We start from the raw sequence: 57,671 nt of genomic DNA, 5'->3' as shown, positions 1-57,671 counted from the left end.
ATCCTTTGTGATAATATGACACCTAGATGTGCACCGATCATGACCCCAATCCCACCAAAGATAACGACCATCCAGTCGATGTTTTGATAAAAGAGCTGTGAACCAACTCCGACGATTGAATAGATGCATAATGATAGAATAGAAGTGGCTGCTGCCTGGTGTGTCGTTACTTTAAATAAGTAAACTAGTATTGGTACTAAGAGCCAACCACCACCAATTCCGAGATAACTTGACAAAATTCCCATAACGAATCCTAATGGAAGAAACCATTTATGATTTAATTTCTTTTGGTCATTTCGATTCACTTTAGATGAAGTGCGCTTTTTAAAAAGTCGGCCTTCAAGTGGTGAGTTTTTACTAAATAAAAAAATACCGAGGACAACTAAAATAGTAGCGAATATAACATAAAAATATTGAGAAGAATATAGTTGTAATAACCATACACCAAGTAGTGCTCCAGGAATGGCACTGATTCCAATTGTTAAAGCAATTTTATAATTGATCTTTTTTTGTTTAGCATAGCCTACTACTCCGGTGAGAGAGTTGATTAGGACAATGACTAAACCAGAACCAGCTGCAATGATTGGATTCATTTGAAATACAATTAATAAGGCTGGAACGAAGATAAATCCACCACCTGCGCCAACAATTGTCCCATAACCACCTGCAATCACTCCGATAATTAAAAGGAGTATTCCTTCCATCATGTTCACACGGTTCATCTCCCCAATAAAAAGTTCCCATCTTTATTTTCGCATTAGAATTTCGATAAATAAAATACATTTATTTTATACCGTATAACAAAATTGAATCGGGGAAGTTTTTCCTTATGATAAAATAGATAGCGTATGAAATTTACAAAAGATGTATAACAGCTGGAGGAGATGCTTTGAATATCGAAAGTTTACGGATGTTCTGTCGAGTGGTGGAAGAAGGGAGTGTGACGAAAGCTGCCAAGCTCGGTTTTGTTTCACAACCGGCTGTAACGAGGCAAATTCGCAATCTAGAAAATAGTTATGGGGTCGCTCTCTTTGAGCGAGAGGATGGAAAGTTAAAGAAGACCGAGGCGGGACAGATACTTTATTCTTATGCGAAAGAAATTCTATGTTTGTATAAAGCATCCTTTGAGAGTATTCAGGAACATCAAGGGATGGTGCAACAAACGTTACATATTGGGGCAAGTCCTACAATTGGGGAGTATTTATTACCTAGTTTAATTGGGCAATTTAAAAGGTCTCATTCTCTTGGTAAATTTACAATATCAATTGGTAACACTCCTCGTATATTAGAAGAATTGGAAGAAAATAAAATAGATATTGCGTTAGTTGAAAGTGCATTTCAGCATCAAAACTTTCAAAAGAAAGAGTTTGCAAATGATCGTTTAATCATTGTCGCTGCCTTTAATCATCCTTGGAGTGAAGATGAGGAGATTGACCTCTTTCAACTTGCTGAAGAAAAAATGCTTTGGAGGGAATCAGAGTCTGGAACAAGATTGCTTGTGGAATCTGCCTTAGAGCAGTACGGAGTTCTTGAACAAATGGAAGATACGATGGAATTAGGGAGTGTACAAGCGATTAAGAGTGCGGTGGAAGCTAATTTAGGAATTAGTATTTTACCTGAATTAACGGTTCAAAAAGAATTAACATATAAAACGCTTAAGGAGCTCCATGTGAAAAATTTTGAGTTAACGAGGGATTTCTACGTCGTTCAAAAAAAACGTCGATTCAAAAAAGATATTCAAAAATATTTTGAAAAGTTTTTGTTGATGGAGTGATCTGGAAAAATTATTTATGACGAAATAGAACTAAATCTTGCAAATAAACTGTGGGATTTATTTTTTTGTTTTTTCTTAGATAAATCGCACTTATCGCCATACTATTTTCAACTGAATGAATAAAAAATAAATAAAGCACATTAAAAATTTTCTAAAAACTTGTTGACAAATAAAAAAAAATTGTATAAAGTGTTATTCAATGCAAGGTGATGTATGCAGATGTATGCATATGTACTTAGTTGTATACATGGAGTTGAAATGAATGATAAAAGGGGAAATGAGGTGTTTGCAATGCTGATAAAGCGGGAGAGTAGTATTCCAATCTATCAACAAATAGCAGATGATATTTCCGACATGATTGAAAATGGAAAAATGCAAAAAGGTGATAGATTGCCGACTGAATTTGAACTAGTGGATAAATATGACGTAAGCAGAGCGACGGTTAGAAAAGCAATTTCTCAATTAGTTGAAAAAGATATGATTAGTGTAAGCCCTGGAAAAGGAATGTTCATAAAGAATCCTGTAATTGAAATGGATTTTAATGAGCTAAGAGGGATCTATGAGATATTAGCTATGCAAGGATTGGAAACGCATACAGAAGTAATTGGATACGACAAAGTAATTCCACCTCCTTACATATCCAAAAATCTGGAATTACCAGTGAATGAAGAAGTTTTTTCAATTGAGCGAATTTACTATGTCGATAAGCAACCGTTAGCTTTTTCAACTGTCTATTTTCCATCAGAACTCGAGTTTACGGAATCTCAAGTGCAAGAGAAGAAAATTTATGATTTAATGCAAAATGAATTATCTATCGTATTAGACAAAGCAAAATACACGATAAAAGTATCACAGGCTAAGGAATACTTAAATGATTTGCTAGATAATGATTCAAATACTCCATTTTTAAAAATGGAACGAACGACTTTTTGTACGAAAAAGCAACCGAGAGAATCAACAGTAGCATATTTTCGTTCAGATAAGTACCAATTTAATTTTAGTATTACGAAAACTGGAGAAATTAACATCTAACAGCTTCTAGAAATTTATCATAAAAGATGAAGGAGTGCGTTGTATGATTAACAAAAGGTTTACCGAGATAGGGGAGGTCATGGGTGATATACAGGATGGTTCGTCTTTATTAATTGGTGGGCAGACGGATGCAGGAATACCCAAAAAATTACTCCATTATTTACTGAACATGAATGTAAACAATTTAACACTTATTACAAATCATTCAGGTATTGGAAATGATGGTATCGCCCAATTAATAGCAAATAAGCAAGTGAGTAAAATCATTTGTTCTTTCCCTCGGACTAATAACAGTGAAATTTTCAAGGAATTATACAAGGTGGGAAAAATAGAGTTAGAAGTTGTTCCTCAAGGTACTCTTACTGAAAGAATTAGAGCTGGGGGCGCAGGCATTGGTGGATTTTATACGAAGACAGGGGTTGGGACTCTAGTAGAGAAAGGAAAAGAAAAGAAAGTAATAAATGGAGAAGAATACTTGTTGGAACTAGGAATAACCGCAGACTTTGCATTAATAAAAAGCTATAAAGCTGACCGATGGGGGAATTTAATCTATCGCAAAGCAGCAAGAAATTATAATCCCACCATGGCGCCGGCTGGAAAAGTAACGATTGTTGAAGTGGATGAGTTCATTGATGGTCCGTTAGATCCGGAACATATTATTACACCTGGTATTTATGTTGATCGAATGATTCATTTTGAGAAAGGTGACATGAATAATGATAGCAAAGAAATTATCTAATGAGCAGATAGCGATGCGTTGTGCAAAAGATATTCCTGACGGCTCCTATGTAAATCTTGGCATAGGGATACCCACTCTAGTTAGTAATTTTATAGAAGGTAAGGAAATTCTCTTTCATAGTGAAAATGGAATTCTAGGTTCAGGAGAGCGTCCTCCAGAAGGGCTGGAAGATCTTGATCTTGTTAATGTGAGTGCTGAGCCAATCACACTCGTAGACGGAGGAGTTTTTGTCAATCATTCGGATTCCTTTTTGATGGTTCGCGGAGGGCATCTTGATATTTCGGTGATGGGGAGTTTCCAAGTTTCAGAGAAAGGTGATCTAGCGAACTGGATAACAGATCCTAAAGCAATTCCCGGAATTGGTGGAGCGATGGATCTTGCAAAAGGTGCAAAAGAAGTATTCATCACGATGAAGCACACAACCAAAAATGGAGAGCCTAAGATTTTGAAAGAATGCACGTTTCCCTTAACCGCTGCTGGAGTAGTGAAACGGATTTATACTGATTTGGCAGTGATTGAAGTGACAGAGGAAGGTTTGGAATTGAAAGAGTTGATTCCAGACATGTCAATCGAGGAGATTCAAGATGTAACCGAAGCAAAACTAATTGTAAAAGGCGAAGTACTACCTTTACTACCTTAATTCGATAAAAGATGATAAAAGATAATGAACAAGTTGAAGGAGTGTTTTATATGACATTAAACGAAAAAGAAATTTTATCCATGCTGAAATATGTAAACGAATCAGATTACGGCTATTTGAATCTAGAAGATGGAGACTTTGAATTAACAGTCGTTAAAAAAGGCATGGATTTAAGTGATATTAAAGATATTATCGGTAACAAAAACGATACAAACGGAGCGGCTAATAGGGTTGCAACAGTACAACCTCAAGAGGTAGTAGGAAATAATTCAGCAGCTGAATCACAAGTAACACAAGAAGTTGCTCCGTCTACTTTGGAACAACCAAAAGAAGAAATAAAAACCGATGAAAATACCTTTACCGTAAGAGCACCAATGGTAGGAACGTTCTTTAGCAAGCCTTCTCCAGAAGAAGAAGAGTATGTAAAAGTAGGAGATACGGTAAGCGCTGGAGATACAGTTTGCCTTATCGAAGTGATGAAACTATTTAACTCCGTTCCAGCTGGTACAAACGGTCGAATTGAAGAAGTGTTCGTATCGGACGGAGAATTAGTGGAATACGATCAACCTCTCTTTTTGATTAAAAAGATGAATGCTGAGGGGTCTGCAAAATGAAGGAAGTAAAGATTATTGATACAACTTTACGAGACGGACATCAAAGTTTATGGGCAACAAGAATGACAACACCAATGATGATGCCCGTTTTGGAGAAAATAAATGATGTTGGGTATGATTCCGTAGAATTAATGGCTATGGCCCATTTCGATGCATGTGTACGTTATTTAGGAGAGGATCCATGGGAGAGAATTCGAATTGTCAATGAAAAAATTACGAGTGTTCCGACTATTGCTTGGATGCGTAGTAAAAATTTAATCGGATTCGATATGTTCTCAGATGATCTTGTCGAGTTAATGGTAGAAAAAATGGTTGACAACGGGATTGGAAAAATCGCTGTATTCGATGGGCTTCTCGATATTAATAACATGGAAGGTTCTTTGAAACATGCGAAAAAATTAGGAGCTAAGACTGTTGGAGCACTAGTTTTTAGTGAAAGCCCAATCCATACAGATGAATTGTATAAACAAAAAACAAAGGAATTAATCGAAAGAGCAGACGTAGATGCTGTGATGTTGAAAGATGCTGGTGGAGTTCTAACGCCTGAACGAGTAAAGACACTAGTACCAGCAATGAAAGAAATACTTGGGGATATACCACTTGAGCTGCATAGTCACTGCTTAACTGGCTTGGCACCTCTTGTTTATCTCGAAGGGGTGAAAGCCGGAGTAGATATCATTCATACAGCCGTTTCCCCTTTATCAAATGCATCATCTCAACCAACAACACAGACGTTAGTGAAAAATTTAAAGGATTTAGGTTACCGAGTAAAAGTGAATGAACAACTAATCGATGACATAAGTAACCATTTTACAGAAGTTGCGGAGCGAGAAGGTTTTCCGTTAGGACAGGCAAATGAATATGACGCTTTTCATTATAAACATCAAATTCCAGGTGGGATGCTTTCGAACATGGTTTCCCAACTAGAAGCAGCTGGAATTAAAGATAAATATGACGCAGTGTTAGAGGAAATTTCAAGAATTCGGGAGGAACTCGCCTGGCCAATCATGGTAACGCCTTTTTCTCAACTCGTTGGCACGCAGGCTGTCTTTAACGTGATGAATGGGGAAAGGTATAAAGTGGTACCAGATGAAGTGAAAAAATACGTACTCGGTCATTACGGAAAGTTGATTGCACCGATTGATGGAAATATCATCGATAAAATTGTCGAAAGTGGCTCAAAGAACATTCCACTAGAAAAGAAAGAAGAGGAATTTGTTCCTGAACTTAGAAAGCGCTTTCCTAATATGACAGATGAAGAAAGAATTTTACGCTATTTAATCAAAGGTAATCACGTAGACGAAATGAAAAAGGCCGGACCGATTAACACAGATTATGATATGACGAAAAATTCTACATTAACACTCTTAAAGAAATTAACGGAAAGTAAAGATATCGGCTTTGTAAAAATTTCAAATGGTCGTACAAAAATAAAGTTAGGAGCAATGCAATGAAAATAAAAAAAATCTTAATTGGCAATAGAGGTGAAATTGCTGTTCGAGTTATTCGAGCTTGTCAAGAGATGGGGATAAAGACGATCGCGGTTTACTCAAAAGCTGATGCAGACTCTTTACACGTGAAGATGGCAGATCAAAAGGTATGTATCGGTCCCGCTCCCTCTAACTTAAGTTACTTAAAAATGGATAGTCTTCTAGAAATAGCTCATGCATATAAAGCAGACGCGATCCATCCAGGATATGGTTTCCTTGCAGAAGATGCGGCATTTGCTCGCAAGTGTGAGGAAGAAAACATTATCTTTATTGGCCCAAAAGCGGACCATATTGATCTAATGGGAGACAAAATTGCTGCTAGAGATACTGCCAAAAAAGCCGGGGTGTCAATCATAGAAGGAATAGAAGGAGACGTTGAAAAAGCTGATCCATCTGATTTTCCTTTACTCATTAAAGCAGCGGCCGGTGGGGGCGGAAAAGGAATGCGAATCGTCCATCGTCCCGATCAATTAAAAGAAGCTATACAGGAAGCAAAAAAAGAGGCAAATGCTGCTTTTGGTGATAGTTCTGTATATGTAGAAAGATATATTGAAAATGCACGTCACGTAGAAGTACAAATATTAGCCGATAGTCATGGGAATGTAGTCCACCTTGGTGAAAGAGAGTGTTCGATTCAACGAAGACACCAAAAATTAATAGAAGAAACGCCTTGTGCTTTTATTCCTGATACGTTAAGAGACAGATTGTATACAGATGCTGTTAGATTAACTACTGAAACGGACTATGTTAACGCTGGCACAATTGAATTTCTTGTGGATGTCGACCGAGAAGCACATTATTTCATTGAAATGAATACAAGAATTCAAGTAGAACATCCAGTTACAGAGATGGTTACAGGGATCGACATTGTCAAGGAACAAATCCGAATTAGTGAAGGGGAAGAACTTTCGATCAAGCAGGAAGATATTGTACTATCTGGTCACAGTATTGAAAGCAGAGTAAATGCAGAAGATCCTGAAAATAATTTTATGCCATCCCCTGGATTGATTAGTGAGTATATTGTTCCTAGTGGATTAGGCATTAGAGTAGAAACATTTTGTTATAGTGGCTACGAAATTCAACCATTTTATGACTCGATGGTTGGAAAAGTAATTGTAAAAGGTGAGACGAGAGAAGAAGCTATTAATAAATTGAAAACAACATTACAATCCTTTTATGTCGAAGGGATTAAAACAACGATACCACTTCATTTACTGATTTTGGAAAATAATGAATTTTTGGAAGGTTCATTTAACACTAAATGGTTGGAAAATTCACATTTATTGGCTAATCAGAAATAATGGAGCACGGAAAGAGGTTGAAAAATGAAAGACAATATTGCAATTGTTGGGGTTGAAGAAGTAGAACTGGAAAATGGGAAGGTTAAAGATGGATTAACCGTTTTACAGATTCAAGCGCTAGCAGCTAAAGGCGCATTGGAAGACGCTGGGATAAAAAAAGAAGAAGTGGACGGCATGTTTGTTACAGGTATGTGGCATCAGCCAGGTTACGGTACTGCCCCTTCAGCTTTATTATCTGAATACTTAGGAATTGAGCCTACATACACAGATTCAACCAATATTGGAGGCTCTTCTTTTGAAGCACATGTAGGACATGCAGCTGCAGCAATTAAGGAAGGGAAATGTGAAGTAGCTTTAATCGTCTATGGTAGTACACAAAGGTCAGATCGTTCAAGAAATACGGGTATGCCACCTATTTTAACGGCGCAATATGAATCTCCTTTTGGGTTACCATTCCCAATCGGGTCGTATGCGATGGCTGCGAATAGATATATGCATCAATATAACGTTGGTTCAGAAAGTTTAGCAGAAGTAGCAGTAGCAGCCAGAGAATGGGCAAAACTGAATCCAAAGGCAACAAAACGAGATGATTTAACCGTTGAGGATGTGCTAAATTCTCCGGTGATTAATGATCCGTTACATAAGTTAGATTGTTGTCTTGTAACAGATGGCGCGGGAGCAATCGTACTTGTTTCCCCTGAACGAGCGAAGAATTGTAGAAAAAAGCCAGTCTGGGTATTGGGACACGGAGAATCTCACTCTCATTGGTCCATACAGGCAATGCCTGATTTGACTGTCTCTTCGGCAGCGGTGTCTGGGAAAAAAGCATTTGAGATGTCTGGTTTAAGACATGAGGATATTGATGTTGTACAAGTATATGATTCTTTTACGATTACGGTTCTCATTACACTGGAGTCTTTAGGGTTTTGTAAGCCAGGGGAAGCAGCAGATTTTATAGCTAGTCGGGGAATCGGACCAGGAGGGACGTTTCCATTAAACACAAATGGAGGAGGATTATCCTATTGTCATCCAGGTATGTACGGTATCTTTCTATTAATAGAAGCAGTTAGACAATTAAGAGGAGAATCCGACAAAAGGCAAATAAAAGACGCAAAAACCGCATTAGTAAACGGTACTGGTGGCGTCTTATCCTCAACATCGGTTTGTATTCTAGGGAGGGATTAACATGGCAAGTTTTGCAAAACCAATTCCCAAAATTGATCATGATTCAAAAAAGTTTTGGGAAGGGTGCAATGAGGAAAAGCTTTTACTTCAATACTGTAATGATTGTAACCATTATATCTATTATCCAAGAATTGTTTGCCCTCATTGTATGAGTACAAACATCGAGTGGAAAGAGAGCTCAGGAAAAGGAAAAGTATATTCCTACACGATTGTTCGATATGGACCACCAGGCTTTTCTGATGATGTACCCTACATCCCGGCATTAGTAGATTTAGATGAAGGGGTTCGAATGATTACTAATATCGTTCAATGCGATTTAGAAGATATAACATGTGGTATGCCAGTTGAAGTAGTTTTTGAGCAAAGGGATTCAGTAAAACTTCCATTATTTAAACCTAGCAATTAAAAATGAGTAGTATACACAGGAGGAAATCAAAATGAGATTAGAAGGAAAAGTAGCCATCATTACTGGAGCAGGTGGAGGTCTTGGCCGAGCAGTTGCGGAGCGATTTGCAAATGAAGGAGCAAAGCTTGTCCTCGTTGACTTGAATGAAGAAGCAGCAACTCAAACAATTGAAGTAATAAAAAAAATAACATCTGATGTTCATTTTGTACAGGCGAATGTCACTAAAAAAGATGAAGTTAAAAACTTTGTGAACGAAGCAGTTGACCAATTTGGTAGAATCGATGTTTTCTTTAATAATGCAGGGATCGATGCAGAAGTTACTGCGACAAGCACGTATGATGAAGAAATGTTCAGTCGGGTGATGGAAGTAAATACAACAGGTGTTTTCCTGGGAATGAAGTATGTACTTCAAGTAATGCAAGAACAAGGAAGTGGAAGTATTGTAAATACAGCTTCTGTTCATGGGACAAGAGGGATGCTTAATCGAAGTGCCTATGTTGCAAGTAAACATGCTGTAGTCGGGTTAACGAAAACTGCAGCCGTGGAAAATGCAAAGCAAAATATTCGAGTAAACGCAATTGCTCCAGCTACCATTCTCACAGAAATTACGAAACGAGTTGCCAGAGAGCTTAACCCGGATAATCCGCAGGAACATTTTGATATTATGAAGTCTTTAATCCCAGCTGACCGGATAGGAAAGCCAGAAGAAGTAGCTAATCTAGTAAACTTTTTAGCATCTGATGAAGCAAGTTTTATAACTGGTGCAATTGTACCAGTAGACGGAGGTATGACTGCAGCGTTTTATCGAGCAGAAAGCTAATCAAAGTTCAATCAACTAGCTAACGAATTAGGACACTAGGAGGATTTTTATGAAATTAAACGCTGAAGAACAGTCCATGTTAGATGGAGAATATGGTGAGCCAGTAAAACAAGCTATCGAATATCAAATTCGGGTAGGGAAATATTTTAATGCAAAGCGATTTGTACCAGTTACACAAGCTCATATTACAGCAGATATTGAAGTAATGGGAGATCTTGGGTTAAATTTTTTGAAAGGCCTTACAAATAAAGCTGGTAAGTTTACTGTCCCAACGACAAGTAATGCAAGATGTATTGAATTTGATGAGGGAAGTACGCTTGGACAGAAAGAAGAAATGATCGCAAAGGAAAGAAAAGTGATCGATACCGTAAAAGATCTTGGGGCGATGACAATTGATACGTGTATCAATTACCAAGTTGCCTCTCAACCGCACATAAATGAACATATTGCTTGGGGAGATACCGGAACAGTAATATACGCAAATTCTATCTTTGGATCGCGGACAAATTTTGAAAGTGGCCCCGCGGTAATTTCAGCGGCACTTACAGGTCGAGTGCCAGAATATGGATTTCATCTGGAAGAAAATCGTAAAGGGTCAATCGTATTTGATGTTCAAGCAGAATTGAATGATTTGGCTGACTGGGGAATACTTGGTCGGATAATCGGAGCGAAAGTATTTGATTATAATCAAGTTCCAGTTATTACAAATGTTGCAACATTTAATCCTGACTCAGATGACTTAAAACATCTTGGAGCTAGTATGGCAACTTGGTCATTAGCAATGTTTCATGTAGTCGGTGTCACTCCTGAAGCACCAACACTTGAAGCAGCAACTGGTGGGAAAGAATTAGAAGTAATAACAATTACGGAAGAAGATATGACGAATGAATACAAGTCGTTTGAATATACAGATCCACATGCAGGAGTAATTGTATTATCAGGTCCTCAGTTGTCATTAAACGAGATAGCTAAAGTAGCAAAGCTCTTAGAAGGTAAAAAGATAGCGAAAGGGACAACCTTGATTATTACTACTCCAGCATCAACCTATACACAGGCAGAACAAAGTGGTTTTGTAAACACAATACGACAAGCTGGAGGAATCTTCTTAAGAGGGGTCTGCTTCTATATTCTTGATGGTTTAACAGATATACGAAAAAAGAATCAATGGAGTACATTAGTAACCAATTCAGTGAAGTTAGCTAATAATGTAAAAGCTCACCGTTTTATTCCAGTAGTAAGAACAACAGAAGATTGTATTGATATCGCAGTAAAGGGGAGTTTAGAATGAACAAAATAAAAAATGTAATCCCTATTCAAAAAGCGTTTGGAGACCCCATTACAAGCGATGTTGTAGTACTGACAGGTGGCTTTAGCCCTAGATACCATTTAAATAGGGTAACAGGTGAGTTTTCAGTTGAAGGGCATCCGATTGATGGACAAAAAGTGTCTGGGAAAATTTTAGTATGTGATTATGCACGTGGTGGTATTGCAGCAGGTTGGGCTTTAAATATGTTAAAAGATAAAGGTTTTGCACCAAGTGCATTAGTGTTTATGAAGGCTAACCCAGTCATGGTTCAAGGAGCTATCTTCGCAGACATTCCAATTGCTGAAGGCTTTGATGAAGCGTATTTTGAATTGTTAAAACAGTCAACTCGCATAACGCTTGATGCAGAGAAAAAGCAAATCATTATCGAAAGTTAATTTTTTTACCCTATGAGTCAATTTCACAAATGCTAATTTTAATTATGAATCCGAACAATTAACCAAAATATAATAATAGTTTGTCTATATAAAATACTTATTACTAAGTTTGGAACGTAAGGTGGCGACTCCTGCGGGACAAAAGGCATCGGCGAGACCCTGCCTCGGCAAGGGGTATGCCGACGTTGGCCTTCCTTTAATTTCAAGCGAGGAGGCTCATCAGCCGCCCGCGGAAAGCGACCACCTGAAGTGAAAAAACGACACATTTTAGTAAACCTGTAGATTGTTCGGATTTACATACAACTATATGAATGGTGAAATTCATTCTACCCTATAACTTAAAATTTGAGAGGAGAGATTTTTTATGAATATTAGAAGGATGATTATCCCAGTTGTTTTGCTCATCATGATTGCTATCGTTGGCGGTTGTGGTTCCTCTGCATCAGGTAATGAGGGAGAACCAGAGTACAAGTTTAAAATGAGTAATGTTTCGGAAGAGAGTAACGTTGTCTCAGCAGGATTGGAAAAGTTTGCTGAATTGGCTAACAGTAAGTCAGATGGAAGGATTCAAATTGATGTTATTCATGGCGCTCAGCTAGGAACAGGAGTAGAAACGTTTGAAGCCGTTAGAAATGGAAACTTAGACTTCGCTGCTGATTCTTTTGCTAATTTAAATTCAGTTACACCTGCTTTTGAAATTTTTCATCTCCCATTTTTGTTTGAATCAAAGGAGCAAGCTTGGAATGCGGTTTTAGATGAAAATGTTATGGGACTTGTGAACGAGGAATTAGGAGAACAAGGAGTTCGTTTTTTCTCGGTACTTGATATGGGTGGCCCAAGACAAATATCAACAACGGATTTCAAAATTGAAAAGATAAACGATCTTACTGGGAAATCCATCCGTGCTTCAAGATCACCTATGGAAGTCGCAATGCATGAAGCTTGGGGAGCAGCTGGACAGACGGTTGACTGGCCAGAAGTTCCAGAATCATTAAGACTTGGAATGGTTGATGGAGTGACTGTATCTTATCCGTACATTCGTTCAGCAAGTTTACATGAGGGGAATTTAGTTAAATATATTGCCGATGTTAATGCCCAGTGGTTCTCTTATGTAACAGTTGTAAATCAGGATATGTGGGATGGGCTTCCTGAGGATATACAAGAAATATTAACTGAAGCTGCCCGTGAAGCAGAAGAATGGCATCATGAGTATGTTGGTGAAAAAGTCGAAGAAGATATTCAAATTCTTACAGAAGCTGGGGTAGAAATTTATACACTTCCAGAAGAAACCTATGAAGAGCTAAAAGAAATGACGATCGATAAAGTTTGGGATCAATTTATCGGAGACCCAGGTATTAGTCAGGAAAAGCTAGATTTAATACAGGAAGCAAAAGGACCTGTTGGGGATAAGGGATGGGGATATACTATTCCTGAATAATTATTCAACTTTACTGCTAACCATTCTACTATCATTTATGTTGGAATGGTTGGCGAAATCTCTCTCTTATTTCTTTAAAAATGTATTTAGGTGGTGGTTCTATGAAAGCGCAAACAAACGTAGTCGAAAAAATAGAAGAAGGACTTGCTTTAGCCGTTAGAGTGTTATGTGTCGTAATGTTGGCATTGATTGTCATTGTTACTGCAATTTCTGTGATTTCACGATATTTCTTTTTTCATCCATTAAACTTTGCTAACCCTCTATCGATTTATCTAATGATGTGGATTTCATTTTTAGGTTCGGGTATAGCGATTAGAAAAGGAGAACATATCTTTGTAGAATTGTTTATAAATAAGTTCGTAGGTAGAAAAAGAGTAAGACTTTTACTATTGATCAATATTATTGTCGCAATATTTTTAATTATCATGATTTATTACGGGTTTATATTTGCCTTTACTGGACTACAAAGTACAGATGCATTTGTATTTGGTATTAGTATGTTCATCCCTTATTTATCCGTACCAATTGGCATGTTGTATATGTTAATCGTCGTTATTTTGCGTACAATAATTGAGTTTAAGAATAGCCAAAATGACACTGCTATAGCAGTGAACAAAGGGGGAAGTTAACTTGGTATTAGCCCTTTATGTAGTTATATTTTTAATCTTAATCATTATTAGTGTTCCAATTGCATTTGCACTAGGACTCTCGTCAGTAACAGTTTTCTGGCTTTCGGATCAGCCACTTGATTTATTTGCGCAACGATTATGGACAGGTCTCGATAAATTTACGTTAGTAGCTATTCCATTATTTATTTTGACGGGAGAATTAATGTCAAGTTCAGGAATATTAACGAGATTATTAGACTTTTCTAGATTAATTTTAGGCAGGATAAAAGGATCCTTGCTTTACATTAATATTATGGGGAGCATGTTTTTTGGTGGAGTGAACGGTTCTGCGGTTGCAGATACAAGTGCTATTGGTTCTATGTTAATTCCTGCTTCTAAGAAGGAATATAAGGATCCAGAACTTGTAGCAAGTATCACATCGATTAGTTCCATTATAGGTCCTTTAATTCCACCGAGTTTACCGATGCTCATCTATGCTTTTACAGCATCCAATGTTTCGGTGTCTGCATTGTTTTTAGCAGGGGTTATTCCAGGTATTTTATTAGGGATTGTATTATTGATAACTACTTATTTTGTCGTTAGAAAGAAAGACTATCCAATATTAAAAACGGAGGAATATACCTTAAAGGACGTTTTAAAAATTATCGGGTGGTTCCTAGTCGCCTTAATATTACCAGTAATCATGGTAGCTGGGATTGCTGGTGGGGTAATGACACCAACCGAAGCAGGTTGTGTCGGGGTTTTATATGCCGTATTTATTGGTTTTTTTATCACAAGAGAATTGACGTTCGATTTATTATACAAATCACTGTATAGAACGGTGGTTGTAAGTGCCATTGTTATGTTAATGGTATCTATCGGCCATGTATCGGTATGGTGGCTGTCGATTGAGGGCTATCCAGCTATGATTGGAGATACTTTAAGCAGCTTTACAGATAATGCCTATCTGTTTTTACTATTAATGCTATTAATCTATCTTTTTGTTGGATTATTTATCGATCAGACTCCAGCAATGATTATGCTTGTACCAATCTTTGCACCTTTAGCTATCACATATGGTATTGATCCGATTCATTTTGGAATGGTAACTGTTTTGGCACTGGCTGTCGGGCTTGTAACTCCACCAGTCGGTATCTGTCTCTTTGTTTCCAGTAGTATTGCAGAAGTACCAATACACAGAGTATTTAAAGCTTCCACTCCGTATTTTATTGCACTAGGAATTGTTTTACTAATCATTACTTTTATTCCTGACACTTATTTATGGTTACCACGTTTATTTGGTTACTAAAATAGTTGGAAAAATACTTGGTAGGAGATGAGATACATGGATAAAAAGCAACAAGTAGGGTTTATCGGTTTAGGTGCGATGGGAAGCCTAATGGCGACACACTTATTAAGTAACAGCATAGAAGTACATGTTTATGATATTCAGTCAACACTATGTAATGAGATTGCGGAAAAAGGTGGTATTGTTCATCCGCATCCAAAATCTGTAGCAGAACATTCCATGGTAATTATTTGTATGCTACCCAATCCATCAGTTGTTCGAAGCGTAATCCTTGGAGAGAACGGTGTGTTGGAAGGAGTAAAACGAGAATCTGTCGTTATTGATATGGGAACTGTTGGACCATCAGTTGAAATTGAATGTGCCGAACGATTGCAAGAAAAAGGCGCTCATTTAATTGATGCTCCTGTTGGTAAGGGTGTATGGGCAGCAGGGAGTGGGGAACTCACCATTTTAGCAGGTGGAGATAAGGAAATAATTGCAAGAGTGGAAGATATATTAAATATGTTAGGAGAAAAGATCATTTATTGTGGTCCACTTGGATCAGGACAAGTAGTAAAACTATCGAATAATTTGGCCTCCTGCGTTAACATGGCTGCATTAAGTGAGTTATACGTACTTGCTCAGAAAAATGGAATTGACATCGATGTGATTCAGGAAGCACTGAATGGTACGGCTGCTGATAGTTGGCATCTGCACAACTCTTTACCAAGAGTGAAGGAAGATGAATTTTCTCCTGGATTTAAGACAAAATTGGCGCATAAAGATTTAGAGTTGGTTGTAGGGTTAGGAGAAGAGCTTGGAATTGATTTACCGGTAAGTAGTAATGCATTATCTTGGTATAATAACGCGATTGATAAAGGATATGAAGATTTGGACTGGAGTGCTTTAGCAAAGGCAGCACTAGAGAAAGTCGAATCAAAATCTGTTAAATAATGAAGTAAAGCTAGTCGATAGTAAGATTAAATTTAATAAAAAGGAGATCGTTTATGCAGGACTCTTGGATTAATAATCAATCAATGAAAACTAGTTCAAATGAAGAAATATTGATTTTAAATCCAGCTACTGAAGAAGTGATAGATTCCATTCCAAAGGGATCGCTTGATGATGTCAATAATGCTGTCCAGTCAGCGAAAGAAGCTTTTGATAAATGGAAGAAAATTTCTCCAAAACAACGTGGAAAGATGATGAAGCAAGTTGCTAGAAAGATAGAGGAGAATATTGAATCTATCGCTATCATTCTAACGAAGGAACAAGGAAAACCATTAGGTCAATCAAGAAGAGAAGTTGCAGGTATTATTGATTTACTACAAGAGTATGCTGAGCTTGCAGTAGTATTTCGAACAGGGAACCAAGGTGCTGATGTAAATGAACTAGTGTTTCAAAAATGGCAACCTAGAGGAGTGGCAGCTTGTATTGTACCTTGGAACTTTCCACTTCAAGTTGCATTTGAGTCTATCGCTCCGAACTTAGCTGTAGGAAATACAGTTGTTGTAAAACCATCTGAAGAAACACCGTTAAGTCTTGCATATATAGCTGAAATTGCTTTCAATGAATTACCGCCTGGAGTTTGTAATGTTTTATTAGGGGCGGGAAATACGGTTGGAGAAGGATTGATCCGTCATGAGGATGTTGAAGTAATTGTTTTTGTAGGAAGTGAAAAAACAGGGCTTCACATTGGAGAAGTAGCTGCAACAAAATTGAAAAAAGTTATTTTAGAGCTTGGTGGAAAAGATGGAATGATCATTGATGATACTGTTGATTTAGACCGAGCAATAAAATTTGCAGCTGATTCATGTTTTGCAAACTCAGGACAAATTTGTACCTCTACCGAAAGAATTTATGTTCATGAGAATATTTATGATCGGTTTGTGGAAGGGTTAACGAAGGAAGCTGAAAAAGTTCGTTGGGGAAATGGTGTGGAAGAGGGAGTAACCATGGGCCCAATAATTAGTAGTAGACAACAACAATTGATCGATGAACATATACAACAGGCTGTTTTTCAAGGGGCTAAAATACTAACTGGTGGTAAAAAGGAATCGATTCATTCTCGAGGTTATTTTTACCCTCCAACTGTTGTTTCTAATGTCTCACATGATATGAAAATAATGAAAGAAGAAACGTTTGGCCCAATTGCGCCAGTCGTGCCATTTAAGGATTTCAATGAGGCAATTAATCTGGTAAACGAAAGTCCTTTTGGATTGTCAGCAATTGTTTGTACAGAAAATAGTGTACATGCAATAAAGGCAATTGAAGAACTAGAAGCAGGAATGATTAAGATTAATAAACATAGAGGAAAAAGTCCTGGCGCTACTTCGGAAGCATTTAAGCTCAGTGGGATAGGATATGGGTATGGCATCGAGTTTATGCAGGAACTTACGAAACAAAAATCTATCCATTGGAAAGCTAGTCTTTGATTGGGTGATCGTTATGTGGTTGTTAGCTTTATTGATCGGTCTGTTGTCGGGGATTGTTATCGGACTAGTAACTGTCGGTGGGAGCATTATTGTGACAAGCATGCTGATGCTGATGTCCGCTGTTTTTCATTTACAATTAAATATGAAGCAAATCGTAACGACTACAGCTTTCTACACATTGTTTACGACGATTTCAGGAGCAATTTACTTTTGGATACAAAGACTTGTCGTTCATAAAATTGTTCTTTACTTTGGGATTCCAGCCTTACTTTCAAGTATGATTTCTTCTTTGTTAGCTAATTCTTTGAACAATCAAGTGTTGCAAGGAATCTTTGCCTTCTTTTCGCTACTTGCTGCAGTGGCAATTATTTTACCAAGTAGTAATAAAGATTTGCGAACGGATATGGAATTCCCGTATGTTATTTCGATTATTTTAAGTATTATTATCGGGACGGTCGGCGGCATGATTGGCGTTGCGGCCGGATTTCTCTACATGCCGATTTTTCTCCGACTGTTCCGATTATCTGTCAAGCAGGCAATAGGGACTGGAATGTTTGTTGGCGGAATGCTCTGTGTCGGAACGATTTTAGGAAAGTTAAGCTGGGACTATATAAGAATAGAAGTAATTGTTCCACTGAGCATTAGTGGAATAATCGGCGTGCTAATTGGTGGGAAGTTGACAACAATTATTAGTGAAAAGTGGTTGAACCTTTTGATGTGCTTAATTATTGCGGCAATCGCTGTTCAAACGCACATCGTATTTTTGGCGGATTCTTTGATGGTGCCGTTGCCAGTAATCATTACTGTTTCTCTCATCATGTCAGCGACTTTTACATGGCTTATTTTTAAATATAATCCTATTCGTGAACGGACGGGAGCCTAACTTACTTTTGCATCTAGAAGAGCCTGAAATCGTTATTTTATGACAAATTTATTAGAAAAGCTTGTGCAGCTATGACTAAACTTGCATGCTGTTAAATGCTTTCTACTTATCAATAACTGAATATTACCGAAATGAGTAATGATGAAACTTTATAAAGAAAGGTGATGGAAAATGGGGATGGATACATGTAAAAAAACATCTATCCTATATCCAACTTTAACGGACTCTTTACTCCAAGAAACATATGAAAAGGCTTTGAAGTTAAATTTAAATGTGGAATTTATTCTTCTGTTAAAAACGGAAATAAAACACCGGAGAAATAGGAAGGTGGAAATACAGAAAAGTAAATCGGCTAAAATAAACAACACTATTAGATAGTTAGTAGCCGTCAAAAGAACAGGCATAGAAATGAAGGAAAATATGGGTTTAAACCACTGACAAAAAAGGTTCGTTAATAGTCAGTGGTTTTGTTTTTTCGCTTCTTTAATAGTCTATTCAAAATGATGTATGATCTCTCCTTACTATTATTTTGAGATAAAGTGATGAATGGGGGAGTCATTGTAATAGGGTAGACACAAAACCACTTACGGAAATAACGGAAAATTAGTCAATGATGATCGATTGAGTATGTTGGAGATTTTTGTACGGAGGATTACAGTGTATTTGGTCGGAGGCTCTTACAAATGATTTAAGTTACCGGATCAAGATTGAATCGCCATGTTCACAATTAGCGTGTATGACAAAAAAAATCTTGATCAGAATGGTTTATTTCATCCGACTCAAGAATTTTGTGCTTATATTCAGACTATTATGAGACCAACAATTTTTTTTTTCTTATTTACTATATGTTTTTTATCCATTAATTTCGTATTTTTTTAATCGTTGATAAAGAGTTGCTCGGGATATACCAAGTTTTTTTGCGGTGATACTCTTATTTCCAAATGTTTGTTCAAGTGTTTCGAGAATTCGCTCCTTCTTCATATTACTTTTTTCATCAACCAGTGATCGTGCCTGATGATCGTTATGATTTGGTAATAACTCTAGAATTTCAGAAGCGGTAATATCATCGCTCTCATTAATAATAAGCAGTCTCTCAATAAAGTTTTTCAATTCTCGAATGTTTCCAGGCCATTGGTATGTATCTAAGACCTCCATCACTTCTTGGTTAAAAGTAGAAACTTTATAGTCATATTTACCACCTAGCTCGTGTAGAAAAGTGTATACGAGTAAAGGAATGTCTTTTTTTCTTTCTCGAAGTGGCGTAACATGGATTGGAAAGATGTTCAAACAATAGTACAAATCAGAACGAAAATCCCCTTTTCTTACCATCTCTTCTAGATCACAATTGGTTGCGACAATAACTCTAATATCAACTTTTATTGGTTTTTTTCCTCCAATACGGTAAATTTCACCCTCTTGTAAAGCTCTTAATAACTTAACTTGCATTTCAAGAGATAATTCTCCAATTTCATCTAAAAATAATGTCCCTCCATTTGCTAGTTCTAATTTTCCAGGAAAATGACAGTACTTTAAAATAGTTATTATTTTATTCACAAAATTATTCATTTGCAATAAAGTTTGCTACTATATAATTATATAGTCCTACATTTTTTGGATTTATAAACAAAAAAAGAGAAGGGAGGAAATATTGATTGAGAAGACCACTCTTACATTCAAAAACGAATACTCAACTTTCCTCTAGAACAGAAAGTCGTACAAAGGTTGAATATACAGGTTTAGCTCTTGAAAAACGTTTACGTCAAAAGCGGTCATTAAATTATGTAAATGGTTTTACACAGTTGGACGCAGGGACAGTTACTTGTAATCATACAGAGATTGATGAACTGATTCAAAAGATAAAGAATGAATTCTCAGATCTTCAACCTTATCATTACCCTATCGGAATTATTGCAAAGTGTTATCTCGGGGATGATTTTATTGTGCATACTTTAGATACTAGATTAGAAATTGTAAAACATTATAAAAAAGGGGAAGCGCTTCCTTCTGAGATGGATAGAGGGAAGAGTCTTGCACTTCATCCAAGCTATGAATTTATCGAAGTATATTCAGATACATTGCGGGCGGTTTCCAGTAATGGGAATGTAGCTATCATTAAGAGGTGAGAAAAATGGGAGAACGAGTGATACGTACTGCAGATTTGAGAAATATGGAATCATATCTTAATAATTTAGGTAATAGTGTAAATATTGTTGCAGGACAAATTGAAAATGTAGGAGCAGATCTAAACAATACTAAAAATACATTGGATCAACTAATCAATGAGTTCCATCAGTTTGTCAGGTCAGACCAATTACAAAAAAACGTTCAATTGGCAGAGACTCGATTAGTGAAAGTACGCCAAGAATTGGAAACAGAATACGGTCATTATGGTGATGTAAGAAGACGTGTAAATGGAATTCTCCAAGCAGTGGATACAAGTTTAATTAAAAAAGAAACAATCGAAAATGCCTCGGAAGATCAAATGTTAGCTGCCCCTCGTTATTGGTTAGCTCCATGTTTAATAGCTTTGTCAGCTTGGATAAATGATAATAAGGAATTAGCTGAAAAAGCAATGAATGAAGCAATACGCAGAGATAACGAAAAGACTGCTCTGTTTTTTGCTTTAGTAACTCGTCGAGGTGCAAGATATAAAGCAAGTAGAAAATGGCTCGAAAACTATTTTGGATTACAAGATCCACATCAACTGGAAAGAGAAATAGTTGTATTAATTGATGGGTTTACCAATGGTATTTTTGGACCAGACGCAAGAATAAAGTGTGGAAAGAAAGTAGAATCGTGGATAGAGGAGTTATCACAAAAAGTAGGATTTGTGGAAGAACAACGAGAACAATGGAAAGTTGCTTTAGAATCAAAAAGTAAAAAGGTTGATGAAGAATTATATCCTTATTTGAGAGAGTTCGGGAAAAATTGGGGAGAGATAGAGCAGAGTTTAGAGGGTGTTAAATTACATAAAATAATAGCAGATTATTTTCAGGATGTTTTTGCAAAAGAAGTAACACCTGTTAAAAGTATTGCTGTTGCAGTTGATGCCTTATTAGATACTTTAGTTTCTAGGTTCGATGATGAGGAACTTCCTCTGCGCCGTGATGAAAGATTGCTTTCACTTGTCATTCAAGAAAATGGAGATCAAGAAAGAGCCGAAAAACTATTCGAGGAAGAAAAGGTGATTGAGAATCAAATAAGTTTTACTCAATTGTTAACTAATTTTTCTATTCATCCAGAAGTCTCGAATGCTTCAATTGCTACGCAAAAGTTTTCCATTTCCCTTTCAAAGGATTGGATAAAGAGTGCACATGAAGATTTAACAGCCGAAAATCGAGCGAATGTTCCAATAGATATTAATTTATCCATTGATCAATGGGAGGGCGTTACCCAGGATGGTACAAACGAAGAAGAGCTCATAGTTTCAATAAACAATCATGTGGAAAAAAGAAGAAATGCAGCTCTTTCTAAGGTGAAATTGGGAGTGCAGCATTGGGCTGGGTTAATTGGAGGAATACTTTTTACTCTAACAGGTTTTGGAGTACCATTTTTATTTATTCTAGCAGGATTTTGTTACCTTTATTTCTACTTAGGCAGAAGGAATTTAAGATCACGTAAAGCTCATATAAGTTCTGAATTTGATCAACTATCTAAATATTGTACTGAAAATTTACGTGCTTCTATAGCTGAAGTTGTCGATTACAGAAGGGATTACAAAGAAAATGACGCTAATGCCCAACTTGTAACAGAATTTTTAGACGGTATCTCACCAGAACAATATACATTTTCAAGCTTTGACTCGGCACGCTCTGTGCAATAATGGAAAGGAGTACTAATATGAATCAAGGAAAAGCTAGTTCACCGGTTGTCTTAAATAGAAATAAATCGAGCGAAACACAATTTATCGAAAAACTAAAAAAAGTGGAAGAGGAAACCACAAATAGTGCCCTTGCCATCCAATTTCCTGATTGGGATCTGACTCCACCTACTACTCTATTAAAAAGAAAGAGATCAAAATTATTATGAGATCTCCTAAAACATATTCTCAGTGGATGGAGTGTTTTGACCGTTTAAAAGAGGGTGCTCAAGACGAACAAATTATTCAATTGATGAAGCAAGGAACCATTGAATGGACACGTGGAGTTGCAGAAAGAATGACTGAAGTTCTTTATCAAACGATCAAATTTCGTATAGAATATGCTTCAGATTTATTTCAAAAGGAATTAAATCATTCACGAGGGAATGAAGTACTTATTGCAAAAGGGCTACTAACCTTAAGAAACAGATTAGCTTTAATGTATGAGGTGGCACAATTTAATGCATTCCCTAAAGAAGTAATAGATTCGATGAAAAAGGTAGTAACGGACTATGCGGAACAAACGCAAGAGTCATTAGAAGACAGCGCTAAAGCAGATCGGACGGGAAGACTAAAAATGCTCATCAAAAATAACCCACTAACCAACTTTAATCATAAACATAATGATTCGATTTCCCCTGAAGAAAATGGGTCAGCAGATATGAACATTAATCGGGAAATTTCTAGGGATAACAAGTTCGGTCAAGTAAGGAGACGAGTGATTATAAGATGAATGATTTACAGACATGTTTAACTACTTTAGAAAGTTATTTAAAAGCACGGATACCTTTTATTTCTATTCGGACATCGGAAAGATCTAGAGCACTTGAGGTTGCAGCTCAACTTTCACATGAACTAAATATATCTATTTACTTTCATACCATTTCCCAAGGAACTAGAGATATTGTTTCTAATAGATTGGTGAACGATGATCGCTCCATCATGGGCGGACTAGATTTTGCCAACCAAAAAATAGCTCAACAACAGAACTTAACTTTTATATTTACTGAAGTTCAAGATTTAGAAGAGGATACCCCTACATCAAGACAATTTCAAGATTTGGCCATGTTTGCAACACAAACAGGTGGAAGTATTATTGTGATTACAAATGATCCGGTTTGGGGACCGCTACAGCGACTTGGAATGTCCATTACATTAGACCCACCAAATGAAGATGAAATGTTAGAGTTAATTCAAGATCAAATATCTCCTTATCGTGGTGAATTTGAAATTGAATGGGGATTAGAAGAAGAAAAACAAGCTGCAGCAATATTAGATGGGATAAGTCAAATTGAGGCAGAAAATGTAATTGCAACGTTACTTGCTAATGGGGCAATTCGAAATGAAGACTTAACTCAACTAATGCATGCGAAAGATCGTATTTTTGCAGATATCTCAGGTATAGAAAGAGTCCCGATCAGAGAAGACTACCAAATTGGTGGTCTTGAAGGACTGAAAAGATGGCTTGAGGCAAACGAAAAGCTACTTACAGCTGATCTACGTGAGCGAGGAATTCGGCCACCACGTGGAGTCTTACTTGTAGGTGTCCCAGGATGCGGTAAATCACTTTCTGCAAAGGCGATTGCATCCCTTTGGAATCTCCCTCTTTACCGATTAGACCTTTCAACAATTCACGGTCAATATCTAGGGCAAAGTGAAGGCAGATTAAAAGAAGCATTAGCGACCGCAGACCATGTTGCACCATGTGTATTATGGATCGACGAAATTGAAAAAGGACTAGCCGGGGCTACGGGTTCAGGCGATGGCGGAACTTCAACAAGATTAGTTGGACAATTTTTATTTTGGTTGCAAGAAAGTTTAGCAAGAGTGTTTGTTGTTGCAACGGCTAATGATGTTTCTCAATTACCGCCTGAATTATTAAGGCGTGGACGTTTTGATGAATTATTTTTTGTTGATTTACCGAATTCGAAAGAAAGAGAAGAAATAATTCGTATTTATGTAGAAAAAGGATTACGGCGTGAAATCGATCAAGACTTATTAGATAAACTTGTACAAATATCAGAAGGTTTTGCTGGTGCCGATCTTGAGGCGGCTGTTCGTGATGTGGTAAAGCAAGCTTTTATTAAGGGTGATGATTCAGTTACTGATCAAACATTTATCAATTATTTTGAAAATGTTGTTCCTTTATCACAAACTAGCCCAGAACAAATTGATTTTATCCGAAACTGGGGGCGAGAAAGAGCTGTACCTGCTGGAAAACCGTTTGAAGAAAATCAGACAGAGCAATCAAGTTTTTCAAGAAGAAAAGGTCCGAGAAATGTTATAGTATAAACAATCATAAATCCGCTCACTTTCGTGAGGCGGATTTTTATTTATATTTTTTTGATGAAGTTATATCGTCACTTTTTTTCGCTTCTGTTTTCTTTAACGTTCCATTTACATCTGTAGTCATCTTCTCCGGTATTCATATTATTAATGGTTAAATCAAAGCTTTTATCAAAAACAAGTAGATAAAATCGAGTTTCATTCGGCATTATCTACTACAAGTATTTGTAGGATAGAAACGGATTATGTACCGTTAAATAATTGCGTAAGTTATGTATGGTTGGAATTTTATTTGTTATAAGGCTGGGACATAACTAAAACGACCATATCGAAAGACGAATAATGTATTACCTTAGCGAAGTATATTTCCAGAGCGGGTTATATGCAGCTACCATTGTTCGGGTTTTTCTTTGGTGAAAACACTTTTGTCCCGGCCTCTTTTCTGAACAATATGAAAGAGTCTGTTCCAATCCTGGATCAGGACGGTGCTGATTTTTGGACTTGACTGCGCGTACCCAGAGTTGATAATGCTAGACAACCCAAACAATGAATGTTTGGTATTTTTACATAAGAGCAGCCCCACAATCTCATTTTTTATTATCTGCAGATAAAAACTATTACTATCTGAGTGGTTCTCCCTGTTTATTTAGATTATCCCCCCATTTTCTTTCTTGTAAACTTTTATGCTAGTAATAAATATCTATCTTTTCCCTTTAAGTCAATCCATGAAATCACCTTATTTTACGATGAAAAGTCGAAAAAGGCCGAATATATAAGTTTTTTGTAAAAAAGTAAAAATGATCAAAAGGGATTGGTGAAAAGGTTCTATCACAATAAAGGTTTCTTTCATAACAAAGGATAAAATGAATCAGAACAGTAAATATTTAGGAGGATATCAAAAGGAAAAAAGCATTAGTATATAGTATCTATACGTTTTTGTGAAAGGGCAAAATTCTCACATGAGGTAGCATCATCGTATAGGTAGATTAGCAAAGGGAAGAAGACCAATCAACTATTTTGCTAAGATTTATTAGTTGAAAAGTAAGCTATTGTGACTAAAAATATGGATGTTTATTGCATTTTTTAGTATTTTAGGAAATTTGCTTATTTTCTGAGAATGATATAACTTAGTGGAACAATGTGATAAAGAAGGTGGTAAGAACTAGAAAAATAGAATAAATACAGCATAGAAGGAGGATTTTCGTGAAAAGGTTGTTATTTGTATTACTAATTGGTTTGCTCGTATTTACGCAAGGGATTCAACCCCTATTACATGGCGCTGCAGCTAGCGTAAAGGAAAATAATATTACTATTTATGTTGATGATCATGCAAGTAATGAAAAAGCAATCGTGAAGGTAGAAGTAGCAAATGATGATCAAAAGAGTATTCAATTAATTCTTCCTACAGATACTTCTTATGATGAGAAATTAATGAACGATGTTAAACAAGAAAATGTAATAATTCATTATGACCGATCAAAGCACATGCTACAGTTAACTTGGGAAAATGAACCTAATAAATTAGAAGCTACGATTATTTTATCTAATATTAAAAATGAAGTAAATGAAGTGATCAGTAAAAGTATATACGAAGATGGCGAAAGTGAGGAAAAGAAACATTTATTTAATGTCACGATTGAAAATGATGAAGTTGCTCAGCCTGAATCTGTTCATGAAGAAGTGACGGAAGAAGCGTCTTCCACCGCGCATAACGAGGTTGAAACAGATCAAGCGGATGATGAGGAAGCAAACGCTACAGAACAAAAAACGGATGAAATACAGAATGAAAAAATAGGTGAAGCAGAAGAAGCAAAGAGGAAAGAAAAGGCAGAAGAAGTAGAGTCAAATGAAAAAAGCACAATGCAAGTAACACCTTTTTCTGGGAACTTAAACGTTGATATCGATATTTCACCGCAAAGAAATACTGTATTAGCAGGTAACTCAGCCGCCTATCATCTCGTATTAAAAATTACTGGGTCGCGTACAGAATATACAAATGCGCAAATAACCGTTGATTTACCGATTACTGACTATACGAATTTTACACAAGATGTAAGTGAGCTTATCATCGATGGGGTGACGCCGACTTACAATGAATCAACCCATCAATTAATCTATGCATTTGATTCTATTAAAGCTGGGAGATCCTATGAAACGACGGTAAAAGTGAACACGGAAAATGGGGTCTCACCAGAAGGTACAGAGTTAATTGGGAAAGCAATGTTTGAAGCGGATGAACAACCAGCAATATCAGATGAAGCGATTGTTCATATTAATGCATCAAATACAATCACAAGTTCAAAACAATTTTTGGAAGTTAGTAATAATGATCGGAATCTTCCTTACCCAAATTCAAATACAGTATGGGAAATGAAAGTAAGCGTTCCCAAAAAAGATACGGGGCAAATGTATATAAAAGAAGGCTCTCAAATTGTTATCACAGATACATTGCCAGCAGGATTAACGTATGTGTCGACGGAAAAAGGACCAGAGCCAACGCAATCAGGCAACCAATTAACATGGACATTTGATGCTCCAACGATTGATGACCAAAAAAATGCTGAGGATGAGCTGTTTTCAACAACGCTACAAGTATGGTTGAAAGTAGAACCAGGCACAGTTGATACAACACAAGAAAATAATATTGAAGTAGAGGGAACTTTTATTAATGATGAGATAAGCACATCTACTGCTAAAGATCAAATTTTCATCGTAGATTCTGAAACGGCTAATGGAGATATTGTAGGATCCTGGTATATCCCAAACCATCTTGGTCCAGACGATTCAGGTGGAGTTGGAAATAATGACAATCGGAACCCGAATCCAATCGTGTACGATGATGAAATACTCCAATTTCGACATGGAATAGCACCCCTGCTTGAAAGTAAACATGGTGATTTTCAACTGTATACGACATCGTATGAAATTGATCCGAATTTGATTTTTAAAGAATTAAGAACACCAGGTGGCTTTATTTATCGACCTAATTCAAATTATCCCAATGGTATTCCTTTACAAACTGATCCACTCTTTAATATAAAAGCGATAGTAAATGGATCTGAAAGAATGTTAGTTGAAGATGCAAATACGAATGAATTGTATACGAGAAGTGACTTTGGATTAGAAGAAACAGATGTTGTCAGTGTTATTTACTACGATTTCACCTATGCTCCAGCTGGGATGCTAAATGTGGGAACCCCACAGTATTATTTTGAAGTCATTCCCGGCTATGTTGGAGAAGTAAAAAATGTATTCGACGTTTATGGCGTCAATGGAGCAGGACAAGCATTTAGTAACGAATATAATTCAGATCCACTCGCGGGGCCTCGAACGGCTCAAATTGCTCCTAGACCAGAGACCCAACCTCCTATTGCAATGGTTCAAGTTGAATTACTTGATCATGAAAGCGGAGAAGTTATTCATGGGGAAAATAGATTAAAAGTGGCTTTAACGAATGCACAAAGCTCAACCATCCATATGCAAAAACAATTAGAAACGGTTGTGTTATTGCCAGCTGGGGTGACAGTGAATGACAATCCAAATGCCACATACATAGACGGTGATGGTCGATCAAGTCAAAATACTTCTTCAGCGTTAGGTGGTAATTATCAAGTTTTAAGTGATGATTACAATGGAAGTGGGCGACAACTGATTAAAATAAATTGGAATGACAGTCGTTTGCGAATTGGAAAAAATGTAGCTGCTGAACTTGATGTAACTATATCCCAATCAACACCTAACACATTACAGTTTGATGTGTATGGATTCTCTGGGGACGAAGAACTTCGAGTTCCAGAAACATCTGGTGGGTCCATTACAGACACAGTTCTGCAAACAGACGAAGGTGATATAAATGGAGACGGAATTACCGATCAACCCCGTTTAAAATCTGGGAATTTATATACAATTCGTGGGAAATACGATATTCAAACCGAAAAGCTTGTGAAAGGTGAATTAGATGATGAATATACGTATTTTGGACATACGATCCCAAGCGGCTCCATTGATTATCAAGTGAAGCTAACGAATACAACTGGTGTAGATATTACAGAAATGACGTTAATGGATGTGCTCCCATCGGTAGGAGATCTTGGTATTACGGATAACGTTGATAGAGGTAGTCTCTTTACGCCGAAAATGACGAATTCGATTGTTTTGCCAGCAGAATGGCAAGATAAAGTAAATGTATTTTACAGTACTGCAAAAAATCCACAGCGTGATGATTTGACGAGGAATACGGCTTATCCTGATACAACGACACAACTGACGAATCCAGCTGGAGCAGAAGAGCCTAACTGGGTCATGGAAACAGATGTGACGGACTGGTCAACGATTCACTCGTTTAAGATTGAATTAAAAGAAGGCATTGAATGGGTGAAAGGGCAAGATATGATGATTCAGTTTACCATGCAAGCCCCGTCAGAACTTGAGGTAGATAGAGAAGTATTAGATACCTCGGTTGAACCGACAGAGCGTGCCGCATGGAACTCTTTCGCTGTAGCGACAGATCACGGACAGCCTGTTGAGCCATTACGTGTTGGGGTATATATGGATTATGAGGTTGAAGACCCAGCCGTTGAAAAAACAGTGAATGATTCTAAGGAAACAACTGAACTTATTGATCGTGAAGAGCGATTTACATGGAAAGTAGAGTACGATTTTGGAAACTATACAGGCAACTGGGAATCTGTAGTGTTTCGTGACGAAATTCATGAGCTGCTTGATATTGAAGCTGTTCAAGTACTAGATCAAAATGGACAAGATGTGAGTGCGAATGGAGAACTTGATATTACGAACAATGTAGTGACCTTTACGTTAAATAAACAAGATGAAAGTTTTGCTTATTTAACAGGACAAACATATACGCTCGTGATCGAGTCAAAAATGAAGGGGTCAGCGACAGATGAAGAATTAGAACCCTTTATCCAAACAGGCGGAATTCCAAATGAAGCAGAGTTAATTATTAATGATAATCCAACCCCATCAAATGAAGTTAAGGTGAAACCACCGGTTTTAGGGGATATCCAGATCGTTAAGATGGATGCAGCGACAAATGAAGTATTAGCAGGGGCAGAGTTTGAATTAATGAAATGTCCAGAAGGAAATAGTCGCTTGACAGATTGTACACTCGTGACAACTGGCATTTCCGATGAAAATGGTACACTTACTTTTGAAAAGTTACAGCTTGGATCTTACCAATTAATCGAATCCAAAGCACCTGAAGGATATCGTATAGTAAGAAAGCCAATCGCTATTGAACTAAAAGATCAACATAATCGTCAAGTAGAAATAGAAGTAGAAAACAGTAAAAATAATTGGGAATTACCAAAAACAGGTGGGATTGGAACGCTCGTATTCTACTTATTTGGAGCAATTCTTATGACAGGCGCGTTCATTTTTTTAGTTAGAAAGAATAAACAAAGTAATTGATTACTTGTTTCACGATTTCAAACTAACACAACGATAAGGGGGCTTTATCATGCAAATAGTGAAAAAAAGATCATATAATTTGTTACTAGTATTTACACTTTTGTTATCGGTTTTTGTCCCAACAACTGCATTTGCTTATGACGTTATAGGGGATGAAAACAATCCAAAGTTAACGATTCATAAATATGAACAAGAATCAGACGACGGTCAAGTAGACGGAACAGGACATGCTGGGCAGACACCGGAAGGAACTCCACTTGCTAGTGTCGAATTTACTTTAACGCAAACACATGCGTATAATGCGGATACTGATGAATGGACGGAAGTAGCTGGGACTCCTTTTACAAGAGTAACCGATGCTAACGGACAGATTGTTATTGAAAATATTGATTTAGGTCGTTATAAGATACAAGAAACTGATGGTCCCGCACACGTTAATTTACATACAGAAGAATATTCTGTTGATATTCCAATGACAAATCAAACTGGAAGTGAATTAAATTATGATGTGCATATTTATCCGAAAAATGAAATCATTCGTGGCGCAGTAGAACTATTAAAACTCGATGGGGAAACAGGTTCAGCGCTTCCTGGAGTCGTCTTTGAATTATATAAAGCAAATGACGATCTCGTTCAAGGAGACTTGGTAACAGATCCAGACGGATATATTCGTATAAGTGGACTTGAGTATGGTGATTATTACTTTAAAGAAATTTCTGCTCCAAATGACTATGTGATTATTGGAGATAAAATTCCTTTTTCAATCACAGAAAGTGGCACAGTACAACCAGATGGTACGAAAGAAGGAACAGTAGAAACAATTACGATCGAAAACTTTAGAGCACCACATATTGAAAAAACGGTAAACAATTCGACGGAACCGCATGAAACGAATCGTGAAACCGAGTTTACGTATAATTTAAAAATAGCTTTACCAGAAGATATTGCCGAATATGAAGAATTTATTGTAACAGATAACTTAGATGAAAGGCTAGCTTATACTGGGACGTGGACTGTGGACGGTGTGGATGCTTCTATCTTTACATTTGCTGAAAACGGACAAACATTAACATGGACAGTAAATGATTTTGCAGCATTAGATGGGATTCCTTTTGTCACCATTAACTTCACGGCGGAAATAAAGGCTGGTGTAGAAGTAGCACCGATCCCGAACGATGCAAATATTGACTTTACAAATAATACAGGAACTAATGGGAAAAAGACGCCTGAACCAGCGATCGTTATTCCGACAGAAGGATCATTAAGCATTGTAAAACAAGATGGTAACACAGCTGAAAGACTAGCTGGTGCAACGTTTGAACTTCATGATTTAGATGGAAATGTGGTCGTATCGGGAACGACTGATACTAACGGAGAGCTTGTTTGGACAGGACTTGATTATGGGGACTACAAGTTAGTTGAAACGAAAGCTCCTGAAGGGTATCGTATTTTAAAAAATCCGATTGATATTACGATTGATAAAGAAAATAGTGATATAACATTAACGGTTGATAACTTTGAAAACGGTTGGGAACTTCCGACAACCGGCGGGATTGGTACGATACTATTTACATTCATCGGATTAACTGTAATGGGCTTATCAGCTTATTTATATATTCGTCGTAAAAAAGTAACCGCATAATAGCAAGAAGAGGCTGGGACAAAATTGTTTTTATCAAAGGGAAATCCGAACAATGATGGCTGTATAACCCGTTTCGGGAATATACTTCGCTAAGGTAGTGTATTGTTCGTCTTGAAAATTTGTTATGTCCCAGTCTCATTCTATTCACAAATAGAAAAGAGAATGCATGATGAAAAAGAGCATTTTAATTTTTATTTTTTTAATCGGTTTCACTATTTTTTCGTATCCTTTTATTAGTAATTTATTTGCAACGAAAGAGCATTATACGTTGATTAATGATTATCATGAAAAAGTGCATGAGATGGAAGCAGAGCAAATCACAAAGGAAAAGGCGAAAGCTCGTGAACATAATGAACAATTAGCGAAATCAGAGGTAGTTTATGTTGATCCTTTTTCTGATGAGGAAGAGAGTGAAAGTACAGTTGGAAATAAAAGCTATTATGATGCATTGCAAATAAATCCTGCAATCGGTACCATTCATATTCCAAAAATAGATGTTGAGTTACCGATATATCATGGCACGGGTGAAAAAACCTTATCAAGAGGAGTTGGACATTTAGAAAATTCATCATTGCCAAGTGGGGAGCTTGGAACCCATAGTGTGTTAACGGCTCATCGTGGTTTACCGAGTTCAAAACTATTTCGAAATATGGATGAAATGGCTATTGGTGATCATTTTTTTGTTCACGTGTTAGATGAAACATTAGCATATGAAGTACAGTCTGTTCAAATCGTTTTACCACATGAAACAGAGTGGCTACAATTTTCTGAAGAAGATAATATCGTCACCCTGTTAACTTGTGAACCATATATGATTAATACGCATCGAATGTTAGTTACTGGTTATTTAGTACCTTATGAAGAAGAAATAGAGTCTAGTCAAGAAGAAGCAATAAACCTTCCTTTTTTCATCATGATAGGGATCGTTATCGCAGGAATTTTCACCATATGGTTGATATGGCGGCATAAAAGAAAAGGTGGGCGAGCAAATGAAGAAAAATAGTTGGATGATTCTTTTGTTTTTGCTTGGATTCTCTATTTTAGTATACCCTCATATTGCCCAATGGATAAATGATTATTTGCAAAAAGAGCAAGTACATCAATTCCGAACTGAACTGGAAGAAAAATCACTCGAAGAAATTGAACAATTAATGGAAAAAGCACAACAATGCAATGAAAAAATATATTACGATCATAATGGGTTTCGCGATCCTTTTGGGGATAATGAAGAAAAACTCCATCAGTTTCAAGAGTGTTTAGGGATACATGATGAAACGATGTTTGGAGCAATCGAAATTCCAAAATTAAAGCTAGTAGTTCCAATTTATTTAGGGGCAACGGATGATATCTTAAGTAAAGGCATTGGACAAGTAGAAGGTTCATCCATTCCGATTGGTGGTGAAGGTACACATACTGTACTTGCTGGTCATCGTGGAATGGGGACAAAGGAGATGTTTCGTAATATTGATGAGTTAAATGAGGGGGATTTTTTTTATATTCATACGATGAATGAGTCGTTAACATATCAGGTTTATAAACAACAAATTATCTACCCTGATGAGACAGATTCATTAGAAATTGAAGAAAAACAAGATTTAGCCACATTACTAACTTGTCACCCGTATCGTCATAACTATCAAAGATTATTAATTCATGGAGAACGTGCAAATTAATAGATTATCAACCTTCCATTTGGGAAGGTTCATGACTCATGACTAAAAGATCTGGCAACTTTAATTTGTAGGGGTGATGAATTATGAAGGACAAAAAATTAAAAGTGATGATACTTTTTGAAAGGGAACTTTTACAAGAAGGGCTCAAAAGTATTTTACAAAGAGAAAAGTCAATCGTTGTTATCGATGCGAAAAATGAGTATATTTATCAAGCGATAATGACATGGTTTCCCCATATATTGCTCATTGACCAAGCGATATTGAAAAGTAACCAGCTAGAGATTACAAAGATAGTAACTCATTTTCCAGCTTTGAAATTATTCATTCATTCTGTTCGACAAAGAGAAGTGGAAACTTTAGTGAATGAACTAAATATTAAAAATGCATACTTTTTAGGTAATTTGTCGAGTAATGATTTAGTGTGTACAATTAAAAAGTTAGATTCAAATTCCCATGCTAATAAAATAAAAGTAAATGTACCTTATTCTCAAGCGGACATGGTAAACGAGAGTCGAGATACGTATATGATTTGCTGCTTTCAATATTTTCATATAAAGAAAAATGGTAAAATAATGGAGAATATTAATTGGAGAACTCAGAAAGTAAAAGAGTTATTCATCTATCTTTTGCAACATAGAAATCAGCTTGTTAGAAAAGATCGGTTAATCGAGTTGTTTTGGTCAAAATTAGTTGTGAAAAATGCTTATGCAAATCTGTACATTGCTGTTTATCATATGAGAAAAACATTGAAAAGTATTGGCTTAAATATAGTAATCATCAACTCTACTCACTATTATGAGTTAAGATTACATGATGTACAATATGATGTGGAAAAATGGTTAGTAAGTTTAGAAAATATAAAAGTAGTGACGGATGAAATGTTACCATATGTTGAAAATGCAATAGCCTTATATAAAGGTGATTATTTAGCAGATGAACCATATAAATGGTCAGAGCAGAAAAAAGAACGATTAAAAGCAATGTTTATTTCAACAGCCATTTTATTAATTGAGTTTCTTATTACTCAGCGCTCCTATGCTGTGGCAATTACTTATTGCGTAAAACTTCAAAGATTATATCCTGAAGTAAAAGATTCCAATTGTTTATTAATGAAAATATACGATAAGCTTGGGAAAAAGGAAAATGTCGAATATCAATATAATAAATTACAACAAATGATTCATTAAGTTAAATAGATTTGAGTGGAATATTTTATGGGGAGTTAGTACATTTTTGGGTAATCATATCAGAAAGCCCCTTGTTATTAAAATTCAAAATGAGTTGTATCGGTTATTACACAAATACCACTGACATATCATTACTAGTCAGTGGTATTTGTGTTCCTTTTTTCTCCAAAGAAATGACTTCCTTCATCCTTATCCCGGATAAAGTTTTCTACATTTCTACTATATTAAATAAGTATAGGGGTAAGGCCTAATGTTTTTCTTCAAAAAATGCTTGACTAGGTATAAACCTTAATTTATAATCTTTATAACATGGTGTTACAAATTAAGAGTAATTACATAGTTTTTCAATCTTATATACTCTTTATTTTATGTTTTTTACAATAATTAAATATAAATAATAACATGGTGTAAAGAAGGTGAGACTATCAAAGTTAAGGATCAGCATTTTTTAAAAAAGCAGAATCAGAGTTTAGTGCTTGAACTTATTGTAAATAAAGGACCAATTTCCCGAGCGGAGATTGCTAAGCAGATGGCGATGAGTCCGACGTCGGCTTCTCGAATTGTTGCCTCATTATTAGATGAAGAATTAATAAAAGAGGTTCACTTGTCACAGGGAGAAGAAGTAGGAAGAAAAGCTACATATTTTGTGCCGAATGAACATGCTGTTTTTTCGGTTGGGGTTGAAATTGATATAGGCATTATCCGAGTTGGTTTGATGAACTTAGTCGGGGATTTATTTGTTGATCATTCTTTTAAAACGGAGACGGACGAAATTGAAAAAGTAGTAGAATTTATTGAACGTACTGTTAGTAATTTAATTTTAGAAGCAAATATTTCGTCAGATCGAGTAATTGGGGTATGTGTTGGTTTGCCTGGTCTCATTGATAATGAATTAGGAATTGTTGAACTTTCAGCTCAATTTAATTGGAAACAAGTTTCTCTTCAACAAATGATAGCGGATAAATTACCTTACAACATTTATATCGATAATGAGTTGAAATTAAAAGCATTAGCTGAGTATGTGAGTACATCACTTTCGTATGAGAACGTTGTGATGATTGGTTTTGGTAATGGTGTAGGCTCCGCACTTATTACAAATGGTGAAATTTACCGTGGAAAAGATAATGTATCTGGAGAAATCGGCCATATGACGTTAGATCCTTATGGCGTGCATTGTACTTGTGGTAACTTTGGTTGTTTACAAACATATATAGCAGTTGACTTTTTGCTTGATGAAGCATCAAGAACTCGCCCGATAAAAAATATGGATGAACTAGTAGAGTCATATAAGCAAGGGGATAGACTAGCAGTAAATATTATTGAAAAGGCAGCTACGTATGCGGCAATTGCGATAAATAATGTCGTATGTGCGTACAATCCAGATGCAGTATTTTTATCTGGATGTCTTATAGAAGATTATCCTGAAATAAGGGCGTTAGTCATCGAGAAACATTTAAATAGTACATCGTTCCCGGAAGCACGTTCATTTGAACTTCAAGTTACTCAATTAAAAGGAAATGGTGTTGTACAAGGTGCTGCCCTTAGTGTACAGCGTAAATTTATCAAAAACTTATATTTTAAGGATGGTGCATAACTATGTCATATCCGATTATCGCAAGGGATTTCAGAAATCATACATTGGAGAACACGCATCAAGGTGTTATCTGCATTGTCAATGAAGATAAAGAAACCATATATGAAAAAGGGGATATGGAGAAGAGCTTTTTTTATCGATCTGCTATGAAACCGCTTCAAGCAATTCCAGTCTTTATGTCGAATGTAATTGAAAAGTATCATCTTACCGCTGAAGAGACAGCCTTATTTATGGCTTCACAGCGGGGGGAAAAATATCATGAAGAAACGCTTATTAGCTTAAGAGAAAAATTAGATGTGGATGAGAAAGATTTAGTTTGCGCAAGTAGTTATCCGTTAAACGAAAAACCAAAGTTAGAGTATGTAAGGGCGAATAAATCTAAACGGAGATTATTACATAATTGTGCGGGTAAGCACTTAGGTTTTTTAGGATATACGAAAGGAAAAGGATTGGGGATAGCAGGGTATGAACAACTGGATCATCCTTTACAGCAAGAAATAGTACACTATTTGTCTGAAATGTCCGAAGTGCCTGTGGAGGAGATCGTTTCAGGAACGGACGGATGTGGTGTCCCAGTTCATGCCGTACCGATGAAAAATATGGCATTATCCTATTTGAAATTTGCTGTTCCAGAGTTAATCAATGATGAAAAGCTTAGAAATGCTGTTGTACATATTGGAGAAGTCATGAATGCTCATCCCAATATTATTGCCTCCCATGATTTCGTATGCAGTGTTTTATTAAAGGATAGCAATATTATTGCGAAGGGGGGCGCTCAAGGAGTTTATTGTCTTGCATTAAGGAAAGAAAAAATAAGTATCGCACTCAAAGTTTTAAGTGGGACAGAATTAATTTGGCCATTGTTAATTGCTGAAATTCTTAAGAAAATTAATTATCGGAATGAGGAAACAATTAGCAATTTACTTCAATTGAGATCGGAAAATATAGTAAATGACGATGGGAAAATGGTAGGCGAAACAAAAATATACTTGTAAAAAGGGAGAAAAATATGAAAAAATTTCTTGGATTTTTATTTGTGTTAATGCTTGCACTTTTTAGTGTAGCATGTAGTGGAGATAATGATTCGAATGCGGGTAATGAAGGAAAGAGCGCAAAATCGAGTGAAGAAGCTGGAGATAAAGAAATTACAATTGCAATTGATCAAAATTTTATCACTCTTGACCCTCATAATGCTGGTGATACAGTTTCTATCTTTGGAATCCGTTCGATGTATGAAGGATTAGTTAGTTTTGATGAAAATATGGAAATTATCCCAGCCTTAGCTGAGTCATATGAAATTAGCGATGATGCATTAACTTATACGTTTAAATTACGTGAAGATGTTACTTTCCATGATGGCGAGCCTTTTAATGCGGAAGCAGTAAAAGTGAATTTTGATCGCATTATGGATGATGCAAATAATTTAAGTGCGAAACGTAGCCTTCAATTTGTTGATTCGTTAGAAGTCATTAATGATAATGAAGTGGCATTTAAATTAAATGAACCATTTAGTGCGATGATTAATAAATTTGCAATGGTTCCGATGATTAGCCCGAAAGCAATTGAAGAAGGTACGAAATATGTGGAAGGAAATCCTGTAGGTACAGGTACTTTCAAGTTTGTTGAATGGAAACAAGGAACCATTTTAGAAGTTGAAAAGAATGAAGATTACTGGGGTGGAGACCAAACAAATGTAGCGAAAGTTATCTTTAGCCCTGTTCCGGAAAATGGTTCACGTGTGGCAATGCTTAAAACAGGAGAAGCTGATTTTGTTTATCCGATGCCACAGCAAAATGTAAAAGAATTTGAAAATAGTGATGATGTTACAATTGATGAATCTCCATCCACTATTGCTAGATATGTATCGATTAATACGTTTAAAGATCCATATTCTGATTTGAAAGTTCGTCAGGCAATGAACCATGCTGTTGATAAAGAAGCTTATTTACAAGTAGTAAAAGATGGCTTTGGACATGTCCTTGATTCTACTATGTCATCTGAAACACAATATTATTCAAAACAGGAACCGTATGAATTCGATATCGAAAAAGCAAAAGCTTTATTAAAAGAAGCTGGTTATGAAGATGGATTTGAAGCTGAAATTTGGGGAAATACAAGTTCGGAAACGATTAAAGGAATGGAATTTATTAAGCAACAATTAGCCCAGGTAAACATCGATGTTACGATTAAGTCGATGGAAGAAGGAACATTATCAGACGAAATTTACACACCCGAAAAACCGGAAGATGCAAAAGTACAGATGTGGTATGTAAGTTGGTCACCTTCATCAGGTGATGCTGATGGTGCGACACGTGGTTTATTTAGTAGTGAATACTTCCCACCAAATGGTGCAAACACAGCTTATTTTGACAATGATCAAGTAACAAATTGGATTAAAGAAGCAAATGCTACAGCAGATACGAAGAAACAAGAAGAAATCTATACAGATTTACAACGTACTGTTTATAGTGAAGCACCTTGGATTTTCTTAGCGACTGATATTAACTTAGCTGGACGTAGCAACAATTTAGAAGGCGTATATGTAGCACCAGACGGTTCCGTTAATATTTCGAAAGCGCAAGTAAAATAATTGAATCTTGGAAATGAATATTTTTCTTCATAAACATTTCTTAAGATCACACTTATATAAAACATAAACAAAGGGCTTATGAAAGTAAGCCCTCTCTTTCATTGGAGGTGTGTTTCATTTGTGGCAATATTTAGTGAAACGAATTATTAGTCTAATACCATTATTACTTGTCGTCTCTTTTGTTGTTTTTATGTTTATTCACATTATCCCTGGCGATCCAGCAAGACTATTAGCAGGGAAAGAGGCGACGGTTGAGGAAGTAGAGATGGCTCGACAAAGTTTAGGGTTAGATAAGCCATTATACGAGCAATATTTCGTATATTTAAAAGGGTTACTGTCTGGTGATTTAGGTTATTCCATCAAATCTGGTGCACCTGTTAGTAAATTAATTGGTGATCGTATTTTGCCTACGTTGGGATTGACCTTTTTAAGTATTCTATGGGCCCTTATTGTTGGAATATTACTAGGGATTATTTCCGCTGTGTTTAGAAATAGATGGCCTGATCATCTCGGAATGTTTACTGCTGTTTCTGGTATTTCTTTACCGAACTTCTGGGTTGGTCTCGTATTAATCCAACTATTTTCCGTTCAACTCGGTATTTTTCCAACCGGAGGAGCGGACGGGTGGAAAAGCTATATCATGCCTTCTTTTGCTTTAGGAGCAGGGATTATGGCGATGATTGCGAGATTTACACGTTCATCTCTTGTCGATAGCATGAAACAAGATTATATTCGGATGGGTCGTGCAAAAGGATTAGGCAGTGGTTCCATTGTTTTCGGTCATGCACTAAAAAACTCCCTTATTCCCGTTGTGACCGTTGCTGGATTACAGTTTGGGTTTTTATTAGGGGGATCTGTCGTTGTGGAAACTGTTTTTAGTTTTCCGGGACTAGGGACATTATTAATTGATTCCATTCAATTTAGGGACTACCCAGTTGTTCAAGCGGAAATATTATTGTTTGCTGTTCAATTTATTTTGGTCAATTTATTAATCGATATCGTTTATAGCTTTTTGAATCCGAAAATTCGGTATGAGTAAGGAGGGAAGGTTATTATGAGCAGTCTTCAATCCAAAAGTATGGAAGTAGAACAAATAAAAATAAAAGAACCAGGACGATTCCAGCAATTTTGGCGATCGTTTCATCGTAAAAAGCCAGCAGTAATTTCTTTTTACTTTGTCCTGCTACTATTCGTCATTATGATTATTGGTCCTTTTATTACGCCTTATGATGCTGCGGAGCCAGATTATAATAGTTTGTTAGAAACACCGTCCTTAACTCACTTTTTTGGAACAGATGAGTACGGTCGGGATATATTAAGTAGAATCATTGCTGGTGCAAAGATTTCCTTATCTGTTAGTGTTTCAGCGGTTTCACTCGGAGCTATTATTGGGACTATGTTAGGCTTAATTAGTGGATTTATCGGAAAATGGGTAGATAAATTAATTATGCGTGGCTGTGATGTTCTGTTTGCTTTTCCTGACTTGATTTTAGCAATCGGTATAGTTGCTATTTTAGGACCAGGTTTAAAAAACGTCGTCATCGCGGTTGCGTTTTTCAGTATTCCTTCGTTTGCGAGAATTGTTCGTGGAGCGACGTTGGAAGTTAAGGAAATGCTTTTTGTTGAGGCGGCTGAATCAATAGGAGCAGGAAGAATGCGGATTATGTTAAAGCATATTTTTCCTGAAACATTACCAACCATTATTGTTTATTTTACGATGAATGTTGGGACAGCAATTTTGGCGGCTGCAAGCTTAAGTTTTTTAGGTTTAGGTGCAGAGCCTTCTTCTCCAGATTGGGGTGCGATGTTGAGTGTTTCTCGAGACTATATTGGTACAGCGTTTCATCTGGTATTTTTCCCAGGACTAATTATCTTTTTAACCGTATTAGCTTTTAATCTTTTAGGAGATGGATTAAGAGAAATGCTAGACCCGAAAATGAAAGACTAAGGAGGGGAAAAAATTGACGGAATTACTTCGAGTAAAAAATCTTCGAACGGGTTTTCGTACTGAAAATGGGTTATTACCAGTTATACATGGCATTAGCTTTCATGTGAATCAAGGTGAAATTGTTGGTGTAGTTGGTGAATCTGGAAGTGGTAAAAGTGTCACTTCGTTATCGATTATGCGATTGTTTCATGATACACCAGGAGAAATAATGGATGGTGAAGTGTTATACAAAGGTGAAAATTTGTTTGATTTAACGGAGAAGAGAATGAAGCAATATCGTGGTAATGAAATATCAATGATTTTCCAAGAGCCTATGACATCTCTTAATCCTGTCTTGAAAATCGGGAAACAGATGAGAGAAACGATAGAATTACATTTGAACATGCCAAAAAAAGAGGCTCATCAATATGCGATCAAAACTTTGAAGTCGGTTGGTATTCCCCGTGCAGAGGATTTAATGGATGAATATCCTCATCAACTTTCAGGTGGAATGAGACAAAGAGTTATTATTGCGATGCAAATTTCTTGTAATCCATCTTTACTCATTGCTGATGAACCAACTACCGCTTTGGATGTAACCATTCAAGCGCAAATATTAAATTTAATGAAAGAAATTCAAGTGAAAACAAATATGGGTATTTTATTCATCACGCATGATTTAGGAGTTGTAGCTGAAATTTGTGATCGGGTGATTGTCATGTATGCTGGTAAAATTGTAGAGGAAGCGACAGTAGAAGAATTGTTCGCACAACCGAAACATCCGTACACGAAGGGATTAATAGAATCGGTACCGAAAATTGGCATGAAATCAGAAAAGTTATATTCGATTCCAGGTACAGTACCTAATCCAACGAATATGCCTAAAGGGTGTAAATTTGCTCCTCGATGTGAGCATGCTATGGCGATTTGTCATAAGAAAGAACCAGCATTAATGACAGTGAATCATCATGCAACGAGATGTTGGTTGTATGATGAGGAAATGATGAAAGATAAGCAAGGGGAGGGAATGACAAATGGGTGATATTTTAATAGAAGCTACCAATATTAAAAAGCACTTCCCCCTTAAAAGAGGTTGGTTTGAAGAAAAAAGAGCCGTTCGAGCAGTTGATGGAATTTCTTTTCAAATAAAAAAAGGTGAAACATTTGGGCTAGTTGGTGAATCAGGTTGTGGAAAATCAACGACTGGTCGATTATTAAATGGATTAATTCCAGTAGATTCAGGTGAAATTACGTTTAAAGGGAAGGATTTATCGAAGTTAAGTAGAAAGGAATGGAAAAAGTATCGTCAAAAAATGCAAATGGTTTTCCAAGATCCTTTTGCTTCGTTAAGTCCCCGGATGAAAATTAAAGATATATTAAAAGAACCTTTAGATATTCATTTTAAACAGATGAATTCGAAAGAAAAAGATACGTTAGTTATGAATCTACTAGAAAAGTGTGGTATTAGTGAATTTCATTTAAATAAGTACCCACATGAATTTAGTGGTGGGCAAAGACAACGGATTGGTATTGCACGTGCATTAATTTTGCAACCAGATTTAATTATTGCAGATGAGCCCGTCTCAGCACTAGATGTTTCGATTCAGTCACAAATTTTAAATTTAATGAAAGATTTACAGAAAGAATTCGACTTAACGTATTTATTTATCTCACATGACTTAAGTGTTGTGGAACATATTAGTGATCGTGTAGGTGTGATGTATTTAGGAGATTTAGTTGAAGTGGCAACGAAAGAAAAAATCTTCACCGATCCGAAACACCCTTATACCCAGGCTTTATTATCATCGATTCCACAAATGGATCCAACGGTGAAAAGAGAACCAATTATATTATCTGGTGAAATACCTAGTGCTGACAATCCGCCAACAGGTTGTAAATTCCATACAAGATGTCCATTTGCAACAGATGAGTGTAAACAAAAAGTTCCAGATAAACAAAATATTGATGATGACCAAATGGTTGCATGTCATTTATATAAAAGTTGAGGGGAATTAAAATGCATATCCATATTATGCCGATTCATGAAACGAATGATAAAGGTTTATATTTGAAAGAGGATGCTAGTGTTGAGTTTGGTACGATTCAGTTCATTCAACAAGAAAAGGAACTAGTCGTTTTCGTCGGGATGAATAAAGCAAAGATTTCTTTGGAAGATGTCCGATTTTTAGGAGGAGTTTGTCGAAAAAGTTTGCATAAAATGAAAGCTGCAACAGTATCGATTGATTTTCTCACTTTAGCTTCCTATTTAACACATTTAGAGTTAGAGCAAATTGTAAGTGGGTTTATGGAAGGTTGGTATTTAGCTGCGTATCAATTTCTATTTTATAAACAGGCAGAACATAGAAATGAATTAATCGTTCAGTGGGCCGATGAGCGTTGGAAGGTTTATGATAGGGAAGCACGTATACGGGCTAATGCAGTAAATGTTGCAAGAGATTTATGTAATGAACCCGCAAATAAATTAACACCAACATCATATGCCGAAAAAATAAAGCAACTCTTTTATGAGACAGATGTGACGGTGCAAGTAATGGAGGGTGATGCATTAAATGAGGTGGATTTTCCCGGTGTTTATGCCGTTTCAAAAGGGAGCAATGAGCAAGCTAAACTTGTCGTTTTAACATTGGCCCGTGATGTTGCAAAAGACAAAATCGCATTAGTTGGAAAAGGTGTTACATTCGATTCTGGTGGTACAAATGTGAAAGCTGGAAGTGATATCGGTGAGATGAAAATGGATATGGGTGGCTCTGCTGCAGTTGTAGGCGCGATGAAATTATTAGCTGATAGTGCAATTCCCGCACATGTTGTCGCGATTTTACCACTCGTTGAAAATGTAGCTGATGGGAATGCCTTTTTACCTTCAGATGTTTTAACGTATCGAAATGGACTACATGTGGAAGTAGGCAATACGGATGCAGAAGGACGATTAATCTTAGCAGATGGATTGCTTTATGCTCAATCATTAGGAGCAAAAACAATGATCGATATTGCAACACTAACAGGTAGTATTGGAAGTGCACTCGGTTTGAAAGCTGCGGGTGTATTTAGTAATCATGAAGCAGACTTATGGCATTATAAACAATTAGGAGAACAAACAGGTGATTATATCTGGCCAATGCCAGTGTATGACGATTACCTCTATTATTTAAAAAGTGATTGTGCGGATGTAAATAATATGAGTCGTTCTTCGTTTGGTGGAGCAATTACCGCAGCTTTATTTTTAAAGCAATTTATTAAACATGATTTAAAATGGGTTCATATTGATATGGCAAATACGGTAAGACCATGGCGTGAACAAGGATATTATGTAGCAGGTGCTTCCGGCTTTGGTGTGCGATTATTAGTAGAAATGATTAAAACAGAAATTAGACATGAATTTGATCGTAATGAATGACATATATAGATAAAAAATAAAAGGTTGATGGAGGAATATTTACATGCAATTAGATTGGCCAACACATTATGGGGATCCTTCATGGTTTATCCATGATCGATTCGGAATGTTTATCCATTGGGGTTTATACTCTTTACGTGCTAAAGATGAGTGGATTATGACACAAGAAAAAATAGCGAAGGAAGATTATGAACCTTATTTAGATCAATTTGAAGCAGATTTATTTGAACCGAAAAAATGGGTTGAACAAGCAAAACGTAGTGGAATGAAATATATCGTATTAACGACGAAACACCATGAAGGGTTTGCTCTATGGGATAGTGCTTATACCAATTACAAAATTACAAATACTCCTTATGGCAAAGATGCGCTTCAGGAGTTTGTCGATGCTTGTAGAGAGGGAAATATAAAGATCGGCTTCTATCATTCTGTCATTGATTGGCATCATGAACATTTTACGATTGATGGTTTACATCCTGCAAGGGAGGATGAAACGGTAAAAGCGGAAGATAGAGATATGAAAATCTATCAGCAATATTTATATAATCAAGTAGAAGAGCTCGTAACGAATTACGGTAAAATAGATTATTTTTGGTTTGATTTTTCCTATGCTGATAGAGAGTGGGACTGGGCAAAAGGAAAAGGTGCAGCAGATTGGCGTTCAGAAGAAATTGAAAAATTAATTTTACAACATCAGCCACATATGATTATTAATAATCGACTTGGATTAAATCGTGGCGTGTATACACCAGAACAATATCAGCCAACAGGGATGTTAACGACCCCTGATAATAAAAAACGGGTGTGGGAAGCATGTCAAACATTTAATGATCGTTGGACATATAATCCGAACAATCTACATATGAAGTCAGCTGAAATGATTGTCAAACTTCTAATAGATACTGTTTCAAAAGACGGTAATTTACTCATGAATTTTGGTCCGACTGCGAGAGGGAGCTTTGATGAAGCATCTACAACGGTATTGGAAGGAATTGCAAAATGGATGACATATCATCACCAATCTATTTATGGTGCAGGTCCATCCGAAGTCGACACTCCACAAGATTGTCGTTTAACACAAAAAGATGATCGTCTCTATATTCATATTTTTTCTTGGCCATTTAGAACGATACACTTGGAAGATTTTCCGTACGAGATTAACTATGCACGATTTTTACATGACCATTCAGAAGTTACGGTAAGACGGTTTAATCCAGAAGATGCAATTCACCATGATCAACCATTAATTGCAGAGAATGAGGTTGTTTTTGAGTTACCTGTTATTAAGCCCAACTATATTGTTCCAGTTATTGAAGTCGGCTTAGGGGATAAAAAGTAATGTAAAAAATCCGTAAATAACTTCAGTTACATCTTTCTGAAGTTGTTTTTTGGCTATAGATGGTACTGCACATATTTTTTAAAGGGATGGAAGTAATGAGTAAAAAGGTAATTGGGATAGATATAGGTGGAACAAATGTAAAAATTGGTGTTTTAAATATGATGGGAGATATTTTAACGAAATGGGAGATAAAAACGAATAAGAAAGATCAAGGAAATCATATAGTAAATGACATATGGTCTTCGGTCCAAAAAAACTTAACACCGTTTGAACTAGAACATGATATTCTTGGTGTTGGTATTGGTGTGCCAGGTTTTATCGATCAAAATCAAGGGAAAATTTTAGCGGCTGTTAATATTGGTTGGAAAGAATATGAACTGAAAAAGGTCTTCGAGGCAAAGACTCCTTTGCCTGTCGTAGTAGAAAATGATGCTAACACTGCTGCACTAGGTGAGTATTGGAGGGATAAAACAAATAAGGAAGATCTCATTATGATCACGCTAGGAACAGGCGTAGGAAGTGGCATTATTACGAATGGGAAAGTTTTGCATGGAAGTAGAGGGTTAGCAGGAGAGATTGGTCACTTTGTCGTCAATCCGAATGGATATTTATGTAATTGTGGTAGGAGAGGGTGTTTAGATACAATTGCCTCGGCAACAGGTGTTGTAAGAGAGGCAATGCAAATCGTACACGAAGTACCGACAAGCAATCTAGCAAAATTTTATTTGGAACATGGCAAATTGACGGCCAAAGACGTATTTGATTTGGCGAAAATCGGTGATGAGCATTGTCAAAAAATAATCGATCAATTAAATGAATACTTAGGATTTGCATTAGCAAATCTTGCTACGATTATAAATCCTGGCAAAATTTTGATTGGTGGCGGACTATCCAAGGCGGGGCCTACATTTTTAAAACAAATTGAAGTTGCTTTTTATCAACATGCACACCCTTGGGTGAGTGACAAAACTGAATTAGGTCTTGCTCAGTTAGGAAACGATGCTGGCATCATTGGAGCTGCATATTTAATAAAAAAAACATTGAAAAATGACTATAGCCATTCATTTTAGATTACTATACAAGTTTATTTTTGTTCTGGCGGTAGTAAATAGATCAGATAGTTAAATGAAGCTCACCCATTATCATACGACTGCCCGTATTTACAAGGGGAAAATGGTGATGGTTGATGTTTTATATTTCAATAAATAACTAGAGGTGAAGTCATGTTAATAGAAGTAATAGGAACTAGTTTAAGTGATGTGCTAGATGCCGAAAAATATCATGCTGATCGGGTGGAGCTTTGTCAAAGTATGATGGAATCTGGCCTTACACCAAGCTATGGTCTAATAAAGTCTGCTGTTGAAGCAGTAGATATTCCAATTAATGTAATGGTTCGTCCACACAGTAATTCGTTTGTTTATGATGAACATGATTTTAAGATTATGCGTGAAGACATCCGTGCGATTAAAAGCCTTGGTGCGAATGGGATCGTAATTGGGTCTTTAACAGATAGAGGAACGGTTGATGAAGACGTATTACAAAGATTACTAGATGAAGCAGATGGTTTGAAAGTGACATTTCACCGGGCTTTTGACTTTGTACGTGATCAAAAAGAAGCACTTGAAACAATTTTGACATACGAACAAATTACAACGATCTTAACGGCTGGAGGAGATGGGACAGCGAGTGAATTTGTTGAGAATTTAGTGGAACTACATGATCGCACGAAAGATACTCATTTAACGATTATGCCTGGAAATGGTTTGCGGGTTGATGAATTAAAACCATTTTATCAAGCGATACAACCGAAGGCACTCCATTTTGGAACAGGAATTAGGATCGATCAAGCGTATGCGAATGGAATTTCAGAAGAACAGATAAAGAAGATTAGGGAAATAACGTGTTAAAGGTTAAGAAAATATTAAAGGATATGCAACACAATCGACGCCTGTTATCGAATGCTTATAGCTTTCGATAACAGTTTTTTTAAATGATCTCAACTTTCGCAGAGTGAAATGGACAAAAAAGCCTTCGTAGAATTAAGTGGGATGAAGATACAGTGCTTAAGTTGACTTTGAATTAACTTTTTTCTCTAAGCTTATATGTAAAAAACAACAAAACTATTTGGTAGGAGAGGTATTCGCAGTCCAAATCTTTTGAAAAACGGTTTATTATACGAAGGTTGTCAAGGATATAATTGGAAGTATCCCAAGCTTAACCAAGCGAACTGTTTGAACGCCTTTTATTGGTGTGAAAGTTGAGTAATGATTATTTAAACTTATAAGGTAAATTTTATTCGTTGTTATCAATTAATGTAATGGTTGATTGATGGAAGTCGTTGCAATGTTGAGTCAAACGTTGTACTAGTCATACAATAGAAGATGGAGCACCGTTATAAGGTCGTTTGAATACGAATCATTTTATCCATCATGAAATGGCATGAATACAGGTAGAGCTCCAAGTAAGGACGATGAAGGTTTAAGGAGCATTAAAAAAACTTCAGTGAAAACCAAGCTTTTTAGCATAAATAAATTTTTTTCAAATGGTTCCATTTTCAAGTGCGATCATGAAGTCGCTTTTTTACATTATTGTATACATTAATAAAAACTTAGGTAACATAAATCTCCTTCACAACTTCAATAAATTTCTTGAGTGCATACGATTTGTATGCATTTTTTTTAGTAATAATTCCAATATTCCACACCATTTCAGGATGTTTGATGGATAATGCTTTGATGTTAATATCGTTTAATTTATTCGTAAGTTTTTCAGGGATGATTGCAATACCTAGTTGTGCGGATACGAGTTCTAATACTAAATCCCATTGTGTGCTCTGGAATGCAACATTTGGGGAAAATCCCGATTCAAAACAATAACTATTAATTAGACGATATAATGCGAAAGATTTATCAAATAAAATAAATTTTTCGTCTTTCAATTGTTCTAGGCATACTTCTGTTTCATTAGCTAGGTGGTGATTGGCAGAAACACAAACATTGAACTTATCCTTATAAATAGTTTCTGACTCCAACGTGTTAGAGGCGGGGAATACAACAAAACCAATATCTAATTCTCCCTGATCAACTAATTTTTCTATAATTATCCCTCCTTTTTCTTTTGTTGATAATGTAACGTTTGGATATTTTTTTAAAAAGGTATAAGCAACTTTTGGAAAGAAAACAGATCCAATAATTTGAGGGATACCTACCCTCACCTCACCACTAATTACTTCTGATAATTGATGTAAACTATCAGGAATGCTGTTTATCTTTGCCAATATTTCTTTGCTTTTTTCATAGAGAACCTTTCCTTCATCTGTCAATAGAATTTTTTTGCTAGATCGGTCGAATAAAGTGACATTTAGCTCATGTTCCATCTTTTGAATCGTTTTGCTTAATGCTGGTTGGCCTACATAAAGGGCTTCGGCTGCTTTTGTAAACCCATTTTTTTCTACAACTGTTACGAACACTTCCAATGATCTTAATTGCACCGTTAATGTCCTCCTATCATTCTGTTGAGGAATGATTAATATTCCTATTATGTATTTTACTTCATGGTAAGCGATGTGTAAAATTAAACCTAATCAATATGATAGCGATTACAAATAAAATGTTAAAAGGGAGGAAGTGTAATGAGAAAAAAGCATGCTTTGTTAATTATCGTGTTCTTTATCATTTATTTATTAACCTTTTTGCCAAACTTTGGTGTGATGAATGAGCTTCGATTTATTGGATTTTTGCCGCAATCTTTGGCTTGGGTTTTATTCCTTAATGCCATCAACACAGTCATTATCTTTATTGTCTATTTTAAATTTTTCAAGCCGTTTGCACAGAATGTAGAAACACTTTTAAAAGATGAAAAGGAGAGTGAGCAAATATGAGTCAAGTTGCTGTAACGATTGTAACATTAATCATTTTTTTAGGAATATTACTTTGGATCAGTAGTTTGGCATCAAAATCAAATGTGGCAACTCCGAGTGATTTCTTTCTTGCAAACAGAAGTTTAGGAACAATTGTCATGACGATGACTACAGGCGCTAGTTACTTTAGTACATGGACATTACTTGGTGCAATTGGTAATCATTACAGAGATGGAGTTTGGTTTTCAGCTTTTGCTGCATGGGCCATTGTTCACGCACTTTTCATTTGGTTATTTGGCTCACGTATTTGGTATTTAGGAAGGAAGCATCGTTTTGTTACCCCTGGAGATATGATGGAAAAATACTACAAAAGTCCTTTTATGAGAATTTTATTTGCAATTGTTGGAATGATCGGATTAATTCCGTATATGTTAATTCAAGTAACTGGAGGGGCTTTCTCCTTAAATAGCCTGACAAATAATGCAATTCCTTATTGGGTGGGGATCCTAATTATGGGTGTTTTTGTCGGTGTTATTGTCACTCTTAGTGGTGGAAGAGGTGCAGCATGGGCGGATACATTTATGGGTTTTTTCTTCGGTACTACATTAGTTATCATCACAATGATATTTATTTATAGTGCTGGTGGCTTTCACGCGTTTGTTAATTTACAGTCGGTTGCACCTGATATACTCGTGAATAAAGGTCATTTTCCAGGTATAGTTGAAACAGCTATCGGTTTAATGTTCGGATTTTGGATCATGCCGCATATGTGGCAAAAATTTTATTCAGCCAAGTCTCCAATGATTCTAGCAAAGACATCTATTATTACACCATTCTGGAACTCTTGGTTAATGGCGCTTGGAGCATTATTTATCGGGATGATGGCACATACGCCAGGCTTGGTTCCAGGTTTAACACCAGAAAACAGTGATACAATTATCCCGTTATTTTTCTCCACCTATGCACCGCTATTTGGTTCTATTGTTGTAGCTGCTGTAATTGCAGCAGGAATTTCGACGATTAATAGTGCTTTATTATCATCTGCAAGTTTACTAGTGAACGATATATATGTTCGTTTCATTAATAAAGATGTTAGTCCTGCTAAAACAACTTTCATTAGTAAGGTGACCGTATTGTTTATGACATTAGTTGTAGTCATTTTTGCATTTATACCTGCTGCTCAAGGTTTTCTCATTCCAGTAGCAGCATTGGGATACGGAATTGTTTTACAACTTGTGCCCGCTGCGCTTGGACCATTGTATTGGAGAAGAGGTACATTAGCAGGAGCTGCATCCTCCATTATTGTAGGAGTGACGACCTTAGTTGTTATTTATATTTTTGGTTCGCCATTACCTTTGGGTCCAGCTACAACAGGGTTTATCCTAGGGATTTTTACTTTTATTGCAGTTAGTTATGTTACACAAGATACAAATAGTCAAGAAAAAAATGAACATCATAGGGAAATGGTAGAAATATATTTTCCTAGTGAGGCAAAATGGAAGGATGATTACATTGAAGGAAGAAAATCAGTTTAAAGTAGCAGTTGTACAAGCCGGTTCAGAAGTGATGGATAAGAAAAAAGGGGTGAACAAGGCGGTTCGATTGATTGATGAAGCAAGCCAAGAAGGTGCAAAGATTATTGTTTTTCCAGAAGCGTTTATTCCAGCATATCCACGAGGAATGTCTTTTGGCACGGTGGTAGGTTCTCGATCAGAAGAAGGAAGGAAAGATTTTCTTCAGTATTGGAAAAATTCGATTACAGTTCCTAGTACGGAAACGGAAGAGATAGGCAGGGCTGCGAAAAAGGCAAAAGCATATGTCATCATTGGAGTGATTGAAAAAGATAGGGAGCCAAGTAACGGAACGCTTTACTGCACGGCGTTATTCTTTGGTCCCGATGGAGGACTACTAGGTAAGCACAGAAAACTGAAGCCGACGGGTTCAGAAAGACTTATTTGGGGAGAGGGAGACGGGAGTACTTTACCTGTTTTTGATACACCTTATGGAAGAATTGGTGCACTCATTTGTTGGGAGAATTATATGCCACTTGCTCGCGCAGCTATGTATGATAAGGGCGTACAAATTTATATTACTCCTACTGCCGACGCGAGAGATACGTGGTTTTCCACGGTGCGACATGTTGCACTAGAAGGAAGATGTTTTGTTTTATCGAGTAATCAATATTCTAACAAAGATATGTATCCCGCATACATTTCTTCACGAGAAGAATTTAAAGATTTACCACATGAATTATCTCGGGGTGGGAGCTGTATTGTCGACCCGCTTGGCGAATTTGTTGTTGATCCTGTATTTGGTAAAGAGAAAATCTTGTATGCGAATATCGACTTGAATAAGATCGCAGAGGCGCAGTTTGACTTTGATGTAGTTGGACATTATGCACGACCGGATGTTTTCCAACTTACGGTGAATGAGCAGGAACAGAAAAGTACTATTTGGAAAAAATAACTGAGAAAAAATTCTTTTTGAGGATGGTTACATTGGACCTCGAAAAGGATTTTTTTACTGATAATAATTGAATATTACCGAAATGATTAAATAAATTTATGAAGAAAGGGGATGGATAAACCTAAAAATAAATTTACCCTATTATCCAACTTTAACGGACTCCTTACTCCAAGAATCATATAAGAAGGCTTTGAAGCTAAATGTAAATATAAAATTTATTCATCTATTAAAAACGGAACTAAAATATAGACAGCTTATTGGAAGATAAAATATGCAAAAACGGATGTTTAAAAATGACATGAAAGGAAATTTGAAGGATAGGCGAAAAAATTGGCTATAATTTAAAACTACTGACTAAAAAAGTGAATTAATAGTCAGTGGTTTTTGTGTTCGTTTTTTCAACAGTCCATTCAAAATGGTGTATGATTTCTTCTATACCTTTCTTGGATAAAGATTTCCATTTTTCTAGATCAAGTAGTGCTAAGTTTGAAATATTATATTTATCAAGAATATGTATGATGTTTACTTCAAACTGCGAATTAATATCTGATGTATTGGTTTTTCCTTGAATCAGATAATCAAGTGAGGTGTCAAACATATCAGCTAATTTTATTAAAGTTTCCAATGAAGGTCTTCGTTCTCCTCGTTCGTACGAACCATAAACATTTGCAGTAAAACCAAGTTTAAGACTTACATCTTTCTTCGTATAACCATAAGATTCTCTTAAGTTTTCAAGTCTTTTTCCAAAAGAATACATAACATTCACTCCAATATGTTTTTCGAGTAAAACTTACCACAAATTGAAGTCTTTTTGATTTAAGCACTCAATTCGTGTTGACAATACTATTACTATGTACTAATATATGAAATTAACACACATATCGTGTGCTTTTATCGTATTAATTTATGTAAAAATAACAAATCTGATGTGCTTTAACCATGATGAATGGTAATGAATACTTACTTTACAGTTAAGAAGTGAAGAATCTTATCGAAAACAAAGTGGAAATACGAAAGGGAAAGAAAACCTTAAAATCCGTATTGTAATAACTAATAATTATTCAAAAATATTGGAATTCATTTGAATGATTTGTTTTCAAATAGAGGCAGTTGTTCATCTTTTTTTGAAAGGGCTTTCAACGATCTGTTTTGTGAGTGAACTTTCATAAGTTTATTTTTTCCTATATTGGAGGAGGTGATTTTTGACTCTCAACTTACCAATATTTACATAAGGACGGTGTGAAGGATGAATTTTGTATTTTTAAGGAGAAGTATCTTATTTGTATTATTATTTTCATTTGTTCTGACTGCATGTTCTAACAATGGGAATGAAAAAGGTGATCATACATCAAAAGATGGCAACTATGATTGGAGCGTTGGATTTAATACGGTTGAGGACTCTATAAGAGGAGTTGCGGCACAAGAATTTAAGAGAATCATAGAGGAAGAATCTGATGGTAAAATTTCAGTTGAGTTATTTCCGAATGAACAATTGGGTTCGGATAATGAAATGATTGAATCGGTTCAAGTCGGTGCATTAGATTTCCAGTTATCAAGTAGCGGAGCATTAGCGGAAATTATGCCAGAATATTCGGCAACAGATCTTCCATTTATGTTTGAAGATGCGGATGAGGCGCACGCTGCTTTGGATGGGGTTTATGGTGATGTTTTGAAGGAAGTTTCCTCAGCAGAAGGAATCAATATGCTTAACACATTTAGTATTGGATTTTCTCAAATCACAACGAACGCAAAACCTATTGATGGACCAGAGGATTTAACAGGAGCCTCTATTAGAAGTCCTAATGAGCCTGTACCAATCGCAACCTTTGAGAAATTGGGGAGTCAAGTTACTACACTACCTTTTACAGAAGTCTATTTAGGTCTTCAACAAGGTACGATAGATGGTCAATTTAATCCACTTACAGCTATAAAGGATTCAAATTTCCATGAGGTTCAGGACTATTTAGCGATGACAGACATCATTTTTTACCATGCTCCATTTATTATGAACCAGGAACTATGGGACAGCTTAGATGCTGATACGCAAGAGTTAGTTCAAAGGGCTGCAGATAAAGCAACAGAAGCAGCAAGAGAATTTGAAGCAGAAACGGAAGCCGAAGTTTTAGCTGAAATTGAAGGTGACTTTGAAGAAGTTACTTATCCTGATAAGGAATTATTCCAAGAAGCTGTTCAGCCGGTTTATGAACAGTTTGAAGAGGAAATCGGAAGAGATATCATAGATGAATTACAAAGCTTTTTAGAAGAATATAGAAATTAACTATTCACTTTTTGAAATGGACAACTTCCCTTCTTTAAGACGGGAGGTTGTTACCATTTTTATCGATTCCATTTTAGAAATGAGGGGAGAAAATGAATAAGATTCAAATTAGGGGAATAAAAGATATTTTTGATCTTTTGGCAAAAATGATTATCATTTTTACTAGTTCACTCATGGTTCTCTTGACAGCGGTTGTATTTTTTAATGTGATTATTAGGTATTTTTTTAGTATTCCAATCGCTTTTACATATGAAATGGTAGAACTATTATTTCCATGGATTGTTTTTTTGGCAATCATTAATGTCACATTACACAACGAAAATATTGATATTCAGTTTTTTGTAAAACTACTCCCTAAGTCTTTTCAACTATTTTCGGCATATTTTACTAAAATCGTAATGCTGTTTTTTTCTGTCTATATTACGAAATCCAGTTTCAGTCTAGCGAGCACTGTGCAAAATCATACGATGCCAATATTAGGCATTTCCAAGTCATGGTTATATTGGTCGGTAAGCGTTAGCTTTGTAGGAGTGTCTCTCGTTATTATTTATCAAATTGTCCTCATGGTGATGGGCAAGAATCATGAACGGGAAGGAGGAGAGACACTTTGATTTGGGTGATGATTATTAGTTTACTAGTATTAATGATTATCGGTGTGCCTATCGCATTTGCTATGGGTGCTGCTTCATTATTATATATTTTAGTGGAAGGAATTTCTTTGGAAATAGTTACCCAAAGATTCTTTACAAGTACACAATCATTTGCATTTTTAGCTATTCCGTTTTTTATTTTAATGGGTTGCATTATGGAGCATGGTGGTGTGGCTAAACGTATTATTAATTTAGCTAACTCCCTTGTTCGATCTCTACCAGGAGGTTTGGCATCTGTATCTGTTGTGACGAACATGGGAATGGCAGGTGTTTCTGGATCGGCAGCAGCGGATGCTGCAGCAGTTGGTGGAGTTCTCATGCCGGAAATGAAGAAAAAAGGTTATCCAGCTTCTTTTTCAGTAGCTTTAAATGCTTCTGCTTCCGTAGTAGGCGTCATTATCCCACCAAGTAGCGTCATTATTATTATTGCTTGGTTATCAAACCTTTCTGTTGGAGAAATGTTTTTAGCAGGAGCTATTCCAGGTATACTATTATCGCTCGCCTATCTCGCACTAACGATTGTTATTTCAATCAAAAGAAACTATCCTCGTGAAGAGAAAGCTTCGTGGAGAGAAATTGGAAAGAACCTAGTTAATGCATCTTTAACTATCATATTACCGATCTTTTTAGTATTAAGTATTGTACTAGGGATTGCTACCGCGACAGAAGCTGCAGCATTAGCGGCAGTTTATGCGTTTGTTATTTCCTTTTTCATTTATCGATCACTACATTTGCGCCAAATTTTCCGTGCTCTACGTGATACAGTCTATACAACAACAGTTGTGATGTTTATTGTTTGTTCTAGCATGATTTTTTCCTGGATTTTAATTAACGAAGGCGTACCAAAACTTATTTCCGATATTTTACTTGGATTTGGACTTCCAAACTGGGCATTACTATTAGTAATTATTTTCATCATGACTTTAGGCGGTATGTTTCTTGATACAGTTCCAAATTTATTTATTTTTGTCCCTATTTTATATCCAATCACAGCTGAAATGGGGATAGATCCGATGCATTTTTCTATTATTATGCTATGTACGCTCTCGATCGGACTTTTTACCCCTCCCGTTGGAACTTCATTATTTGTTTCTTGTCGAATTGCAAATATTCGTATGGAGGACACAATTAAGGATTTAATACCTTATTTTTTAGTTGGGACGGTAATGGTTATCGTTGTTGCATTTATACCCCAACTTACACTATGGCTGCCGAATGTATTAAGTAAGTAGCGATTTAGTAATTCATTTAAGCGTTTTCAACAAATTGGAGAACGTCAATTTTGTAAACGAAAGTTCATACGTTATCGGATTATAACGTGGAAAGAGGAGAGGAAAAGAACCCTCTTCTTTTGTCTTAGTAAAGTGGAAGAGTTCAATATTATAAATTCCTTAACCAGTGGTCTTTTTTGGTATTTAGAAGGTCATATTATGTGAAATTATTTCACTGATTGCATGCTGAACCATCAACTTTAAGTAGAGAGAATTTTGATTGTGGATTTGTCCATCTATTTTGAAATCTCTTATAGTATAATATAGTACTAACTATGAGAATTTGTGAGGGAATAAAAAACATGAATACATCTAAAATACGAAAAAGGTCTGATGGACATTCCATAGAAACAAATAGCGAATGGCTTAAGTCTGTCTTGTTATCTATACATGATGGTGTATTAGTAATAGATAAAGAGGGAATAGTAAAGCTTATTAACCCAGAATACACGAGGATAACAGGTGTAACTGCCGAGCAAATAATTGGAAAACCATTAAAAGAGGTAAGGGCAAATGCCCAGCTCATCGAAGTATTAAAGGATAGAAGAGAGCGTGTTGGAATATATCGAAAGGAAGGAGAGGTAGAGTATGTAGTAGACATGGCTCCCATATTCGTCGATAACGAAATTGTAGGTGCAGTTTCTATTTGCAAAGGTCTGACGGAAGTACATAAACTCGTTCAACAATTAAAGAGAGACCGTGATCATTTACAAAAGCAAATTGGCTCTATCCATCAGGCAAAATATACATTCGATCAAATTATTGGAGCGGATGGAGGACTTTTTAATGTGATTCAAATTGCCAAAAAAATAGCAAAATCTGATCTGCCAATACTGATTTCCGGAGAAAGTGGGACAGGCAAAGAGCTTTTTGCACAATCAATCCATAATGAGAGCCAAAGAGCTAAAGGGCCTTTTATTCCAGTAAATTGTGCCACTATTCCAGCTTCGTTAATAGAGAGCGAATTGTTTGGCTATGAGGAAGGGAGTTTCACTAACTCAAAAAAAGGAGGCAAAATAGGACTTTTTGAAATGGCGAATGGCGGTACCATTTTTCTTGATGAAATTGGAGAGCTATCCTATGAGTTACAGGCTAAGTTTTTGCGTGTATTAGAAGAACAAACGATTAGGAAAATAGGTGGAACGAGAGTAGAGAACATCGATGTCCGAGTGATCGCAGCAACAAATCGAGATTTAAACCAGCTTATTGATAAAGGTATGTTTCGTGAGGATTTATTTTATCGATTGAATGTGTTAAGGTTAATGATCCCACCCCTTCGTGAGAGAAGAGCAGATATTCCGAAAATTATTGATCATATTTTGTTCAATCGTTCAAATGACAAGCACGTTAATTACACGATAAATCAAGAAACACTTAATTTATTGCAAAGTTTGAAATGGTCGGGCAACGTGAGAGAACTGAAAAATACGATTGAGTTTGCTGTTTGTCTGTCAGACACGAGTGATATTAAAGAAAAACATTTGCCAGAGTTCATTCGTAATAATAGAAATGAAACTAATATAAATTCTAATGCAACTTTGAAAGAGATAACTGAACGGGCTGAATATGAGCAATTAACATCGGTATTGGCTGAGTATGATAACAGTTTAGAAGAAAAGAAAGAAATCTCTCAAAAATTAGGTATTTCGATTGCAACCTTATATAATAAATTAAAAAAATACGGGATAGATTTCTAGAATATTAGAAATATATTTGATGATTTTAGAATAATTCGATAAAAAAGCCTTATAAAGGGGGTTACCCCCAAAAGTTAGAGTTTTTATTATGAAGCTGATTGGCTGGATTGAGTTCGGTATTCGACTGGACTCAATCCAGCCAATTTTTCTTTTG

At 36.2% G+C, this 57,671-nt stretch carries 52 protein-coding genes (1 of these 52 running past the window's edge); 48 read left to right on the top strand and 4 right to left on the bottom strand.

The genetic code is table 11. The features are described from left to right. Window positions 1-707 carry the 5' portion of a sulfite exporter TauE/SafE family protein gene (locus tag DFR56_RS18295; RefSeq protein ID WP_242694527.1) on the bottom strand. It extends 73 nt beyond the left edge of the window, so 707 of the gene's 780 nt are visible here — the first part of the coding sequence; its start codon is at window positions 705-707; its stop codon lies off the left edge, out of view. A 182-nt stretch (window positions 708-889) separates the two neighbouring features. On the opposite strand from DFR56_RS18295, the gene DFR56_RS18290 reads away from it, so the two are divergent. The 19 genes from DFR56_RS18290 to sda (DFR56_RS18200) all read left to right on the top strand — a co-directional run bounded on the left by DFR56_RS18290 (window position 890) and on the right by sda (DFR56_RS18200) (window position 18,732). After that, window positions 890-1,774, top strand: coding sequence for a LysR family transcriptional regulator (locus DFR56_RS18290; RefSeq protein ID WP_110396894.1), 885 nt, complete (start codon window positions 890-892; stop codon window positions 1,772-1,774). Window positions 1,775-2,032: 258 nt separating this feature from the next. Continuing rightward, entirely contained in the window at window positions 2,033-2,806 is a 774-nt protein-coding gene (locus DFR56_RS18285; RefSeq protein ID WP_158525714.1) for a GntR family transcriptional regulator, read from the top strand. A gap of 43 nt (window positions 2,807-2,849) precedes the next feature. Then, on the top strand, window positions 2,850-3,545 hold the full coding sequence (locus tag DFR56_RS18280) for a 3-oxoacid CoA-transferase subunit A (protein WP_110396892.1): 696 nt from the start codon (window positions 2,850-2,852) through the stop codon (window positions 3,543-3,545). Next, a complete protein-coding gene (locus DFR56_RS18275; RefSeq protein ID WP_110396891.1) occupies window positions 3,523-4,185 on the top strand; it encodes a 3-oxoacid CoA-transferase subunit B in 663 nt (220 codons plus the stop codon). Before DFR56_RS18280 ends, DFR56_RS18275 begins: the two co-directional genes overlap by 23 nt. Window positions 4,186-4,235: 50 nt before the next feature. Continuing rightward, window positions 4,236-4,799 (top strand): acetyl-CoA carboxylase biotin carboxyl carrier protein, encoded by a 564-nt coding sequence (accB, locus tag DFR56_RS18270; RefSeq protein ID WP_158525713.1) that lies wholly within the window; start codon window positions 4,236-4,238, stop codon window positions 4,797-4,799. Then, window positions 4,796-6,253: a pyruvate carboxylase subunit B gene (locus DFR56_RS18265; RefSeq protein ID WP_110396889.1), complete on the top strand. Its 1,458-nt coding sequence runs from the start codon at window positions 4,796-4,798 to the stop codon at window positions 6,251-6,253. Before accB ends, DFR56_RS18265 begins: the two co-directional genes overlap by 4 nt. After that, window positions 6,250-7,590, top strand: coding sequence for an acetyl-CoA carboxylase biotin carboxylase subunit (gene accC, locus DFR56_RS18260; RefSeq protein WP_110396888.1), 1,341 nt, complete (start codon window positions 6,250-6,252; stop codon window positions 7,588-7,590). The genes DFR56_RS18265 and accC overlap by 4 nt, the downstream gene beginning before the upstream one ends. Before the next feature lie 24 nt (window positions 7,591-7,614). After that, window positions 7,615-8,775: an acetyl-CoA acetyltransferase gene (locus DFR56_RS18255; RefSeq protein WP_110396887.1), complete on the top strand. Its 1,161-nt coding sequence runs from the start codon at window positions 7,615-7,617 to the stop codon at window positions 8,773-8,775. A gap of 1 nt (window position 8,776) precedes the next feature. Next, window positions 8,777-9,181: a Zn-ribbon domain-containing OB-fold protein gene (locus DFR56_RS18250; protein WP_110396886.1), complete on the top strand. Its 405-nt coding sequence runs from the start codon at window positions 8,777-8,779 to the stop codon at window positions 9,179-9,181. Between the two features lie 31 nt (window positions 9,182-9,212). Continuing rightward, window positions 9,213-10,001 (top strand): SDR family NAD(P)-dependent oxidoreductase, encoded by a 789-nt coding sequence (locus DFR56_RS18245; protein ID WP_110396885.1) that lies wholly within the window; start codon window positions 9,213-9,215, stop codon window positions 9,999-10,001. A 49-nt stretch (window positions 10,002-10,050) separates the two neighbouring features. Continuing rightward, entirely contained in the window at window positions 10,051-11,289 is a 1,239-nt protein-coding gene (locus DFR56_RS18240; RefSeq protein WP_110396884.1) for an aconitase X, read from the top strand. Beyond that, window positions 11,286-11,702 carry an aconitase X swivel domain-containing protein gene (locus DFR56_RS18235; RefSeq protein ID WP_110396883.1) on the top strand — a complete coding sequence of 139 codons (417 nt, stop codon included), beginning with the start codon at window positions 11,286-11,288 and terminating at the stop codon, window positions 11,700-11,702. Before DFR56_RS18240 ends, DFR56_RS18235 begins: the two co-directional genes overlap by 4 nt. Before the next feature lie 364 nt (window positions 11,703-12,066). Further along, window positions 12,067-13,140: a TRAP transporter substrate-binding protein gene (locus DFR56_RS18230; protein WP_110396882.1), complete on the top strand. Its 1,074-nt coding sequence runs from the start codon at window positions 12,067-12,069 to the stop codon at window positions 13,138-13,140. Window positions 13,141-13,241: 101 nt separating this feature from the next. Beyond that, window positions 13,242-13,769: a TRAP transporter small permease gene (locus tag DFR56_RS18225; protein WP_158525712.1), complete on the top strand. Its 528-nt coding sequence runs from the start codon at window positions 13,242-13,244 to the stop codon at window positions 13,767-13,769. Window position 13,770: 1 nt separating this feature from the next. Continuing rightward, window positions 13,771-15,057 carry a TRAP transporter large permease gene (locus DFR56_RS18220; RefSeq protein ID WP_110396880.1) on the top strand — a complete coding sequence of 429 codons (1,287 nt, stop codon included), beginning with the start codon at window positions 13,771-13,773 and terminating at the stop codon, window positions 15,055-15,057. 36 nt (window positions 15,058-15,093) lie between these two features. After that, window positions 15,094-15,990: an NAD(P)-dependent oxidoreductase gene (locus tag DFR56_RS18215; RefSeq protein WP_158525711.1), complete on the top strand. Its 897-nt coding sequence runs from the start codon at window positions 15,094-15,096 to the stop codon at window positions 15,988-15,990. 53 nt (window positions 15,991-16,043) lie between these two features. Further along, window positions 16,044-17,471 (top strand): aldehyde dehydrogenase family protein, encoded by a 1,428-nt coding sequence (locus DFR56_RS18210; RefSeq protein WP_110396878.1) that lies wholly within the window; start codon window positions 16,044-16,046, stop codon window positions 17,469-17,471. After that, window positions 17,407-18,354, top strand: a complete 948-nt coding sequence (locus DFR56_RS18205; protein WP_244916580.1) for a sulfite exporter TauE/SafE family protein — start codon at window positions 17,407-17,409, stop codon at window positions 18,352-18,354. The genes DFR56_RS18210 and DFR56_RS18205 overlap by 65 nt, the downstream gene beginning before the upstream one ends. 171 nt (window positions 18,355-18,525) lie before the next feature. Beyond that, window positions 18,526-18,732: a sporulation histidine kinase inhibitor Sda gene (sda, locus tag DFR56_RS18200; protein WP_425326638.1), complete on the top strand. Its 207-nt coding sequence runs from the start codon at window positions 18,526-18,528 to the stop codon at window positions 18,730-18,732. Window positions 18,733-19,206: 474 nt separating this feature from the next. Here the strand turns inward: sda (DFR56_RS18200) and DFR56_RS18195 are convergent, their stop codons facing one another. Beyond that, window positions 19,207-19,920, bottom strand: coding sequence for a sigma 54-interacting transcriptional regulator (locus tag DFR56_RS18195; RefSeq protein ID WP_110396958.1), 714 nt, complete (start codon window positions 19,918-19,920; stop codon window positions 19,207-19,209). An 86-nt stretch (window positions 19,921-20,006) separates the two neighbouring features. Between DFR56_RS18195 and DFR56_RS18190 the strand changes: the two genes are divergently transcribed. From DFR56_RS18190 to DFR56_RS18090, 21 genes are all read left to right on the top strand, one after another. Beyond that, window positions 20,007-20,477 carry a hypothetical protein gene (locus DFR56_RS18190; RefSeq protein WP_110396876.1) on the top strand — a complete coding sequence of 157 codons (471 nt, stop codon included), beginning with the start codon at window positions 20,007-20,009 and terminating at the stop codon, window positions 20,475-20,477. A 5-nt stretch (window positions 20,478-20,482) separates the two neighbouring features. Next, entirely contained in the window at window positions 20,483-22,177 is a 1,695-nt protein-coding gene (locus DFR56_RS18185) for a hypothetical protein (RefSeq protein ID WP_110396875.1), read from the top strand. Window positions 22,178-22,194: 17 nt separating this feature from the next. Continuing rightward, window positions 22,195-22,383, top strand: coding sequence for a hypothetical protein (locus DFR56_RS18180; protein ID WP_110396874.1), 189 nt, complete (start codon window positions 22,195-22,197; stop codon window positions 22,381-22,383). Then, entirely contained in the window at window positions 22,380-22,946 is a 567-nt protein-coding gene (locus tag DFR56_RS18175) for a hypothetical protein (protein WP_110396873.1), read from the top strand. Before DFR56_RS18180 ends, DFR56_RS18175 begins: the two co-directional genes overlap by 4 nt. Beyond that, window positions 22,943-24,505 (top strand): AAA family ATPase, encoded by a 1,563-nt coding sequence (locus DFR56_RS18170; RefSeq protein ID WP_110396872.1) that lies wholly within the window; start codon window positions 22,943-22,945, stop codon window positions 24,503-24,505. The genes DFR56_RS18175 and DFR56_RS18170 overlap by 4 nt, the downstream gene beginning before the upstream one ends. 1,197 nt (window positions 24,506-25,702) lie before the next feature. Further along, a complete protein-coding gene (locus DFR56_RS18165) occupies window positions 25,703-29,929 on the top strand; it encodes an adhesive domain-containing protein (RefSeq protein ID WP_110396871.1) in 4,227 nt (1,408 codons plus the stop codon). A gap of 49 nt (window positions 29,930-29,978) precedes the next feature. Continuing rightward, window positions 29,979-31,571, top strand: a complete 1,593-nt coding sequence (locus DFR56_RS18160; RefSeq protein ID WP_110396957.1) for an LPXTG cell wall anchor domain-containing protein — start codon at window positions 29,979-29,981, stop codon at window positions 31,569-31,571. Between the two features lie 169 nt (window positions 31,572-31,740). Continuing rightward, on the top strand, window positions 31,741-32,574 hold the full coding sequence (locus DFR56_RS18155; RefSeq protein WP_110396870.1) for a class C sortase: 834 nt from the start codon (window positions 31,741-31,743) through the stop codon (window positions 32,572-32,574). Next, window positions 32,561-33,244 (top strand): class C sortase, encoded by a 684-nt coding sequence (locus DFR56_RS18150; RefSeq protein WP_110396869.1) that lies wholly within the window; start codon window positions 32,561-32,563, stop codon window positions 33,242-33,244. The genes DFR56_RS18155 and DFR56_RS18150 overlap by 14 nt, the downstream gene beginning before the upstream one ends. Window positions 33,245-33,327: 83 nt before the next feature. Then, the gene (locus DFR56_RS18145; protein WP_110396868.1) at window positions 33,328-34,431 is read left to right on the top strand and encodes an AfsR/SARP family transcriptional regulator; all 1,104 of its coding nucleotides are present in this window, start codon (window positions 33,328-33,330) and stop codon (window positions 34,429-34,431) included. Between the two features lie 472 nt (window positions 34,432-34,903). Continuing rightward, window positions 34,904-36,025, top strand: coding sequence for an ROK family transcriptional regulator (locus tag DFR56_RS18140; protein ID WP_110396867.1), 1,122 nt, complete (start codon window positions 34,904-34,906; stop codon window positions 36,023-36,025). Between the two features lie 2 nt (window positions 36,026-36,027). Then, on the top strand, window positions 36,028-37,020 hold the full coding sequence (locus DFR56_RS18135; protein ID WP_110396866.1) for an asparaginase: 993 nt from the start codon (window positions 36,028-36,030) through the stop codon (window positions 37,018-37,020). A gap of 14 nt (window positions 37,021-37,034) precedes the next feature. Then, complete coding sequence (locus DFR56_RS18130; protein WP_110396865.1) at window positions 37,035-38,615, top strand: glutathione ABC transporter substrate-binding protein; 1,581 nt, start codon at window positions 37,035-37,037, stop codon at window positions 38,613-38,615. Between the two features lie 118 nt (window positions 38,616-38,733). Further along, window positions 38,734-39,654: an ABC transporter permease gene (locus tag DFR56_RS18125; protein ID WP_110396864.1), complete on the top strand. Its 921-nt coding sequence runs from the start codon at window positions 38,734-38,736 to the stop codon at window positions 39,652-39,654. Between the two features lie 15 nt (window positions 39,655-39,669). Continuing rightward, a complete protein-coding gene (locus tag DFR56_RS18120) occupies window positions 39,670-40,563 on the top strand; it encodes an ABC transporter permease (protein WP_110396863.1) in 894 nt (297 codons plus the stop codon). 13 nt (window positions 40,564-40,576) lie between these two features. After that, window positions 40,577-41,584, top strand: coding sequence for an ABC transporter ATP-binding protein (locus tag DFR56_RS18115; RefSeq protein ID WP_110396862.1), 1,008 nt, complete (start codon window positions 40,577-40,579; stop codon window positions 41,582-41,584). Beyond that, window positions 41,577-42,548: an ABC transporter ATP-binding protein gene (locus DFR56_RS18110; RefSeq protein ID WP_110396861.1), complete on the top strand. Its 972-nt coding sequence runs from the start codon at window positions 41,577-41,579 to the stop codon at window positions 42,546-42,548. The genes DFR56_RS18115 and DFR56_RS18110 overlap by 8 nt, the downstream gene beginning before the upstream one ends. 11 nt (window positions 42,549-42,559) lie before the next feature. Then, on the top strand, window positions 42,560-43,957 hold the full coding sequence (locus DFR56_RS18105; protein ID WP_110396860.1) for a M17 family metallopeptidase: 1,398 nt from the start codon (window positions 42,560-42,562) through the stop codon (window positions 43,955-43,957). A gap of 43 nt (window positions 43,958-44,000) precedes the next feature. Next, the gene (locus tag DFR56_RS18100) at window positions 44,001-45,296 is read left to right on the top strand and encodes an alpha-L-fucosidase (RefSeq protein ID WP_110396859.1); all 1,296 of its coding nucleotides are present in this window, start codon (window positions 44,001-44,003) and stop codon (window positions 45,294-45,296) included. 95 nt (window positions 45,297-45,391) lie between these two features. Further along, entirely contained in the window at window positions 45,392-46,366 is a 975-nt protein-coding gene (locus DFR56_RS18095; RefSeq protein ID WP_110396858.1) for an ROK family glucokinase, read from the top strand. Between the two features lie 153 nt (window positions 46,367-46,519). Continuing rightward, entirely contained in the window at window positions 46,520-47,203 is a 684-nt protein-coding gene (locus DFR56_RS18090; protein WP_110396857.1) for a copper homeostasis protein CutC, read from the top strand. Window positions 47,204-47,904: 701 nt separating this feature from the next. Here DFR56_RS18090 and DFR56_RS18085 read toward each other — a convergent pair. Then, complete coding sequence (locus DFR56_RS18085; protein ID WP_110396856.1) at window positions 47,905-48,786, bottom strand: LysR family transcriptional regulator; 882 nt, start codon at window positions 48,784-48,786, stop codon at window positions 47,905-47,907. A 141-nt stretch (window positions 48,787-48,927) separates the two neighbouring features. Here DFR56_RS18085 and DFR56_RS18080 point away from each other — a divergent pair, with 141 nt between their 5' ends. The 4 genes from DFR56_RS18080 (at window position 48,928) to sda (DFR56_RS23765) (ending at window position 51,889) form a co-directional block, all read left to right on the top strand. Beyond that, window positions 48,928-49,176 (top strand): hypothetical protein, encoded by a 249-nt coding sequence (locus tag DFR56_RS18080; protein ID WP_110396855.1) that lies wholly within the window; start codon window positions 48,928-48,930, stop codon window positions 49,174-49,176. Continuing rightward, window positions 49,173-50,690 (top strand): sodium:solute symporter family protein, encoded by a 1,518-nt coding sequence (locus DFR56_RS18075; RefSeq protein ID WP_110396854.1) that lies wholly within the window; start codon window positions 49,173-49,175, stop codon window positions 50,688-50,690. Before DFR56_RS18080 ends, DFR56_RS18075 begins: the two co-directional genes overlap by 4 nt. After that, window positions 50,659-51,621 carry a carbon-nitrogen hydrolase family protein gene (locus tag DFR56_RS18070; protein ID WP_110396853.1) on the top strand — a complete coding sequence of 321 codons (963 nt, stop codon included), beginning with the start codon at window positions 50,659-50,661 and terminating at the stop codon, window positions 51,619-51,621. Before DFR56_RS18075 ends, DFR56_RS18070 begins: the two co-directional genes overlap by 32 nt. 94 nt (window positions 51,622-51,715) lie before the next feature. Further along, window positions 51,716-51,889 carry a sporulation histidine kinase inhibitor Sda gene (sda, locus tag DFR56_RS23765; protein ID WP_342353175.1) on the top strand — a complete coding sequence of 58 codons (174 nt, stop codon included), beginning with the start codon at window positions 51,716-51,718 and terminating at the stop codon, window positions 51,887-51,889. Window positions 51,890-51,988: 99 nt separating this feature from the next. Here sda (DFR56_RS23765) and DFR56_RS18060 read toward each other — a convergent pair whose 3' ends face one another. Continuing rightward, the gene (locus DFR56_RS18060) at window positions 51,989-52,378 is read right to left on the bottom strand and encodes a helix-turn-helix domain-containing protein (RefSeq protein ID WP_110396852.1); all 390 of its coding nucleotides are present in this window, start codon (window positions 52,376-52,378) and stop codon (window positions 51,989-51,991) included. 489 nt (window positions 52,379-52,867) lie between these two features. Between DFR56_RS18060 and DFR56_RS18055 the strand changes: the two genes are divergently transcribed. The 4 genes from DFR56_RS18055 (at window position 52,868) to DFR56_RS18040 (ending at window position 57,517) form a co-directional block, all read left to right on the top strand. Next, on the top strand, window positions 52,868-53,899 hold the full coding sequence (locus tag DFR56_RS18055; RefSeq protein WP_110396851.1) for a TRAP transporter substrate-binding protein: 1,032 nt from the start codon (window positions 52,868-52,870) through the stop codon (window positions 53,897-53,899). Window positions 53,900-53,991: 92 nt separating this feature from the next. After that, window positions 53,992-54,510 carry a TRAP transporter small permease gene (locus DFR56_RS18050; RefSeq protein WP_110396850.1) on the top strand — a complete coding sequence of 173 codons (519 nt, stop codon included), beginning with the start codon at window positions 53,992-53,994 and terminating at the stop codon, window positions 54,508-54,510. 5 nt (window positions 54,511-54,515) lie between these two features. Continuing rightward, window positions 54,516-55,781, top strand: coding sequence for a TRAP transporter large permease (locus tag DFR56_RS18045; protein ID WP_244916584.1), 1,266 nt, complete (start codon window positions 54,516-54,518; stop codon window positions 55,779-55,781). Window positions 55,782-56,122: 341 nt separating this feature from the next. Beyond that, the gene (locus DFR56_RS18040; protein WP_244916579.1) at window positions 56,123-57,517 is read left to right on the top strand and encodes a sigma-54 interaction domain-containing protein; all 1,395 of its coding nucleotides are present in this window, start codon (window positions 56,123-56,125) and stop codon (window positions 57,515-57,517) included. Window positions 57,518-57,671 lie beyond the last annotated feature (154 nt).

This window comes from Pseudogracilibacillus auburnensis (assembly GCF_003201975.1).
GTDB lineage: Bacteria > Bacillota > Bacilli > Bacillales > Amphibacillaceae > Pseudogracilibacillus > Pseudogracilibacillus auburnensis.
This window is presented reverse-complemented; position numbering and strand designations above follow the sequence as displayed.

Excerpts from the sequence above, each read along its gene's own strand:
- DFR56_RS18285 (WP_158525714.1), top strand. The coding sequence starts at position 2,033 with ATGAATGATAAAAGGGGAAATGAGGTGTTTGCAATGCTGATAAAGCGG.
- DFR56_RS18280 (WP_110396892.1), top strand. The coding sequence starts at position 2,850 with ATGATTAACAAAAGGTTTACCGAGATAGGGGAGGTCATGGGTGATATA.
- DFR56_RS18275 (WP_110396891.1), top strand. The coding sequence starts at position 3,523 with ATGATAGCAAAGAAATTATCTAATGAGCAGATAGCGATGCGTTGTGCA.
- accB (WP_158525713.1), top strand. The coding sequence starts at position 4,236 with ATGACATTAAACGAAAAAGAAATTTTATCCATGCTGAAATATGTAAAC.
- DFR56_RS18265 (WP_110396889.1), top strand. The coding sequence starts at position 4,796 with ATGAAGGAAGTAAAGATTATTGATACAACTTTACGAGACGGACATCAA.
- accC (WP_110396888.1), top strand. The coding sequence starts at position 6,250 with ATGAAAATAAAAAAAATCTTAATTGGCAATAGAGGTGAAATTGCTGTT.
- DFR56_RS18255 (WP_110396887.1), top strand. The coding sequence starts at position 7,615 with ATGAAAGACAATATTGCAATTGTTGGGGTTGAAGAAGTAGAACTGGAA.
- DFR56_RS18250 (WP_110396886.1), top strand. The coding sequence starts at position 8,777 with ATGGCAAGTTTTGCAAAACCAATTCCCAAAATTGATCATGATTCAAAA.
- DFR56_RS18245 (WP_110396885.1), top strand. The coding sequence starts at position 9,213 with ATGAGATTAGAAGGAAAAGTAGCCATCATTACTGGAGCAGGTGGAGGT.
- DFR56_RS18240 (WP_110396884.1), top strand. The coding sequence starts at position 10,051 with ATGAAATTAAACGCTGAAGAACAGTCCATGTTAGATGGAGAATATGGT.
- DFR56_RS18235 (WP_110396883.1), top strand. The coding sequence starts at position 11,286 with ATGAACAAAATAAAAAATGTAATCCCTATTCAAAAAGCGTTTGGAGAC.
- DFR56_RS18230 (WP_110396882.1), top strand. The coding sequence starts at position 12,067 with ATGAATATTAGAAGGATGATTATCCCAGTTGTTTTGCTCATCATGATT.
- DFR56_RS18225 (WP_158525712.1), top strand. The coding sequence starts at position 13,242 with ATGAAAGCGCAAACAAACGTAGTCGAAAAAATAGAAGAAGGACTTGCT.
- DFR56_RS18215 (WP_158525711.1), top strand. The coding sequence starts at position 15,094 with ATGGATAAAAAGCAACAAGTAGGGTTTATCGGTTTAGGTGCGATGGGA.
- DFR56_RS18210 (WP_110396878.1), top strand. The coding sequence starts at position 16,044 with ATGCAGGACTCTTGGATTAATAATCAATCAATGAAAACTAGTTCAAAT.
- DFR56_RS18205 (WP_244916580.1), top strand. The coding sequence starts at position 17,407 with ATGGCATCGAGTTTATGCAGGAACTTACGAAACAAAAATCTATCCATT.
- sda (WP_425326638.1), top strand. The coding sequence starts at position 18,526 with ATGGGGATGGATACATGTAAAAAAACATCTATCCTATATCCAACTTTA.
- DFR56_RS18195 (WP_110396958.1), bottom strand. The coding sequence starts at position 19,920 with ATGAATAATTTTGTGAATAAAATAATAACTATTTTAAAGTACTGTCAT.
- DFR56_RS18185 (WP_110396875.1), top strand. The coding sequence starts at position 20,483 with ATGGGAGAACGAGTGATACGTACTGCAGATTTGAGAAATATGGAATCA.
- DFR56_RS18180 (WP_110396874.1), top strand. The coding sequence starts at position 22,195 with ATGAATCAAGGAAAAGCTAGTTCACCGGTTGTCTTAAATAGAAATAAA.
- DFR56_RS18175 (WP_110396873.1), top strand. The coding sequence starts at position 22,380 with ATGAGATCTCCTAAAACATATTCTCAGTGGATGGAGTGTTTTGACCGT.
- DFR56_RS18170 (WP_110396872.1), top strand. The coding sequence starts at position 22,943 with ATGAATGATTTACAGACATGTTTAACTACTTTAGAAAGTTATTTAAAA.
- DFR56_RS18160 (WP_110396957.1), top strand. The coding sequence starts at position 29,979 with ATGCAAATAGTGAAAAAAAGATCATATAATTTGTTACTAGTATTTACA.
- DFR56_RS18155 (WP_110396870.1), top strand. The coding sequence starts at position 31,741 with ATGAAAAAGAGCATTTTAATTTTTATTTTTTTAATCGGTTTCACTATT.
- DFR56_RS18150 (WP_110396869.1), top strand. The coding sequence starts at position 32,561 with ATGAAGAAAAATAGTTGGATGATTCTTTTGTTTTTGCTTGGATTCTCT.
- DFR56_RS18145 (WP_110396868.1), top strand. The coding sequence starts at position 33,328 with ATGAAGGACAAAAAATTAAAAGTGATGATACTTTTTGAAAGGGAACTT.
- DFR56_RS18135 (WP_110396866.1), top strand. The coding sequence starts at position 36,028 with ATGTCATATCCGATTATCGCAAGGGATTTCAGAAATCATACATTGGAG.
- DFR56_RS18130 (WP_110396865.1), top strand. The coding sequence starts at position 37,035 with ATGAAAAAATTTCTTGGATTTTTATTTGTGTTAATGCTTGCACTTTTT.
- DFR56_RS18120 (WP_110396863.1), top strand. The coding sequence starts at position 39,670 with ATGAGCAGTCTTCAATCCAAAAGTATGGAAGTAGAACAAATAAAAATA.
- DFR56_RS18110 (WP_110396861.1), top strand. The coding sequence starts at position 41,577 with ATGGGTGATATTTTAATAGAAGCTACCAATATTAAAAAGCACTTCCCC.
- DFR56_RS18105 (WP_110396860.1), top strand. The coding sequence starts at position 42,560 with ATGCATATCCATATTATGCCGATTCATGAAACGAATGATAAAGGTTTA.
- DFR56_RS18100 (WP_110396859.1), top strand. The coding sequence starts at position 44,001 with ATGCAATTAGATTGGCCAACACATTATGGGGATCCTTCATGGTTTATC.
- DFR56_RS18095 (WP_110396858.1), top strand. The coding sequence starts at position 45,392 with ATGAGTAAAAAGGTAATTGGGATAGATATAGGTGGAACAAATGTAAAA.
- DFR56_RS18090 (WP_110396857.1), top strand. The coding sequence starts at position 46,520 with ATGTTAATAGAAGTAATAGGAACTAGTTTAAGTGATGTGCTAGATGCC.
- DFR56_RS18080 (WP_110396855.1), top strand. The coding sequence starts at position 48,928 with ATGAGAAAAAAGCATGCTTTGTTAATTATCGTGTTCTTTATCATTTAT.
- DFR56_RS18075 (WP_110396854.1), top strand. The coding sequence starts at position 49,173 with ATGAGTCAAGTTGCTGTAACGATTGTAACATTAATCATTTTTTTAGGA.
- DFR56_RS18070 (WP_110396853.1), top strand. The coding sequence starts at position 50,659 with ATGATTACATTGAAGGAAGAAAATCAGTTTAAAGTAGCAGTTGTACAA.
- DFR56_RS18060 (WP_110396852.1), bottom strand. The coding sequence starts at position 52,378 with ATGTATTCTTTTGGAAAAAGACTTGAAAACTTAAGAGAATCTTATGGT.
- DFR56_RS18055 (WP_110396851.1), top strand. The coding sequence starts at position 52,868 with ATGAATTTTGTATTTTTAAGGAGAAGTATCTTATTTGTATTATTATTT.
- DFR56_RS18050 (WP_110396850.1), top strand. The coding sequence starts at position 53,992 with ATGAATAAGATTCAAATTAGGGGAATAAAAGATATTTTTGATCTTTTG.
- DFR56_RS18040 (WP_244916579.1), top strand. The coding sequence starts at position 56,123 with ATGAATACATCTAAAATACGAAAAAGGTCTGATGGACATTCCATAGAA.